Origin of the sequence: Enterobacter sp. YSU, from assembly GCF_016082135.1 — a bacterium.
In the GTDB taxonomy this organism is placed as follows: Bacteria; Pseudomonadota; Gammaproteobacteria; order Enterobacterales; family Enterobacteriaceae; genus Enterobacter; species Enterobacter hormaechei_C.
Genome location: NZ_CP059487.1, coordinates 1 through 57,671 on the forward strand (window position 1 = coordinate 1; position 57,671 = coordinate 57,671).

Sequence of the window (57,671 nt, forward strand, 5' to 3'; positions counted from 1 at the left end):
CCCGCTCGGGCAGACCTTGGTGCAGGCCGGATCTTCGCAGTGGTTGCAGGCAATCGACAGGTAATAGGCGAAGACATCCTGATGCCAGACGCCGTTGTCCTCCTGCCAGTCGCCGCCCGCGTATTCATAAATACGACGGAAGCTAACGTCCGGGGTCAGATCTTTGTAATCCTTGCAGGCCAGCTCGCAGGTTTTGCACCCGGTGCAGCGGCTGGAATCAATAAAAAATCCATACTGGGTTGTCATCGGTTACTCCTTACGCCTTTTCAACCTGAACGAGGTTTGTGTGGGATGGGTTGCCCTTCGCCAGCGGCGACGGACGCTGCGTAGTGAGAACGTTGATGCAGCCCGCCTGATCGATACGGTTCGCATCCGGGTTATACCAGGCCCCTTCCCCCAGCGCGACAACGCCAGGCATCATACGCGGAGTCACTTTAGCTTCGATATGCACTTCGCCACGTCCGTTGAAGATACGTACGCGATCGCCATTACTGATGCCGCGCGCTTTCGCATCCATCGGGTTGATCCACATCTCCTGTCGGCAGGCCGCTTTCAGTACGTCAACGTTGCCGTAGGTGGAGTGAACACGCGCTTTGTAGTGGAAACCGGTCAACTGAAGCGGGAATTTCGCCGTCAGCGGATCGTTGTAGTTTTCGAAGCCTGGCGTATAAATCGGCAGCGGATCGATAACGTCCCCTTCCGGCAATTCCCACGTTGCGGCAATTTTTGCCAGCTCTTCGGAGTAGATCTCGATTTTGCCCGAGGGCGTGGTCAGCGGATTGGCCTGCGGATCGTCGCGGAAGGCTTTATACGCCACGTGATGCCCTTCGGGATCGCGCTGCTTGTACATGCCCTGCTTGCGGAAGGTATCGAAGTCCGGCAGGTCAGGAATGGCTTTGCGTGAGAGCTCGTGCAGATGGCGCATCCACCCTTCCTGAGTACGTCCTTCAGTGAACTGCTGCTCAACGCCAAGACGTTTCGCCAGCTCGGAAGTCATCTCATAGATGGTTTTGCACTCGAAGCGCGGTTTGATGGCCTGGTCAGTGAAGATCACATAGGACATGTTGCCGCAGGAGGCATCCAGCGCGAAATCCATCTGCTCAGACGCGGTGCAGTCTGGAAGCAGAATATCGGCATACTTCGCCGATGAGGTCATGTGGCAGTCGATCACCACAATCATTTCGCACTTCTTGTCGTCCTGCAAAATTTCATGGGTGCGGTTGATTTCAGAGTGCTGGTTGATCAGGCAGTTACCGGCATAGTTCCAGATCATTTTGATCGGCACGTCCAGCTTATCTTTGCCTCGAACACCGTCACGCAGCGCGGTCATTTCCGGGCCGCGCTCGATCGCGTCCGTCCACATAAACATGGAGATGCTGGTCTGAACCGGGTTATCCAGCGTTGGCATACGTTCAAACGGGACTTCATACGAGCCTTCACGCGCCCCGCTATTACCGCCGTGAATACCAACGTTGCCAGTCAGAATCGAGAGCATAGAAATAGCGCGGGTGGCAATTTCGCCGTTCGCGTGACGCTGTGGTCCCCATCCCTGGCTGATATAAGCCGGTTTTGCTGAACCAATTTCACGGGCCAGCTGAACAATACGCTCGACTGGAATGCCGGTAATGGTGGATGCCCACTCAGGGGTTTTCGCTACCCCGTCGCTGCCCTGACCAAGAATGTACGCTTTGTAATGCCCGTTAGCCGGTGCGCTGGCTGGCAGGGTCTTCTCGTCATAACCAACGCAGTATTTATCAAGGAACGGCTGATCGACGAGGTTTTCAGTGATCATCACATACGCCAGCGCATTGACCAGCGCCGCATCGGTACCAGGGCGAATAGGGATCCACTCGTCTTCACGTCCCGCGCCGGTATCGGTATAGCGCGGATCGACGATGATCATACGTGCGTTGGATTTGGCGCGCGCCTGCTCAAGATAATAGGTTACCCCACCGCCGCTCATCCGGGTTTCGCCTGGGTTGTTACCGAACAACACCACCAGTTTACTGTTTTCGATATCCGACGGGCTGTTACCGTCTGCCCAGCCGCCGTAGGTGTAGTTCAGACCCGCAGCAATCTGTGCGGAAGAGTAATCGCCGTAATGATTGAGATAGCCGCCGCAGCAGTTCATCAGGCGCGCCACCAGCGTTTTACCCGGCGGCCAGGAGCGGGTCATGGTACCGCCCAGCGTCCCGGTGCCGTAGTTGAGGTAGATGGATTCGTTGCCATACTCTTTGATCAGGCGCTGCATGTTAGTCGCGATAATATCGTAGGCTTCGTCCCAGCTAATACGCTCGAACTTCCCTTCCCCACGCTTACCGACGCGCTTCATTGGGTATTTCAGACGATCCGGGTTATAAACGCGACGGCGCATTGAACGGCCACGCAGACAGGCACGAACCTGATGTAACCCTTCGTAGTTATCATCGCCGGTATTGTCTGTTTCGACATATTTGATTTCACCGTCCACAACATGCATACGCAGAGGACAACGGCTACCACAGTTAACGGTACAGGCACTCCACACCACTTTTTCCGGGGCTGAAGCGGGAGACAGAGCCTCCGCCGCCGACGCCAGACGGGTAAAAGGGAGCGTAAAGGCGCTGCTGGCAACCGCCAGACCGCCTATTGCCGTGGTTTTCATCAACCCACGGCGAGTGACCTCGGCAGCCATTAACGCTTCAGGCGCTTTGATTTTCATAAAGACTCACTTTGGTTGCTCACAAAGAAATAAAGGGCGGCATACACCGCTATATAGTTTTATGTATAACGATATTTTTGGTTATCAGTGTTTTATGCTGACTTTCGTTCGGAGGAGTATTACTACTTTAGAGGGAGGGGTTATTGCTTCGTATCAAATCAGAGGCATAAAAAAAGCGCCCTGAGGCGCTTTTTTGTCTTAGAGCAAATAATTAGCCGATGAACTGCTGGCCTTTCATGTAAGGGCGCAGCACTTCAGGGATCTCAATGCGTCCGTCAGCCTGCTGGTAGTTTTCCAGCACAGCAACCAGCGTACGGCCTACTGCAAGACCAGAACCGTTCAGGGTATGAACCAGACGGGTTTTTTTGTCAGATTTGCTGCGGCAACGCGCCTGCATACGACGCGCCTGGAAATCCCAGACGTTGGAGCAGGAGGAGATTTCACGGTAGGTGTTCTGCGCAGGCACCCAGACTTCAAGGTCGAAGGTTTTGCAGGCACCGAAGCCCATGTCGCCGGTGCACAGCGCCATACGGCGGTACGGCAGGCCCAGCAGCTCAAGCACTTTCTCAGCATGACCGGTCATCTCTTCCAGCGCGTCCATAGACTCTTCCGGACGAACGATCTGCACCATCTCAACTTTATCGAACTGGTGCATACGGATCAGACCGCGCGTATCGCGACCGTAAGAACCGGCTTCAGAACGGAAACATGGAGAGTGCGCGGTCAGTTTGATTGGCAGATCGTCTTCGTCGATGATCTCATCACGCACGAGGTTGGTCAGCGGCACTTCCGCGGTTGGGATCAGTGCGTAGTTGCTGCTGTCTGCTTCCTCGTCCAGCGGACGGGTGTGGAACAGATCGCCGGCAAATTTCGGCAACTGGCCGGTACCGTACAGCGTATCGTGGTTAACCAGATACGGAACGTAGGTTTCGCTGTAGCCGTGCTGCTCGGTGTGCAGATCCAGCATGAACTGCGCCAGAGCGCGATGCAGATGGGCAATTTGACCTTTCATGACCACAAAGCGAGAACCCGTCAGCTTAACCGCAGCCGCAAAGTCCAGGCCCGCATGCATTTCGCCCAGCGTGACGTGATCGCGCACCTCGAAGTCAAACTCGCGAGGTGTGCCCCAGCGTTTCACTTCAACGTTGTCGTTTTCGTCTTTGCCGACAGGCACGCTGTCGTCAGGAATGTTCGGGATCGCCAGAGCGATATCACGAATTTCAGCCTGAAGAACATCCAGTTCAGCTTTCGCCTGATCCAGCTCTTCACCCAGTTTGTTCACTTCCAGGCGTAATGGCTCAATATCTTCCCCGCGCGCTTTCGCCTGGCCAATGGATTTCGATCGAGAATTACGCTCTGCTTGCAGATTTTCAGTTTGTACCTGCAAAACTTTACGACGCTCTTCAAGAGCGCGCAGCTTATCTACATCCAGCTTAAAGCCCCGGCGTGCCAGTTTTTCAGCGACTGCGTCTGGCTCATTACGCAGCAGATTGGGATCGAGCATGCTTATCCTGTGCTTATCGAATTAAAAAAGGAAAAAGTGACCACAGCCTGCGGCCACAGAGATATATTGCCAACATTACCGCAACGATTGAACTAACGGTAGCGTTTTATAGGGCTATTTTGATCCTGTCCGGCAAGCCAGGCGAGCTTTTCGCCAATCTTACCCTCAAGACCTCTGTTTGTGGGGTGATAATAGCGGGTTTGTGCCATCTCCTGCGGGAAATACTCCTCGCCGGCGGCGTAGGCATTGGGTTCATCATGGGCGTAGCGATACTCCTGCCCGTAACCCATCTCTTTCATCAATTTGGTTGGCGCATTGCGCAGATGAACCGGCACATCGTAGTCCGGACGTTCACGTGCATCTGACATCGCCGCTTTGAAGGCGGTATACACCGCGTTACTTTTCGGCGCGCAGGCCAGATAGACAATTGCCTGCGCAATGGCACGCTCACCTTCCGCGGGTCCGACGCGGGTAAAGCAGTCCCAGGCGGAAATAGCGACCTGCATGGCGCGTGGATCGGCATTACCGACATCTTCTGACGCGATGGCCAGGCAGCGACGCGCGACATATAACGGATCGCCACCGGCGGTAATGATACGCGCGTACCAGTAGAGCGCCGCATCCGGGGCGCTGCCGCGCACGGACTTATGTAATGCAGAGATCAGGTCGTAAAAACGATCGCCTTTATTATCGAAGCGCGCGCTGCGTTCACCGGCTATTTCGGTCAGCAGCTCCTGCTTTAGCACCCGCTTTCCGGCATCATCCACTTCGGCCATATCGGCCATCATTTCCAGCGTATTCAGCGCCCGACGCGCATCGCCGTTGACCAGTTCAGCGATCGCACGACGCGTGTCGTCCGGCAGAACGATATCCTGTCCGCCGTAACCCCGCGCTTTGTCCTCCATCGCCTGGGTCAGAACCTTTTCGATATCCTCTGTGGTCAGGGATTTAAGCAGGTAAACGCGGGCGCGGGAAAGGAGCGCAGAGTTCAGCTCAAACGACGGGTTTTCCGTGGTTGCGCCGATGAAGAAAATCGTGCCGTCTTCAATGTGCGGCAGAAACGCATCCTGTTGGCTCTTGTTGAAGCGGTGGACTTCATCAACAAAAAGAATGGTGCGGCGCCCGGCATTACGGTTTTGCCGCGCGCGCTCGATCGCCTCACGAATCTCCTTCACGCCTGAGGTAACCGCCGAGATGCGCTCAACGTCCGCGTTAGCATAGCGGGCGATCACTTCAGCGAGGGTTGTTTTGCCGGTGCCGGGTGGCCCCCAGAGGATCATGGAGTGCAGATGCCCCGCCTCAATAGCGCGCGGCAAGGGTTTCCCCGCAGCCAGCAGGTGTTGCTGGCCGATGTACTGCGCTAAATTTTCTGGCCGCATACGGGCGGCCAGAGGTTGAAACGCATTATCTGAAAAATCGAGCGACAGGTTGCTCACTCATGCCTCTTACTTATTACGTTGGTCGTCCACCGTTACGCCCTGCGGCGGGGTAAAGGTGAATTTCGAAGCATCTACAGCGCCGTTTTGCTGAGACTTAAGCTGATAGCTACTGCGCTGATCGTCCTGCTCAACCGCACCGAACTGATTAATGGTACCGTTGCTGCTCACGTTAATGGTGAACTGCTTCAGGTTACCGTTGCTGCCTTTTGGCGTCAGGACGAACTCATCACCGTTTTGTTTAATGTTGTACTGCTGCCAGTCGCTGGACTGGTTACGGGCAATGAGCATAAACGGCGTATTGCTGGTCGCGTCTTTCAGCCAGGTGGCGGTCGCCTGCTCAACAAACGGGTTGTAGAACCATAAGGTTTTCCCGTCAGACACCAGCACGCTTTCATCCGGCTGGGTCATGTGCCAGTTGAAGAGATTCGGGCGTTTCACCCACAAATCCCCCTGACCTTCCTGCACCGCGTTGCCACTGCCGTCAGTCACTTTTTGCGTGAAGCTGGCGTGGAAGCTGCTCACTTTATCCAGTCGGCTTTTAAGGTCGCTGGCTGCATCAGCCCAGACGCTGCTGGCAACAAAACTGGAGAGTAATGCACAGGCGATGGCGATTTTTTTCATTGTTATTCCTTAAAATACGTCTTCCCGATATGGGGGTTCCGTTTCTATTCTGGACCTGCCCGAAGGCAGGCGACAGAAGAATATGCTTAATTTTTGCTGATTTACCCTTCTTTGCAATCGCTGAAGGTTAATCAAACGGCGGTGGCGCCAGCACCTCACGGTTACCGTTATGCCCCTGTTCGCTCACAATACCCTGGGCTTCCATCTGCTCGATAATACGCGCCGCGCGGTTGTAGCCAATACGGAACTGGCGCTGGACGCCGGAGATGGACGCCTTACGTTTTTCGGTAACGAAATTAACCGCCTGGTCAAATAACGGATCCAGCTCTTCGCCGCCGTCAAAACCACCGCCGCCACCTTCGCTTTCACTGTCGGAGGTGATGCCGTCAACGTATTGCGGCCGACCGCGCGCTTTCCAGTCCTGCACCACCGCATGCACTTCCTGGTCGCGAACAAATGCACCGTGGACACGCACCGGCGAGGTGGAGTTCGGGCCGGAATAGAGCATATCACCCATCCCCAGCAGCGACTCTGCACCACCCTGGTCCAGGATAGTACGCGAGTCAATTTTACTCGACACGGTAAACGCGATACGGGTCGGGATGTTTGCCTTAATAAGACCGGTGATAACGTCTACGGACGGACGCTGCGTTGCCAGCACCAGGTGGATCCCCGCCGCACGCGCTTTCTGTGCCAGACGCGCAATCAGCTCTTCCACTTTCTTGCCAACGGTCATCATCAGGTCGGCGAACTCATCCACCAGCACCACGATGTAAGGCAGTTTTTCCAGCACCGGATGCTGGGCATCCATGCTGTCACCCGGCTTCCAGTATGGGTCCGGAATCGGACGGCCCATACGTGCCGCCTCAGCGATTTTCTCGTTATAACCGGCCAGGTTACGCACGCCCAGCGCCGACATCAGCTTGTAGCGACGCTCCATTTCATTGACGCTCCAGCGCAATGCGTTGGCGGCGTCCTTCATGTCGGTCACCACTTCCGTTAACAGGTGCGGAATGCCTTCGTAGACGGACAGTTCAAGCATTTTCGGGTCGATCATGATGAAACGCACATCTTCAGGCTGCGCTTTGTAGAGCATACTGAGGATCATGGCGTTCACCCCGACCGATTTACCGGAGCCGGTGGTACCCGCAACCAGCAGGTGCGGCATCTTCGCGAGATCGGCAACCACCGGATCGCCAGCGATATCTTTACCCAACACCACGGTGAGAGGGGACGGGTTGTCGCGGAATTTGGTGTTATCCAGAACTTCACGCAGATAAACGGTCTGGCGTTTCTTGTTTGGCAGCTCAAGGCCAACGTAAGGCTTACCTGGGATCACTTCCACCACGCGTACCGCCACGGTCGACAGAGAACGCGCCAGGTCACGGGACAGGTTAGAAATACGCGCCGCTTTTACGCCTGGCGCCAGGTTCAGTTCGAAACGGGTAATCACCGGGCCAGGGGAGTAGTTCACCACGTCCGCTTTAATACGGAAGTCAGCCAGACGCGCTTCCACCAGACGGGCCATCTGCTCAAGAGCAAAAGTATCCACCGGTTCGACTTCCGCTGGCGGCGGCGTTAACAGATCCAGCGACGGCAACGGCGTACTTGGTCGTTGCAGCGGACGGCTGTCTCCGTTACGCATCAGCAGCGGGTGAATCAGGCTTTCCTGCGGCTGTGGTGCTGGCTGCTGGAACTGCGGCTGCGGCGGTTGGGCCGGCGGTGTATGCGGCTGCGCATAAGCCTGCGGCGCTGGCTGTTGTGGCTGCGCATTAACCTGCGGCGCTGGCGCCTGACGCACCGGTTCCGCTTCCGGCATCACGCTCGGCGTGAACAGCGGTTCGCTCGGACCGTCATCCACCAGATCTTTCATCGGTGAAAATTCAAAATCCGAGAGCGAGAACGGGTTTGCCCCCGAAGGCTGCTCACCGGAATAACGTTGCTGCTGCGTGGCCGCAAACTGACGCGCTAATTCCGCTTCGGCAGCATGATCTTCTTCCTGCTGAGAATGAACATCGTGTTGGTACTCATTCCCGTAGCGTTGAGTCTGCTGGGCGGCAAACTGACGCGCCAGCTCATCCTGATGCAGTTCGTCGGCATCATCTTCGTAGTCGGACTCACGGGCTTTTTCTTCCGCCATACGCTGGGAAGGCAGTTTAATGCCATAAGAGGCCAGCTCCCGGCGCGTCGGTACGCGCACGCGATTAGGGCGCGGCAATTGTGGACCAATGCCCTCTTTTACCTGAGGACGCGGCGCACCGTCGGTTGCCGGGCTGAATAGCGGAGCGGACGCGGCAGCGGCTGCCGTTGCCTGCTTCACGGTTTCCGCTCCTGACGCAACGGCTGGCGCTGGATCTACAGGTGCAACGCTCGCAGAAGGCGCTTTTACAACAGGCTCCTGCACCGGCTCAGGCACGGGCTGATACCAGGCGGCAAGCTGCTCGCGCTCTCGGGCACGGCGCTCTTCCACCTCTTCAAAATAGTACAATGGCGGACGGGATGGCTTCGCTTCCTCCACCACTTCGGGTTCAGACAACGGCGCAACGTATGGCTGTTCAGGTTCAGCAGGTTCGGGCGTATAAGCCTGATACGGCTGTTGCGGCTCGCTGGCAGGCTCAGGCGGCTGATACGGTTGCTGCCACTGTTCCTGCTGCACAGGAATATAGCTTTCAGGCTCCGGCGCAATGGTCGGTTCAGGCGTATGGACGCCTGGCGCAGTCTGCCAGTCCACCTGCGGTTGCTGGATCGCGGACTCCGGTGCCGGAACAGGCGAGGACGGCATCACGGCTTCAACAGGCGCAACATGGGCCTGCGCAGCCGTCGTTGCGGCAGCAGCAGCGGCTACCGGTTCAGTCACGGAATGACCATGCAACAGCGGATCGTATTCATCATACTCACCCGGCGTAGCTCGATGACCAGAGAACAACACATCATCAGGATCGACGGCCGCGCCGCGATACTCAATCTGCTCCTCTTCATCCATACGTTTGCCGGAGAAAAGCGCGGCATCCGTTTTACGGCCTAACGGGTTAGCGAATTTTTCAGCAACGCGCTGGCGGCGCGCCAGAGCACCGCGCAGAATACGGGCACGGCGGGATTCACGACGCTGCACAGGTGCCTCGTCTTCCTCTTCGTACTCATCTTCATATTCGTCTTCATCGACCCACGTATCGTCACGACGGGTGCGATTGCTGGCAAACGTCAGCAGAGTCAGAATAAAGCTGCCGATTTTTTCGGCAATGCTCACCCAGGACCAGCCGGTAAACAGCGTCAGGCCCGCTGCCCAGATACAAAGCAGCGCCAGCGTGCCGCCGCTGCTGTGAAGCATCGGTTGCAGCGCGGAGCTCAACAGGCTGCCAATCACCCCGCCTGAGGCGAAGTACCAGATGTCATCGGCGTTGATCGCCGCCAGTCCGCAGGAGGTGAGGATCAGCGCCAGGGCGCCAATCAGGCGCAGCGAAACGGCAAAATAATCGATGTAGTCGTCGTTCTGTCGATGACGCCAGGCAAACCAGCATCCGCCAATAATGATGACGGGAAGGGTATAGGCCATCACACCGAAAATGAAGAAGAGCGTGTCCGCAAGCCAGGCACCGGGAACGCCGCCTAAATTATGGATAGGCTCATGCCATGCGGTTTGCGACCAGCTGGGATCTGAGGGGTTGAAACTGAGTAAGGCAGCCATCAGCCAGACGGCAAAAAGGGCAATAACAATCAGTAACGCCTCAAGGAGACGACGTCCGCTGCTTAGCTTAGATAATGTGACTTCTTTGTCTTCAGTGTATTCCTGGCTCAAGAAAGGCTCTCCAGGTATCAGGCATGTCCTGCCTGTGTGCTAAAACGGACAACAGCGCCGGGACTCCCCGGCACTGTTGCTGTATGGATTAACAGGAGTGTAATCAAACTACACTGATTTTGCACCTGTTCCGTGTTAGCGCGTCTTAATAACCAGACGATTGCTCTGTTTGACCTCTTCCATCACCACATAAGTACGGGTGTCGTTCACGCCTGGCAGACGCAGCAGGGTTTCACCCAGCAGCTTACGGTAGGCGGACATATCAGGCACACGGGTTTTCAACAGGTAGTCAAAATCACCGGAAACCAGATGACACTCTTGAATTTCTTCAAGTTTTTGTACAGCGGCGTTAAATTGCTCAAACACATCTGGTGCACCACGATTCAGAGTAATCTCAACAAATACCAGAAGTGAGGCATCCAGATAATGCGGGTTCAGCAGAGCCGTATAGCCCTGAATAAAACCCTGTCTTTCCAGTCGACGCACACGCTCAAGGCACGGCGTCGGGGAAAGTCCCACACGTTTTGAAAGCTCGACGTTGGAAATACGCCCATCCTTTTGCAATTCATTAAGAATGTTACGATCGATACGGTCGAGATCTTTGCCAGGGCGCTTCTTGCTATCTACCATTATTATTGTCTCTCTGTATTCCTTCCCTACTCCTGCCTGGACCCTGTGCACATCACTGTTCAGAGCCTGGACCCGTTATTCATCACATCGCCTGGTTATGTATTAGACGCGATGTAGATTCGGGTTCTGCGGTAAGAAGACCGTTGCCCGAAAGCAGTCACAGACATCACGTATGGCGTCTGTCCACACCATGCGTAGATTTCACTGACCCGGTAAAAATGGCATTTCCGTGCATGTCTATGCGGCATGCAGTTCGTGCGTCTTTTTTTCTTCCTTGAATGTTTTCGCAAAAGCGCAGGGGATTGTCAAAGCAAAACATCGATTTTTAGTACAACATGCCGGATATTCATTACGGAGGGGTATTAATCCTCATTTTATTGCCTTATAAACGCGCGGTTTTCAGTAGCAGAAGTGATGTGACCGCCTCTGACCTATAGGGCGCGTCTATTGCATATATCGGAAGCAAAACTCTCCTGCTCTTTTTTTACGGCAACAAATTCCCTACAATCCAGCCCATTGCCTGCCAACAACAATGGGGATCTCATGGGCACGACCAAACACAGTAAGCTGCTAATCCTTGGTTCTGGACCTGCGGGATATACCGCAGCGGTCTATGCTGCACGCGCTAACCTGCAACCGGTACTGATCACCGGGATGGAAAAAGGCGGTCAGCTGACCACCACCACGGAAGTGGAAAACTGGCCTGGCGACCCGAACGACCTGACCGGGCCGCTGCTGATGGAGCGCATGCACGAGCATGCCGCCAAATTCGAAACCGAAATCCTGTTCGACCACATCAATAAAGTGGATTTGCAGAACCGTCCGTTCCGCCTGACGGGTGACAGCGGCGAATACACCTGCGATGCGCTGATCATCGCCACCGGCGCCTCTGCCCGCTATCTCGGCCTGCCGTCTGAAGAAGCGTTCAAAGGCCGCGGCGTGTCAGCCTGCGCGACCTGCGACGGTTTCTTCTATCGCAACCAGAAAGTTGCGGTTATCGGCGGCGGCAACACCGCTGTGGAAGAAGCGCTGTATCTGGCAAATATTGCCTCAGAAGTACACCTGATTCACCGTCGCGACACCTTCCGCGCGGAGAAGATCCTGATTAAACGCCTGATGGACAAAGTGGCGAGCGGCAACATTGTGCTGCATACCAACCGTACGCTGGAAGAAGTGACTGGCGATCAGATGGGCGTGGCGGGACTGCGTATCCGTGATACCCAGAACACCGATAACGTCGAAACGCTGGAAGTGGCAGGCCTGTTTGTGGCAATCGGTCACAGCCCGAACACGGCTATCTTTGAAGGCCAGCTGGAGCTGGAGAACGGCTACATCAAAGTGCAGTCTGGCATTCACGGCAACGCCACCCAGACCAGCGTTCCGGGTGTCTTCGCAGCTGGCGACGTGATGGACCATATTTATCGTCAGGCGATCACCTCTGCGGGCACCGGCTGTATGGCCGCGCTGGACGCAGAACGCTATCTGGACGGACTGGCTGAACAAGGTAAATAATCTTTACAAGTCAGTAACAAACGTAAATAAAGGCGGCCACTGGTCGCCTTTATTTTTGCTCGCGTGTAACATGCAGAGGTCTAATTTCTTATAACGTCACCTGCAAAGTACGCAATGGAAAAAACCCGTCAACAAGAGTTAACCCGCTGGCTGAAACAGCAAAGCGTTCTGTCCCGCCGCTGGCTTATGATTTCCCGCGTTCTGGGATTCATCAGCGGTCTGTTGATTGTTGCCCAGGCATGGCTGCTGGCCCGCATTCTCAACCATATGATCATGGAGAACATCCCGCGCGAAGCGCTGCTGTTGCCGTTTATCGTTCTGGTGCTGGTTTTCGTTCTGCGTGCGTGGGTGGTCTGGCTGCGCGAGCGGGTTGGGTTCCACGCCGGGCAGCACATCCGCTATGAGATTCGCCGCAAGGTGCTCGATCGGCTTTCGGAAGCCGGGCCTGCGTGGATCCAGGGTAAGCCAGCCGGCAGCTGGGCGACGCTGATCCTTGAGCAAATCGACGATATGCACGATTACTACGCGCGTTATCTTCCCCAGATGGCGCTGGCGGTGTTTGTGCCCCTGATGATTGTTATCGCCATCTTCCCTGTTAACTGGGTGGCGGCGTTGATCCTGCTAGGCACCGCCCCGCTCATCCCGCTGTTTATGGCGATGGTCGGCATGGGCGCGGCAGATGCTAACCGTCGTAACTTCCTGGCGCTGGGTCGGTTGAGCGGTCATTTCCTGGACCGTCTGCGCGGAATGGAAACCCTGCGGATCTTCGGTCGTGGTGAAGCGGAAACCGAAAACATTCGCCTGGCGTCGCAGGATTTCCGTCAGCGCACCATGGAAGTGTTGCGCATGGCCTTTCTCTCTTCTGGCGTGCTCGAATTTTTCACCTCCCTGTCGATTGCGCTGGTGGCGGTTTACTTTGGCTTCTCCTACCTCGGCGCGCTGGACTTTGGCCACTACGGTACGGCGGTCACGCTTTCCGCCGGGTTCCTGGCGCTGATCCTGGCCCCGGAATTTTTCCAGCCGCTTCGCGATCTCGGCACCTTTTACCATGCCAAAGCGCAGGCGGTGGGTGCTGCCGACAGCCTGAAAACCTTCATGGAAACGCCGCTGGCGAATCCGGAGCGTGGTGAGGTAACGCTGAATACGAACGATCCGGTGACCATTGAAGCACAGGATTTTTCTGTTCTGTCGCCTGAAGGCAAAGTGCTGGCCGGTCCGCTGAACTTTACCCTGCCTGCCGGGCAACGTGTGGTGCTGGTGGGTACCAGCGGCTCAGGTAAAAGCTCATTGTTGAATGCGCTGTCAGGTTTTATGGCGTACACCGGATCGCTGCGTATCAATAAAACGGAGCTGCGCGAGCTCGATCCTGATGCCTGGCGTAAACAGCTGAGTTGGGTGGGGCAAAACCCTCAGCTGCCAGCTCCGACGCTGCGCGAGAATGTGCTGCTGGCACGCCCGGATGCGCGTGAAGATGAGCTGCAATCGGTCCTCGACCGCGCCTGGGTCAGCGAGTTTCTGCCGCTGCTTGCGCAGGGTGTCGATACCCTCATTGGCGATCAGTCTGCCGGGCTGTCAGTAGGCCAGGCACAGCGCGTCGCGGTCGCCCGTGCGCTGCTGAATCCCTCTTCGCTAATGCTGCTGGACGAACCCGCCGCCAGCCTGGACGCTCACAGCGAGCAGCGCGTGATGGATGCGCTTAACGCAGCCTCACGCCAGCAAACCACCCTGATGGTGACCCACCAGCTGGAAGGTATTGCCGACTGGGATCAGATCTGGGTGATGGAAAACGGACACATTGTTGAGCAAGGCGATTACGCCGCGCTTGTTGCCGCGCAGGGGCCGTTTGCGACCCTGCTGGCGAACCGTCAGGAGGATATCTGATGCGCGCCCTGCTTCCGTATCTTGCACTATATAAACGCCACAAATGGATGCTGACGCTCGGGATCGTGCTGGCGATCGTCACGCTGCTGGCCAGCATCGGCCTGCTTACGCTTTCCGGCTGGTTCCTCTCCGCGTCTGCGGCCGCAGGCTTTGCCGGGCTGTACAGCTTTAACTACATGCTGCCTGCCGCCGGGGTGCGCGGCACGGCGATTACGCGAACTGCCGGACGCTACTTCGAACGTCTGGTCAGCCACGACGCGACCTTCCGCGTGCTGCAACACCTGCGTATTTACACCTTCAGCAAACTGCTGCCCCTCTCCCCTGCCGGGCTGGCACGTTTTCGACAGGGCGAATTACTCAACCGCGTGGTCGCAGATGTGGATACGCTGGATCACCTCTACCTGCGCGTCATTTCACCTATGGTGGGCGCGTTTGTAGTGATTGTCGTGGTCACGCTGGGGTTGAGTTTCCTGGATGTTCCCATCGCACTGACGCTCGGCGGCATCATGCTGATGACGCTGATTATTCTGCCGCCCCTGTTTTATCGTGCAGGTAAAACCACCGGGGAAAACCTGACGCGCCTGCGTGGAGAATATCGCCAGCAGCTCACCGCCTGGTTGCAGGGACAGGCCGAGCTCACCCTTTTTGGCGCCAGCAAGCGCTACCGCGCCCGCATGGAAAATACGGAGCTGAACTGGCATGAAGCCCAGCGTCGCCAGTCTGAACTGACCGCGTTCTCCCAGGCGCTGATGATGTTAATTGGTGGGATTGCCGTTATCGCCATGCTCTGGATGGCCTCCGGTGGCGTGGGCGGTAACGCGCAGCCTGGCCCGCTGATTGCGCTGTTTGTTTTCTGTGCCCTGGCAGCCTTTGAAGCCTTAGCCCCGGTCACGGGCGCCTTTCAGCATCTCGGCCAGGTGATTGCCTCTGCGCTGCGCATTACGGATATTGCCGAGCAGGAGCCGGAAGTGAAGTTCACCGCGGGTCAAACCGCTGTGCCAGAGCAGGTCGCGCTGACGCTCAGCAATGTCACTTTCGCCTACGACAAGCAGGCGCAAAACGCGCTGGAAGACATCACCCTTTCTGTTGATGCCGGGCAGCGCATTGCGATCCTTGGCCGTACGGGATGTGGGAAATCGACACTTCTGCAACTTCTCACGCGCGCGTGGGACCCACAGCAGGGCGAGATTCGGTTTAACGACGTTCCGCTGTCTGGTTTTAGCGAAGCGGCCTTGCGTAAAACGGTCAGCGTCGTGCCCCAGCGGGTGCATCTGTTCAGCGCTACGCTGCGCGATAATCTTCTTCTGGCGGCACCAGACGCCTCCGACGATACGCTGCGGGCAATGCTGGAGCAGGTTGGGCTGCACAAGCTGCTTGAAGACGACGGGTTGAACAGCTGGCTGGGTGAAGGGGGTCGACAGCTTTCCGGCGGCGAACTGCGTCGTCTGGCCATTGCGCGTGCGCTGCTGCACGATGCGCCGCTGATGCTGCTGGATGAACCGACAGAAGGACTGGATGCCACGACAGAGAGCCAAATCCTTGATTTACTGGCGAATGTGATGAAAGGTAAAACCGTGCTGATGGTCACGCACCGTCTGCGAGGGCTGGTGAATTTCGATCAGATAATTGTGATGGACAACGGACACATAATTGAGCAAGGTAGTCACGCAGAGCTGCTGGCAAAACAAGGTCGCTACTACCAGTTTAAACAGCGCCTGTAGACTATATTTGTAGCGTCCTCTCTCGCGTACTGGAGTTCTGTTGTCATGCGCCTGGTGCAGCTTTCTCGCCATAATATTGCGTTCCCTTCTCCGGAGGGGGCGCTGCGTGAACCTAACGGCTTGCTGGCTCTGGGCGGCGATCTCAGCCCGGCACGGCTCTTAATGGCTTACCAGCGCGGCATCTTTCCGTGGTTTTCTCCTGGCGACCCGATCTTATGGTGGTCTCCCGACCCGCGAGCCGTGCTGTGGCCTGGGCAGTTTCACCTGAGCCGCAGCATGAAGCGTTTTCATGCAAAATCACCCTTTCGCGTCACCCTTAATCACGCCTTCGGCCAGGTTATCGAAGGCTGCGCTGAAGATCGTCACGAAGGCACCTGGATAACCCGCGATATCATTATCGCCTATCACCAGCTTCATGAGCTGGGGTACGCGCATTCGATCGAAGTGTGGAGCGGGGACGACCTCGTCGGGGGCATGTACGGCGTGGCGCAGGGTACGCTGTTCTGCGGCGAGTCGATGTTCTCCCGCTCCACGAATGCGTCGAAAACCGCGCTGCTGGTTTTTAGCCAGGAATTTGCCCGACGTGGAGGACAGTTAATGGATTGTCAGGTGCTGAATGAGCATACCGCCTCGCTCGGCGCCGTTGAAATCTCCCGCCGACACTATATCGAACACCTGGAACAGTGCCGAAAGGAGACCCTACCACGCGATTTTTGGGTTCCCAGAACGCTCTTTATACCCAATGCCTAAATGTTTTCCGCATATTTTTTATGAGGGTGTTATAATTACGCCGCAGAGTAGCTTCTGCCTGTTGCCCCGCCGCCGTTTGGGACCCTCGCTTCAGATAACGTCCTTACGTTTATCCTGTCGTCTCCCCTTTACGAATGCGCTTTCCGTTCGGTTGTACCGTGACGCTTGGGCAATACGCTGAGACTGTTTTGCTGCGTTTTAAACGCGCAATTCTTTACTTAATTGAGGAATTTCGGCATTATCTTGCCGGTTCAAAACTTGGTAGTGATACCCCAGAGGATTAGATGGCCAAAGAAGACAATATTGAAATGCAGGGTACCGTACTTGATACGTTGCCTAATACCATGTTTCGCGTAGAACTGGAAAACGGTCACGTGGTAACTGCGCACATCTCCGGTAAAATGCGCAAAAACTATATCCGCATTTTGACGGGCGACAAAGTGACTGTTGAGCTGACCCCGTACGACCTGAGCAAAGGCCGCATTGTCTTCCGTAGTCGCTAATTGTTTTCGCCTGTAATGGCAGATGAATATTTAAAAGGTCGGGACAATCCCGGCTTTTTTTATTTATGGCTTTAGTGTGGCTGTTCAGGAAGAGGTATTTTAGTGCGTTCTGATGCCTTCACCCTGACCCTCTCCCACAGGGAGAGGGAGAAAAGCGGACACAAAAAAGCCGGGTTAAAAACCCGGCTTTTACACTAAAGAAAATCAGTGAGCCGCTTCCGGCTTGTGCTTCGCCGCACTCTGGAAATCGTACGTCAGTTCGTTCTTCGCCTGATCCAGCCCCACCGTTACCTGGCCGCCGTCCACCAGCGAGCCAAACAGCAGCTCGTTCGCCAGCGGTTTCTTCAGGTTGTCCTGAATCACGCGCGCCATCGGACGGGCGCCCATCGCACGGTCGTAGCCTTTCTCAGCCAGCCAGTTGCGGGCCTCCTGGCTCACTTCCAGCGACACGCCTTTCTGATCCAGCTGGACCTGCAACTCGACGATGAACTTGTCCACCACCTGATGAATCACCTCGGTAGACAGATGATCGAACCAGATAATGTTGTCCAGACGGTTACGGAACTCCGGCGTGAAGATCTTCTTGATCTCTTCCATCGCATCGGTGCTGTTATCCTGGTGGATCAGGCCGATGGATTTACGCTCGGTTTCCCGCACGCCCGCGTTGGTGGTCATCACCAGCACCACGTTGCGGAAATCGGCCTTGCGCCCGTTGTTATCGGTCAGCGTCCCGTTGTCCATCACCTGCAACAGGATGTTGAACACGTCCGGATGCGCTTTCTCGATTTCATCGAGCAACAGTACCGCGTGCGGATGCTTGATAACCGCGTCCGTAAGCAGGCCGCCCTGGTCAAAGCCCACGTATCCCGGAGGCGCACCAATCAAACGGCTGACGGTGTGACGCTCCATATACTCGGACATATCAAAGCGCAGCAGCTCAATGCCCAGCGCTTTGGAAAGCTGAACCGTCACCTCGGTTTTACCCACCCCGGTCGGGCCGGCGAACAGGAAGGAACCAACCGGCTTGTGGTCATGCCCCAGGCCAGCACGGGCCATCTTGATCGCTTCGGTTAAGGCCTCAATGGCTTTATCCTGACCAAAGACCAGCATTTTCAGGCGATTGCCGAGGGTCCGCAGCGTATCACGGTCGCTCTGAGAAACGCTCTTCTCAGGAATACGCGCGATGCGGGCCACCACGGACTCGATATCCGCCACATTCACGGTTTTCTTACGCTTGCTGGCTGGCATCAGGCGTGCACGCGCACCCGCCTCATCAATCACGTCGATCGCTTTATCCGGCAGATGACGATCGTTGATGTATTTCACCGCCAGTTCCACCGCCGCACGGACCGCTTTCGCGGTGTAACGCACGTCGTGGTGTGCTTCGTACTTGGTTTTCAGACCGTTGATGATCTGCACCGTTTCGTCAACCGACGGCTCGGTCACGTCGATTTTCTGGAAACGACGCGCCAGCGCACGATCCTTCTCAAAGATGTTGCTGAACTCCTGGTACGTCGTGGAGCCCATCACGCGGATCTTGCCGCTGGAGAGCAGCGGTTTGATTAGGTTAGCGGCATCCACCTGGCCACCGGAGGCCGCACCTGCGCCGATGATGGTGTGGATCTCATCGATAAACAGAATGCTATTGGTGTCCTGCTCCAGCTGTTTTAACAGCGCTTTGAAACGTTTTTCGAAATCACCGCGGTATTTGGTGCCCGCCAGCAGCGAGCCAATATCCAGCGAGTAGATGGTGCAGTCGGCAATCACTTCCGGCACGTCGCCCTGCACAATGCGCCAGGCCAGCCCTTCGGCAATCGCGGTTTTACCCACGCCAGATTCCCCCACCAGCAGCGGGTTGTTCTTACGGCGGCGGCACAGCACCTGGATGGCACGCTCCAGCTCTTTGTCGCGGCCAATCAGCGGGTCGATACCGCCAACGCGAGCAAGCTGGTTAAGGTTGGTGGTGAAGTTTTCCATACGATCCTCCCCGCCTGCTTGCTCTTCATTGCTGTTGATCTGTCCGCTGGGATCCGATGCCTGGTTAGGCTCGTCTTTTCGCGTTCCGTGAGAGATGAAGTTGACCACGTCGAGCCGGCTGACTTCGTGTTTACGCAGCAGGTAGGCCGCCTGGGACTCCTGCTCGCTGAAGATGGCGACCAGGACATTGGCGCCAGTCACTTCGCTACGTCCGGAAGACTGGACGTGGAAAACCGCGCGCTGCAACACGCGCTGGAAGCTGAGCGTCGGCTGCGTGTCGCGCTCTTCTTCACTGGCTGGCAGCACCGGTGTAGTTTGTTCGATGAAGGCTTCGAGTTCCTGACGTAGCGCCACCAGATCCACGGAGCAGGCTTCCAGCGCTTCGCGGGCAGATGGGTTGCTAAGCAGTGCGAGCAGCAGGTGCTCGACGGTCATAAACTCATGTCGGTGCTCACGCGCTCTGGCGAAAGCCATGTTTAAACTGAGTTCCAGTTCTTGATTGAGCATAGGCACCTCCCCCAATTTTATGCCTTATCAGGCCTTTTCCAGCGTACACAGCAACGGATGCTCGTTCTCCCTTGCATAGTCGTTCACCATCGCTACTTTGGTTTCCGCAACCTCGGCAGTAAAGATGCCGCAGATCGCTTTGCCACGATAATGAACGGTAAGCATCAGTTGCGTTGCACGTTCAACATCATAAGAAAAGAACTTTTGTAGCACGTCAATAACAAATTCCATCGGCGTGTAATCATCGTTCATTAACATAACTTTATACATAGATGGCGGTTTTAGCGCGTCGCGCACTTTATCTTCCGCCAGCTGGTCAAAATCCAGCCAATCGTTGGTCTTACCCATTATGCATAACCACTTTGAATCTACCTCAGATGTTAGATAACAATCATCTATTACTGTCATCCGCGATGTCTGTCACAAACTGTTGCAATAGCGTTAACTGCCTCAAATTTTGGTTGATTATTGTCCCAACTCCAGCGCCAAACGCTTGACGGCTTCTTCCGTTTCTCTAAATTGTACAAGCGTGAGTTGGCGAGGTTTTGAACAGCCCCCACTCCACCACCGGTTCATTCCATCTTAATTTATAAGATTTACGAAGGATGTCGAAGCATGGAAATGGGTACTGTTAAGTGGTTCAACAACGCCAAGGGGTTTGGCTTCATTTGCCCCGAAGGCGGCGGCGAGGATATCTTCGCTCACTATTCCACCATTCAGATGGATGGTTACAGGACGCTCAAAGCCGGGCAGTCCGTCCGGTTCGATGTACACCAGGGGCCAAAAGGCAATCACGCCAGTCTTATCGTGCCCGTTGAAGCAGAAACGGTTGCATAGCTCTCTGATTCATTGTGTACACCCCGCAGGCAAAATGCCAGCCCGATCGGCTGGCATTTTTATTTTCGGGTTATTCCCGCGCCAGCGCATCCACCGGATCCAGCCGCGCCGCGTTTCGTGCCGGCAGCCAGCCAAACAAAATGCCGGTAAAGGTGGAGCACAAAAACGCGGTGAGGATCGCCATCGGTGAGAAGCCAATCTCCCACCCCGGTAAAAAGAGCTGGAGCGCGAAGGCGATCATCATCGAGAGCGCAATCCCCATTGCGCCTCCCACCAGACACACCAGCACCGCTTCAATCAAAAATTGCTGGAGCACATCGCTGGCTCTGGCCCCGACCGCCATGCGAATGCCGATCTCCCGCGTACGTTCGGTCACCGACACCAGCATAATGTTCATCACCCCTATCCCGCCGACGACCAGCGAAATCACCGCCACCAGCGTCAGGAACAGCTGAAGAGTACGTGTGGTCTTTTCGGCCGTTTTCAAGAGGCCGTCCATGTTCCAGGTGAAGAAATCCTTTTTCCCGTGGCGCAACGTTAACAGCCGCTCGAGCTGCTGTTCCGCCAGCGCGCTGTCGTAGCCCTCTTTCACTCGCACGGTAATGGAGTTGAGCCAGGACTGTCCCATAATGCGCCCGGAAATGGTGCTGTACGGCAGCCAGACGCGCAGGATCTTGCTGCTGCCAAACATGGACTGTTTCTCTTCCGCCACACCAATCACCGTGGCGGGCATGTTACCCACCAGGATCACTTCCCCCACCACACGGGTTTTATTGGGGAAAAGCTGTCTGCGCGAGTTAGCGTCTAACACCACCACCTGCGCCCTGCCCGCCAGCTGTTCCGCGTTGAAGGTCGCCCCTTCGCTGAAGGTCATGCCGTAGACGTTGAAGTAATCTCCGCTGACGCCGTTAGCGCTGGCCGCCACGTCGATGTTGCCGTAGCGCAGACGAAGGTTTTGCGACACGGCAGGCGTGGCGGAGTTCACCCACGGCTGCTTCTGAATAGCCGCCAGATCGTCATATTTCAGTGCCTGCTGATACTGCGGCTCGTCATCGCCAAAATCTTTGCCGGGGTAAACGTCGATGGTGTTAGTCCCGATGGCGCGAATATCCGCCAGCACCAGCTGTTTCGCCGCATCGCCCACCACCACAATCGACACCACCGAGGCAATACCGATAATGATGCCGAGCATGGTCAGCAGAGTGCGCATTTTGTTGGCCGCCATCGCCAGCCAGGCCATGGTCAGCGCTTCACGAAAGCCGCTGGAGAACTGTCCCCAGCCGGTGGACGCAGGTAAGGCTTCTTTCGGCGCCGCCGCTCTGGACTGACGTGGCGGCGGGTTGCTGACCAGCTCGCCGTCGTGGATCTCAATGATGCGTTCCGCCTGCGCTGCCACCTGCGGATCGTGGGTGACAATAATCACCGTATGCCCCTGATCGCGCAGCTGATGCAGGATCGCCATCACCTCTTCACCGGAATGGCTGTCGAGCGCACCGGTTGGCTCATCGGCGAGGATCACCTGTCCGCCGTTCATCAGCGCGCGGGCAATACTCACGCGCTGCTGCTGACCGCCTGAAAGCTGCGAAGGCTGATAATCAACACGCTCCGCCAGCCCAAGACGCGTTAACAGCGCCTTCGCGCGTTCAAGGCGTTTTTTGCGCTCGACGCCCGCATACACCGCCGGCACCTCCACGTTCTGCGCCGCGCTCAGGTGTGAAAGCAGATGGTAACGCTGAAAAATAAAGCCAAAATGCTCGCGACGCAGCTTCGCCAGCGCGTCGCCGTCCAGGGTGGAAACATCCGTCCCGGCCACGCGATAGGTGCCGCTGGTGGGCTTATTCAGACAGCCAAGAATGTTCATCAGCGTTGATTTACCCGAGCCCGACGCCCCGACAATCGCCACCATTTCACCGGCTTCAACGCGCAGGGAGATGCCCTTCAGCACCTCCACCGGCCCGTCGCCGGACGGATAGCTGCGACGAATGTCATTCAGCTCAAGCAGCGCCGTCATTGCGCGGCTCCGGGCAGGGTTTCGCTGGTGACCACTTCCTCACCCTCTTCCAGCCCTTTTACCACCACCACATCGGTGTCGTTACGTGCGCCAATCACCACTTCCCGCTCGCGGGTTTCGCCGTTGCGCAGCACTTTCACCTTGTAGCGATTGTCCCCGGCGGATTCACCCAGCGCGGAGAGCGGAACCGTCAGCACGTTTTTCACGCCGGTCAGCTGGATATGCACCTGGGCGGTCATGTCCAGACGCAGCACGCCCTCCGGGTTTGGCACCTCAAAACGCGCATAGTAGAAGATAGCGTCGTTGACCTTCTCCGGCGTCGGCAGGATATCTTTCAGCACCCCTTCATAGCGGGTTTGCGGATCGCCCAGCACCGTAAACCAGGCTTTCTGCCCCGGCTTAAGGTGAATGACGTCCGCTTCGGATACCTGGGCTTTCACCAGCATGGTGCTCATATCCGCCAGGGTCAGGATGTTCGGCGCCTGCTGCGCGGCGATGACCGTCTGGCCTTGCAGGGTGGTTATCTGCGTCACTTCCCCGGCCATTGGCGCAACGATTTGCGTGTAATCGAGGTTGGTTTTCGCCGTATCCAGCGAGGCCTGATTCCGTTTGATTTGCGCATCGATGGTGCCAATCTGCGCCTGCTTCACCGCCAGCTCCGTGGCGGCTGTGTCCAGATCCTGTTTCGAGATAGCCTGCGTTTTCGCCAGCGCCTGCTGGCGCGTCAGGGTGACCTGAGCGAGATTACGCTCCGCCTGAGCCTGCGCGCGCTGCGCGCGCAGCTCCATCAGCGTCGCTTCCACTTCGCGGATTTGGTTTTGCGCCTGCTCAGGATCGATCACGCCCAGCAGCTGGCCTTTTTTAACCTTATCGCCAATCTCAACTGACAGGGTTTTAAGCTGACCGCTGACCTGCGCGCCCACGTCAACCTTACGCAGGGCATCCAGTTTCCCCGTCGCCAGCACGTTTTGTTGCAGCTCGCCAGGACGAACAATCAGCGTTTGATACTGTGGTACCGGCGCGTTCAGTACCTTCCATAACCAGAATCCGCCCGCTAACACCACTACCGCCAGCAGCAGAAACAGCTTTCTGCGTTTTCCCTTCAGGTTCATAAATATTCCAAATAATTGTTCTGGCTATCATCACCGTTGATTTTATCTAAACCACTCCTCAACGAAACCCCCGATCCCCGTAATCGTCGGGAATTGTTTACCCGATGTTGATAAAGCGCCTGCTGAAATAGCGATATTCCACCAGAAGCAGGATCTAACATGTCTTCCATCGTCGATACACCCTATTCAACGCTGCCCCAGCCTAAATCGGGCTGGCAACTGTTTAAAAGCCTGGCATCGGGTTCCCTCACGCCGGGGCTGGCGTGGCAAAATCCGGCCTATCGACGTAAGTTTATGTTGCGCTCGCTGGCAACGCCGTTCACCACTGCGCGCCTGCTCGGAAACCTTGCAAAACAGCCCCGTCTGATGCAGATCCTGCGCGTGCAGCCCGGCCTGCCGTGCCGCCTGCACCGGCCGTGGCTGACCGTCAATATGGGCCGTCAGACTACGCTGGACGCATTGAACGATCACTATGAGATGATGAGCCGCCATCTTCCGGCGTCGCTGCTGAACGGTTACCTCTCCAGCCAGGGCATTATGCTGGTGACGTTAACGGGCAAAGAGGAGCAGCAGTTTAGCGTTCGCCTGAGCGCGGATGCGTTTCTGGACAAAGAAGGGGAAGCGACCCTCACTTTTTGCGACCACCAGAACACGGTGCTGGCCGAGCTGACCTTTACGCTGTGCACATACCAGGGCAAGCCAACGCTCTTCATCGGCGGAATGCAGGGGGCGAAAGCGCATGTCCCGCACGAGCACATTCAGTTGGCGACCAAAGCCTGTCACGGACTGTTCCCAAAACGTCTGCTGGTTGAAGCGGTCATGACGCTGGCAGGCGCCTTCCCGGTCGAGCAGATCCTCGCGGTGAGTAACGCCACCCACATCTACCGCAGCTGGCGCTATCGCAAGAAAAAAGAGGGAAAATTGCTGGCTGACTATGACAGCTTCTGGCGCTCCCTTGGCGGACAGCAGCAGGATAACGGCAACTTTGCCCTGCCGCTGACCATGCCACGCAAACCGATGGAAGAGATTGCGAGTAAAAAACGGTCCGAATACCGCCGCCGCTATGCCCTGCTTGATAGCCTGATCCAACAGGTTTCGCAGGCGACTGCCCGTTAATCGGCCCTCCCGCGAGCCAGCCAGAGGACGCGGGAGAACATTTTACGCAGCAGCGTGGGCACCGACTCCACGCCTCGCCTGCCCGCTTCCGTCGCAACTTCAATGGCCAAATCCGGTTTTGACGACCGATGGATAGCTTTGGCAATCACCCGGCGCATATTCATGGGCACATCTACCGGGATCATCGCCACGCGGTGAAAGACGTCGTCAAATCCCTGGCGGTACATAAAGTGCTCCATGTCCATCGCAGGCAGCGCGGTCAGATGTTCCCGCTCCTCTTCACGATCGTTATTGAGCAGGCTGCGCACGGTCGCCGCATATTTTTTACCCGCCTCATCGCCATCCACCAGTACGTGCCACTCTATCCCCATCCGGCGCGCAAATTTGATCAGCGGTTTTAAGCCAGACTGAGCAAATTCGATCACTTTGATCCCTTCGGCGTCAAAGTGGTGTCCGCACTGGCGAGCCAGCTCGTTTATCACCCAGGTTTCCGTTTCCCCTTCCACCAGCAACCAGCAGCGGGCAAACAGGGAAGAGGCACGGTTAAAACGGATATGAAACGCAATTCGTCGGCCATCTTCGGCATTTAACCCGCCGGGCCCGAGCCGGTAAGCGGTGACCCGCGACGATTCACGCACCAGGCGGCAGACATACTCCACCGGCGTCAGAGAGAGCAGCTCTCCGGAATTCGTGGTGGTGACTCGCTGCAACGGCAGCAAATTAAGAAGATGCCACGCCACGGAAAGCATAATCGGGTGCAGCCGCGTTTCCGGATCTTCCACCAGCAGCAGCGGGCGCGCGTCCCGATCCAGGCGCACCGTCCCTTTCGCCTGTAAAAGCGTGGAGAATAATCCCAGCAGGATCACCCGATGCGTGCGCCCGCCGGGGCGGTCGATCATGCGGTTGATAATATCGAGATAGCGCCAGCTTCGTTGTTCATCGTGCGAGCGGCGACGCATCAGACGGTGGCGCGCCTGCCCCGTTCCCTGCTCGGAGAAATAGTGCTCCAGCAGTTGCACCATGGCAGACAGTCCCTGACGGATCTGGCCGTCGGTGAGGTTCTGCGGCCGTGAGACCAGTTCACGGGCGAGGAAATCCAGTTCGCGGGCGGTCACCTCCACCTCGGGCATATTCGGCACGGTGCCGTTACGGATCCGCCGCATAAAGCGCGCGTCTCGTAAGCGCAGCACGGGGGAGAGGCGGATAAGATGGCGGGCAAGCTCGTCAATATTATCGAGCGGGATCGGATTTCCCTTCTCATCAAGAAATTCACGCAGGGTTAATACCCCGTCGTTTTGCGCCATTTCGCCCTCAAGGCGATAGAAAATACGCTGGAAACCATCTTCACAGGGCACCCAGCAGGGCGACATAGGGCGAAAACGACGCACGCGATGGCGGCCGGGCTCGGATTCGCGGAAGGTCAGAATGATATGCAGGTGTTTCTCGCGTCCGTTGACATCCCCTGGCGGAAACCAGAAGTCATCATGAACGAAGTGGTACAAGTTCTCTTCGGGCGAAAGTAGCAGCGTCAGGGCATCCAGCAGGCTGGATTTACCCCAGGCATTTTCGCCTATCAGGACGTTGTTCTGTTCCAGTTGCAGCGACAGGCGGTTAATCCCGCGAAACCCGACAATCTCCACACGTTCGAGTAGCATACATCCCCCGCAATTCGGCCACTTTTTCCTTCAAGTTATCAGCAGTATAGCGGCAGGCTGTGGGTCACGACAGCAGAATATACGCCCCCTTAATTATTGGGCTATGCTCTTATTACCTCCGATCTGAACAAGGATTGACATCACATTGCCTTAAATCAAATTTAGTGAATTTATTTGAGTGGCGAAGGGATGTTGATGGTTTCAAAATACTGGCTCTTTGAGTCGTCATCCCTTTATGGCGATATAACCCGCGTGCAGGAATGGGCGCGGACGTTTATTATTGAGGTGGTTATGTTCAGAAAATTAGCGGCAGAATGCTTTGGTACATTCTGGCTGGTGTTTGGTGGCTGCGGTAGCGCAGTACTGGCAGCCGCATTTCCGGAATTAGGTATTGGCTTTGTCGGCGTCGCGCTGGCATTCGGTTTAACTGTTTTAACCATGGCATTCGCCGTGGGGCATATTTCCGGCGGTCATTTCAACCCGGCCGTCACATTAGGATTATGGGCGGGCGGACGTTTCCCGGCGAAAGATATTATTGGCTATATTATTGCCCAGGTTATTGGCGGTATTATTGCCGCGGCGGTGCTGTACGTAATTGCCAGCGGAAAAGCCGGGTTTGACGCCGCGGCCAGCGGATTTGCGTCGAACGGCTTCGGCGAACACTCTCCAGGCGGCTACTCGATGCTGTCTGCCATCGTGATTGAAATTGTGCTCACCGCTGGCTTCCTGTTGGTGATCCACGGCGCAACGGACAAATACGCGCCTGCGGGCTTTGCCCCCATCGCTATTGGTCTGGCGTTGACGCTGATCCACCTCATCTCCATTCCGGTGACCAACACCTCCGTTAACCCGGCGCGCAGCACCGCGGTGGCTATTTTCCAGGGCGGCTGGGCGCTTGAACAGCTGTGGCTGTTCTGGGTGATGCCTATTATCGGCGGTATTCTGGGCGGCGTGCTGTATCGCACCCTGCTGGAAAAACACGATTAATGGTTTTCCCCCTCTCCCTGTGGGAGAGGGCCGGGGTGAGGGCATCAGGCCGCACCACCCCAAATAGACAAGCCGGGTAAGGCGCAGCCGCCACCCGGCTTTCTTTTGCCGCTTTACTGTACAGCCTTTATTGGGTAGTGTCTCTGGCGCTTAACTGATACTCAAAAGGACCGGCTGTTCATGTTCTCAGGACTCCTCATCATTCTTCTGCCCCTGATTGTGGGCTACCTTATTCCGCTGCGTCATGAATCGGCCTTAAAGCTTATTAATCGCTTTCTCAGCTGGATTGTTTACGTCATTCTGTTCTTTATGGGGATCAGCCTGGCCTTCCTGGATAATCTGGCGACGAACTTGCTTTCCATCCTGCATTATTCTGCGGTTACGGTAGTGGTTATTCTGCTGTGCAATATTGCTGCGCTGTTCTGGCTGGAACGCACTATTCCCTGGAAAAATCATCACCATCAGGAAAAGCTTCCCTCCCGTATTGCGATGGCGCTGGAATCATTAAAACTGTGCGGCGTGGTGGTACTCGGTTTTTTACTGGGTCTGACCGGCTGGGCATTTTTACAGCACGCAACGGAAGCCAGCGAATATACGCTTATTTTCCTGCTCTTCCTGATTGGTATTCAGCTGCGAAATAATGGCATGACGCTGAAACAGATTGTCCTTAACCGCCGGGGCATGATGGTTGCCGTTATCGTTGTGGCCAGCTCACTGGCGGGGGGAGTGATTAACGCCTTTATTCTCGATCTGCCGCTGAAAACCAGCCTGGCGATGGCGTCCGGTTTCGGCTGGTATTCGCTCTCCGGTATTCTGCTGACCGAATCGTTTGGTCCGGTGATCGGCAGCGCCGCCTTCTTTAACGATCTGGCGCGCGAGCTGATAGCCATCATGCTGATCCCCGGCCTGGTACGCCGCAGCCGCTCTACCGCGCTGGGCCTGTGCGGGGCCACCTCAATGGACTTTACCCTGCCGGTATTACAGCGCTCGGGAGGGCTGGAGATGGTCCCTGCCGCCATCGTACACGGCTTTATTCTGAGCCTGCTGGTCCCCATTCTGATGGCGTTCTTCTCAGCCTGATACTGCTTTGGCGGTAGTGAACCTGCCGCCAAAATTGCGCTAAATCAATAACCCTCCACTTAGTATAAGAAAGCACTTTTCTCCGTTGTGGCACAGGCATAACCTTAAACATGTATCTCAAATATAACTTTAACAGGTGTGATTATGTTTTGTGTGCAATGTGAACAAACCATCCGTACCCCAGCAGGCAACGGCTGCTCTTACGCGCAGGGTATGTGCGGCAAAACCGCAGAAACGTCCGATCTCCAGGATCTGCTGATTGCGGCGCTGCAAGGCTTGTCCGCCTGGGCCTTCAAAGCCCGTGAATATGGCATTGTTGATCACTATGTCGACAGCTTTGCGCCGCGCGCATTTTTCTCCACGCTGACCAACGTTAACTTCGATTCTCCACGCATTGTGGGCTATGCCCGCGAAGCGATTGCCCTGCGTGAAGCCCTGAAAGCGCAGTGCCTGAATGCCGACGCCAGCGCCCGCGTGGGCAACCCGATGGCGGAGCTACAGCTGGTGAGCGACGACCTGGGCGAGCTACAGCGTCAGGCCGCAGAATTTACTCCCAATAAAGACAAAGCGGCGATTGGCGAAAACATCCTCGGCCTGCGCCTGCTGTGCCTGTACGGTCTGAAAGGTGCTGCGGCCTATATGGAACACGCGCACGTACTCGGCCAGTACGACAACGCTATTTACGCCCAGTACCACAAAATCATGGCCTGGCTGGGCACCTGGCCTTCCGATATGAACGCCCTGCTGGAATGCTCGATGGAAATCGGCCAGATGAACTTCAAAGTGATGAGCATTCTGGATGCCGGTGAAACCAGCACCTACGGCCACCCAACGCCAACGCAGGTCAACGTCAAAGCGACCGAAGGCAAATGCATCCTGATCTCCGGTCATGACCTGAAAGATCTCTACAACCTGCTGAAGCAGACCGAAGGCACCGGCGTTAACGTTTATACCCACGGCGAAATGCTGCCCGCGCACGGCTACCCGGAGCTGCGTAAATTTAAGCATCTGATCGGTAACTACGGCAGCGGCTGGCAGAACCAGCAGGTGGAGTTTGCCCGCTTCCCTGGCCCAATCGTCATGACCTCTAACTGCATCATCGACCCGACCGTCGGCGCGTATGACGACCGTATCTGGACCCGCAGCATCGTCGGCTGGCCGGGCGTGAGCCACCTTGAAGGCGACGATTTCGGTCCGGTTATCGCTCAGGCGCAGCAGATGGCAGGCTTCCCGTACAGCGAAATTCCGCACCTCATCACCGTCGGTTTTGGTCGTGAAACCCTGCTGGGTGCGGCGGATTCCCTGATTGACCTCGTCAGCCGTGAAAAACTGCGTCACATCTTCCTGATCGGCGGCTGTGACGGCGCGCGCGGGGAACGTAACTACTTCACCGATTTCGCCACCCGCGTACCGGAAGACTGTCTGATCCTGACCCTGGCCTGCGGTAAGTACCGTTTCAACAAGCTGGACTTCGGCAACATCGAAGGTCTGCCGCGCCTGGTGGATGCGGGTCAGTGTAACGATGCGTATTCAGCCATCATTCTGGCGGTCACGCTGGCAGAGAAACTGGGCTGCGGCGTGAACGATCTGCCGCTGTCGCTGGTGCTCTCCTGGTTCGAGCAGAAAGCGATCGTTATCCTGTTGACCCTGCTCTCTCTCGGCGTGACCAACATCGTCACCGGGCCGACCGCGCCAGGCTTCCTGACGCCGGACCTGCTGGCCATCCTGAACGAGAAATTTGGTCTGCGTTCTGTGACCAACGTTGAAGATGATATGAAGCAACTGCTGAGCGCGTAAGGAGTAACTCATGACCATGCCAACCTCACAATGTCCGTGGCGGATGCAGGTTCATCACATCCATCAGGAGACGCCGGATGTGTGGACGCTGTCGCTGCTGTGCCATGACTATTATCCGTACCGCGCGGGCCAGTATGCGCTGGTGAGCGTGCGTAATTCGGCGGATACTCTGCGCGCCTATACGATCTCCTCCACGCCGGGCGTGAGCGAGTACATTACGCTCACCGTTCGTCGTATTGATGACGGCGCAGGATCCGAGTGGCTGACCCGGGACGTGAAGCGCGGGGATTACATCTGGCTGTCTGACGCGCAGGGCGAGTTTACCTGTGACGACAAGACGGAAGATAAATTCCTGCTGCTGGCGGCGGGTTGTGGCGTGACGCCGATTATGTCGATGCGTCGCTGGCTGGCGAAATACCGACCTCAGGCCGACGTGCAGGTGATTTTCAGCGTTCGTTCCCCGGAAGATGTGATTTTTGCCGAAGAATGGCGCAACTATCCGGTGACGCTGGTGGCCGAGCACAACGCGACGCACGGTTTTGTCGCGGGGCGCCTGAGCTGCGAGCTGCTGCAAAGCGTGCCGGATATTGCGAACCGCATCGTGATGACCTGCGGCCCGGCGCCGTACATGGAGATCGTGGAGAAAGAAGTGAAAGCGCTCGGCGTGACCCGCTTCTTCAAAGAGCAGTTCTTCACGCCTGTAGCTGAAGCGGCGACCAGCGGGATGAAGTTCACGAAGCTGCAACCGGCGCAGACCTTCTTTGGCCGCGTGGGCACCACGCTGCTTGAAGCACTGGAAAGCAACAACGTACCGGTGGCAGCGGCCTGTCGCGCCGGGGTGTGCGGTTGCTGTAAGACCAAAGTGGTTTCCGGTGAGTACACGGTCACCAGCACCATGACGCTGACGGACGCGGAAATCGCGGAGGGCTATGTGCTGGCATGTTCGTGCCATCCGCAGGGCGATCTTGTCCTCGCATAATCTGTCGTGGTTCACCTGTAGGCCCGGTAAGCATCAGCGCCACCGGGCTTTTTGCCGGGTGGCACTACGTTTACCCGGCCTACATTGTGCCTACTGCCTGTACGGCAGCCCGTTATTTTTTTGACTTTGCCAGGCGCGTCGCGCAGAAAAACCACCTGGACTTAAAGAATACTGAGCAGGCAATACAGCGACTTTCTTCTAAGCTTGTAAGCGATATCACAAAAAGGAGACGGACAACCATGAAACAAACTGTGGCTGCATACATAGCGAAAACCCTTGAGCAGGCTGGCGTAAAGCGTATCTGGGGCGTCACTGGCGATTCTCTGAACGGACTCAGCGATAGCCTTAACAAGATGAAAACTATTGAGTGGATGCCCACCCGCCATGAAGAAGTCGCCGCCTTTGCCGCCGGTGCCGAAGCGCAGCTTACGGGTGAACTCGCCGTCTGTGCAGGTTCCTGCGGACCGGGAAACCTGCACCTCATCAACGGTCTGTTCGACTGTCACCGCAACCATGTTCCGGTGCTGGCGATTGCGGCTCACATTCCGTCATCTGAAATCGGTAGCGGCTATTTTCAGGAGACGCATCCGCAGGAGCTGTTCCGTGAATGCAGCCACTATTGCGAGCTGGTCTCATCGCCGGAGCAGATCCCACAGGTGCTGGCGATAGCCATGCGTAAGGCGATCCTGAATCGCGGGGTTTCGGTGGTTGTGCTGCCGGGGGACGTGGCGCTGAAGGCCGCACCTGAAACCGCCACCACCCACTGGTACTCTGCGCCCCAGCCAACCATTACCCCTGCCGAAGAAGAGCTGAAAAAGCTGGCACAGCTGCTGCGATACTCCAGCAATATCGCCCTGATGTGCGGCAGCGGCTGCGCCGGCGCGCATAAAGAGCTGGTGGAATTTGCCGGTAAGCTGAAGGCGCCAGTTGTGCACGCCCTGCGCGGGAAAGAGCACGTTGAATACGATAACCCGTACGATGTCGGCATGACCGGGCTGATCGGTTTTTCCAGCGGCTTCCACACCATGATGAACGCCGACACGCTGATCCTGCTCGGCACCCAGTTCCCGTACCGCGCGTTCTACCCGACGGATGCCAAAATTATCCAGATCGACATTAATCCCGGCAGCATCGGCGCGCACAGCAAGGTGGATATGGCGCTTATCGGCGATATCAAATCCACCCTCGCCGCCCTGCTGCCGCTGCTGGAAGAAAAAACGGACCGCAAATTCCTCGATAAAGCCCTGAGCGATTATCGCGATGCGCGCAAGGGGCTGGACGATCTCGCCAAACCGAGCGAAAAAGCGATCCACCCGCAGTATCTGGCGCAGCAGATCAGCCACTTCGCCGACGACGATGCCATCTTCACCTGCGACGTAGGAACGCCCACCGTCTGGGCCGCGCGCTATCTGAAAATGAACGGCAAACGTCGCCTGCTTGGGTCGTTCAACCATGGCTCAATGGCCAACGCCATGCCGCAGGCGCTGGGTGCAAAGGCGACGGCACCGGAACGTCAGGTGGTGGCGATGTGCGGCGACGGCGGGTTCAGTATGCTGATGGGGGATTTCCTGTCGGTGGCGCAGATGAAGCTTCCGCTCAAAATCGTGGTCTTTAACAACAGCGTTCTGGGCTTCGTGGCGATGGAGATGAAGGCCGGAGGCTACCTCACGGACGGCACCGAACTGCACGACACCAACTTCGCCCGCATCGCCGAAGCCTGCGGTATCACCGGTATTCGGGTGGAGAAAGCCTCAGAGGTGGACGACGCCCTGCAACGCGCCTTCGCCATCGACGGCCCGGTGCTGGTGGATGTGGTGGTCGCCAAAGAAGAGCTGGCGATCCCGCCTCAAATCAAGCTGGAACAGGCCAAAGGTTTTAGCCTCTACATGCTGCGCGCCATCATCAGCGGGCGCGGTGACGAAGTGATCGAACTGGCAAAAACCAACTGGCTCAGGTAAAACATTTCACAAGACCTCTTAAATTAAAGGGATGTGAAATGATTGATTTACGTAGTGATACCGTTACCCGTCCGGGCCGCGCCATGCTCGAAGAGATGATGGCCGCCCCGGTCGGGGACGACGTCTACGGCGATGACCCGACGGTCAACGAACTCCAGCGCTATGCGGCAGAGCTGAGCGGTAAAGAGGCTGCCCTGTTCCTGCCCACCGGCACGCAGGCTAACCTGGTGGCGCTGCTCAGCCACTGCGAGCGCGGCGAGGAGTATATCGTCGGCCAGGGGGCGCATAACTACCTGTACGAAGCCGGCGGTGCGGCGGTGCTTGGCAGCATCCAGCCGCAGCCGATCGATGCCGCACCGGACGGTACGCTGCCGCTGGACAAAGTCGCGGCGAAAATCAAAGCCGACGATATTCACTTCGCCCGCACTAAACTGCTGAGCCTCGAAAACACCCATAACGGTAAAGTCCTGCCGCGCGAATACCTGAAAGCGGCATGGGACTTTACCCGCGAGCGTAAGCTCGGCCTGCACGTTGACGGCGCACGTATCTTCAACGCCGTGGTGGAGTACGGCTGCGAGCTGAAAGCGATCACCCAATATTGCGACTCGTTCACCATTTGCCTCTCTAAAGGGCTGGGTACGCCGGTAGGTTCTCTGCTGGTTGGCAGCGCGGACTACATCAGGCGCGCCAACCGCTGGCGCAAAATGACCGGCGGCGGGATGCGTCAGGCGGGTATTCTGGCGGCTGCCGGACTGTACGCCCTGAAAAATAACGTGTCACGCCTGAAAGACGATCACGACAATGCGGCGTGGATGGCAGCGCAGCTGCGTGAAATCGGCGCTGATGTCATGCGTCACGACACTAACATGCTGTTTGTCCGCGTCGGCGATGAGCATGCTGCCGCGCTGGGCGACTTTATGAAAGCCCGAGGCGTGCTGATTAACGCCTCCCCGGTCGTACGGCTGGTGATGCACCTTGACGTTAACCGCGAGCAGCTGACCGAGGTGGTGAAACACTGGCAGGCGTTTTTACAGCGTTAAGGAGCATACCGTGCCGCAACGTATTCTGGTGCTCGGCGCCAGCGGGTATATCGGTCAGCATCTGACCACTGCGTTAAGCCAGCAGGGGCACCAGGTGCTGGCAGCGGCACGCAACACGGAACGCCTGCAAAAGCTACATTTGCCTGGCGTGACGTGTCACAACGTTGACCTTAGCTGGCCGAAAGCGCTTCCTGCGCTGCTGGAAGGGGTCGATACGCTTTACTACCTTGTCCACAGCATGGGCGAAGGCGGCGATTTTATCGCCCACGAGCGTCAGGTGGCGATGAACGTTCGTGATGCGCTGCTGCAAACGCCGGTGAAGCAGGTGATTTTTTTAAGCTCGCTCCAGGCGCCTGAGCACGAGCAGTCGGACCATCTGCGCGCCCGACAGCTGACGGCAGAAACGCTGCGGAGCGCCCGTATCCCCGTTACCGAACTGCGGGCAGGGATCATCGTCGGCGCGGGGTCCGCCGCATTCGAAGTGATGCGCGATATGGTCTACAACCTGCCTGTGCTGACGCCGCCGCGCTGGGTACGCTCGCGCACCACGCCCATTGCGCTGGAGAATTTACTCCATTATCTGGTGGCATTGCTGGCTCACCCGGCGGAGCAGCATCGCGTGCTGGAGGCGGCAGGTCCGGAAGTGCTGAGCTATCAGGCGCAGTTTGAACATTTTATGCGGGTGAGTGGCCGCCACCGCTGGCTGATCCCCATCCCCTTCCCGACCCGCTGGATATCGGTGTGGTTTTTGAATGTGATCACCTCCGTGCCGCCGACGACCGCCAAAGCGCTTATCCAGGGGCTGAAGCACGATCTGCTGGCGGACGATCGCGCGTTGCGCGCCTTAATTCCCCAGGAACTCATCCGCTTTGACGACGCGGTGCGCAACACGCTGAAAGAGGAAGAGAAGCTGGTGAACTCCAGCGACTGGGGTTATGACGCGCAGGCGTTTGCCCGCTGGCGGCCCGAGTACGGCTATTATCCGAAACAGGCGGGCTGTACGGTAAAAACCACGGCCAGCCTGGCAGCGCTGTGGGAAGTTGTGAACCAGATCGGCGGCAAAGAGCGCTATTTCTTCGGCAATATTCTGTGGCAAACGCGCGGCGCGCTGGATCTGCTGGTCGGTCACCGGCTGGCAAAAGGCCGCCCTGCCCATCCCTGGCTGAAGGTGGGCGATACCGTCGACAGCTGGAAAGTGATTATTGTTGAGCCGGAAAAACAGCTGGCGCTGCTGTTTGGCATGAAGGCGCCGGGGCTGGGGCGGCTCTGCTTCACCCTCAAGGACAACGGCGACCATCGTGAACTGGACGTTCGGGCATGGTGGCATCCGCACGGAATGCCGGGTCTGTTTTACTGGTTGCTGATGATCCCGGCACACCTGTTTATCTTCCGCGGAATGGCGAAACGGATTGCGCAACTGGCAGAAGAAAAGCGGGAAAATAACTAAATAAAACTCTTAATCTTTCACCTTTCCCATTGCAACACATCGTAATTCACGAAAGAATGCGCACGAAATTCTTTTCAACACAGTGGATTGTTATGAAGGTACTGGTTACCGGGGCGACCAGCGGCTTAGGCCGAAATGCGGTCGAGTTTCTGCGCAACAAAGGCATCAGCGTGAGGGCCACCGGTCGCAATGAGGCAATGGGTAAGCTCCTGCAAAAAATGGGCGCTGAATTTGTCCATGCCGATCTGACGGAGCTGGTCTCCTCTCAGGCCAAGGTGATGCTCGCCGGTATCGATACGCTGTGGCACTGCTCCAGTTTTACCTCCCCGTGGGGTACCCAGGAAGCTTTTGATCTCGCTAACGTGCGCGCCACGCGTCGTCTGGGCGAATGGGCCGTCGCCTGGGGCGTGCGTAACTTTATTCATATCTCCTCCCCGTCGCTCTATTTCGACTATCACCACCATCGTGATATTCAGGAAGATTTCCGCCCGGCGCGCTTCGCCTGCGAGTTTGCCCGCAGTAAAGCGGCGGGCGAAGAGGTGATCGACCTGCTGGCCCAGTCAAACCCGCACACCCGCTTTACCGTGCTGCGTCCGCAGAGCCTGTTTGGGCCGCACGACAAAGTCTTTATCCCGCGACTGGCCCAGATGATGCACCACTACGGCAGCGTGCTGTTACCGCGCGGCGGCGATGCGCTGGTGGACATGACCTATTACGAAAATGCCGTTCACGCCATGTGGCTGGCGAGCCAGCCGGAATGCGATAAGCTGGTATCGGGCCGCGCGTACAACATCACCAACGGCGAACCCTGTACCCTGCGCAGCATTGTGCAAAGGCTGATTGACGAGTTAAAAATCGACTGCCGGATCCGTTCTGTTCCTTACCCGATGCTGGACATGATTGCCCGCAGCATGGAACGCTTTGGCAGTAAATCGGCGAAAGAGCCTGCGCTGACGCATTACGGTGTGTCGAAGCTCAACTTTGATTTTACGCTGGATATTTCGCGGGCGGAGAACGAGCTGGGATATAAACCGACTGTATCGCTGGATGAAGGGATAGTGCGTACGGCGGCGTGGTTACGGGATCACGGGAAGTTGCACCGGTAAGCGTTCCAGCCTCATGTAGGCCGGGTAAGCGCAGCGCCACCCGGCAAAAAACAGAGAGTGCGGACTGATGCCTTCACCCCGGCCCTCTCCCACAGGGAGAGGGTGCAGACACTAAAACGGCAACCCTGGGGGTTGCCGTTTGCTGTTTATAATGCCGTCCAGGCTTCAGCCCATGCCAGACCTGCGCCAGGTTCATAGTAGGTCGGCGCATTGTTACACCAGCCGCTGTACGGGAACGGTTTGCACTGGAACAGTTTACCGTGGTTGTTCACGATATCACCGGCGTTGTACTTGCTGTTCGCGCTCCATGCCGGGTAAGACGTATCTTCTCCGGATGGCGTTGCCGCTTTCGCTTTCACGTTCAGCAGGTAAGACGTGGTGCTGCTCAGTTCGCCATCGCTGACGGTCAGGCTCACTTCATACTGCTGCGCCGTCGCAGACTCTGGCGCTGTAAAGGTCACAACCGCTTTGTCCTGACCGGTAACAGTCTGACCATCCTGGGAACGCCAGGTATACGTCAGCGTGTTACCATCTGGATCGGTAGAGCCTTCGGCGCTCAGAGAAACCTGCGCACCCGCTTCCACTGCACCGATCGGACCGGCAATCTGCGCAACCGGCGCGTGGTTCACCACAACCGGCGTTTCATCCGGCGTTGGGGTTGGTGCCGGCGTTTCATCGCCAGATGGCGTCGGTGTTGGCGTTACCGGGGTTTCGTCCGGGGTAACGGAAGAACCCTCGTCGTTAACGATTTTCACGTTAAAGAAGTGCTGCACGCACTTGCTGTAGTCACCGTCTTTAAATGCGCTGAACGGGGTCTGATAACCCACCAGTTGGCAAGAGTAGGTTTTGCCGTCCGGAGTATCCGCGCTCCATCCCCAGTCCTGTTCCCAGTAAATCTTCAGGGCGCCTGCGCCACCTTCGTCGAACTGCTTCATGTTAGCGCAACCCAACACTTCGTTCGCCGGAACAGGCACTTTCAGGTAGTTCGCGAACTCTTTGTAATACTTGATACGGTTTTGAGACTGCGCAATTTCAGTCGGGCCGCCGCACTCAACGCCGCCGTTGATGATTTGGGTGGTCACACCAAAGCCCGGAACCAGACCGTTGGCTTTATCGTGATCGTTCGGCTGCCATGTACCGTCGATCACCTGCAACATGCTTGGTTTTGGCGGCTGCGGATAGGCGAAGAAGAAGATCGCACTCGCCAGGTTCAGCCAGGTGTCCGCCACCAGCTCAGGTTTGTCGAGCAGCGTACGCACGTCGCCGTACATCGCTTCAGAGAATGGACCGTAGTTGTAATTGTAGGACAACTGTTTCGCACCACGACCGAAGTAGCTCAGGAAATCGCCGTCTTTATCTTTACCGCAAGGCCAGGTCTGCCCCTGCCAGACGTCCGGGTTACATTCGCCGTTATAACCGCCCTTCTGCCCTTCGCTCCAGCCCATTTCACGTACGTGGACCAGCGCCTGACGCCATTCGGCTTCCGGACGCCAGCTTTCGTGGCCGCCGGTCTCCTGGGCAAAGTGGGCAAACATGGTGGCCAGCTCTTTGCGGCAGATGGCGTCGCTGTCACGACCGTCATTGTAGGTCTTACACAGCGCCGGGAATTTACCCACGGCTTTCAGGAAGTTGCTGTAGGTATAGGCCTGCGCGCGCAGCGGGAAGAGATATTCCCAGTCGCTGGCTTTCACAATCCCTTCAACGCGCTTAACGTTGTCCGGGTTCGCCGCCCGGCCTGGCTCAATCAGTTCGACCTGCGCGTTATCCAGCGTCTGGATGGTCTCTTTAACCGAAGCCATCAGCGGGAAGTCCGTCAGTTCCTTCTCTTTCTTCGCCAGATCGCTGGCTTTGATGGTGTACGGCTCACTGCTGGTCTCCTTCAGGTTAGCAGCCTGAGCCATGAGTGGCGCCACGCAGGCTCCCGCAATGAGTACACTCAGTAACGTCCTTTTGTTCATTTCAGTTTTCCTGTTCGTTTAAAATTAAATGTTAAAATCCCGGCTTAGGTATTACTCCGTTAATACATAAACCACATTCAGCTGTTTTCACTTTTCGAAGAACACCTTCAGGAATTCTTCAAAAATAAAAAACGTTAATAACGTGCTGCTAATTTCAGTTGCTGATATTTGGCCCAGACCTTATGGGCATATTTCATCCTCTGCGGATAATTTTCTTTTTTCAGTCCGGCGTTATACGCGCCAACGGCTTCCCAGTTATAGCCATACACCCTGATCATCCCGGCAAGGATAGAAGCCCCGACCATGATCGAGGTACACGGCTCCGTGATTAACCGGTATTCGTCGATTCCTCTGCTTTCCAGCGCGGTAAAATGCGAACTGTTGATTTGCATCAGCCCGACATCCCGCGTGCCATCGCGGTTTTGCCCAACCGCATACGGGTTCATTCCGGATTCCACATTCGCTATCGCGTACAGTAAATAAGGGTCGACATGATAATAATGCGCCGCTTTATTCCAACAGTTTGCCAGAGCGCTTTGGCTTATTATCAATAACAACAAAATCAACTTTTTCATTTTTACCTGCTGACAGTTTCGGTTATTTCTCCTTACCAACATCCTTTAAAATGAATTTTGAATCACTCCCCCTCTAAAAGGGGGAGTCATTAATGGGTTAGATTATTTGCAGTCTGTTGATGCGCCTTCTTTTACCCATACGTCGCTGTTGGCTGGATTATCACCACGGGTCCACCATTTCGCACGGTAAACGTTTCCTTCATAGGTGGTGGTGTCGCCGCCGTTGTAGACCAGGTCAGAACGCCAGTTCATCTTCACGTTGCTTACCAGCTCCCATGCATCCACACCGAAGCCAGGCTGATTGCCCTGAGTCCAGTACTTCGCTTTCCACACCAGATGGTCGAAGCTTACGGTATCGCCACCGTTGTAGATTTTGCTGGATTCCCACGCCGCATATTTGCTGGCGTTAGCATCCACAGGTGCATCGCAGCTCCCTTTGTCAGACGGTGGAGTCACATCATCAGCCGGAGGGGTAACGTCATCCGCCGGGTTAGTGTCTTCGTCATCTGGCACAGGTGCAGGCGCCGCTTTCGGATTCACGGTGACCTGGACGTTAGACTGCACGCTGGTCTTACCGTCGCTCACCACCACGCTCAGGGTGTAGGTAGACGTCGAGCTCACTTCCGGCGCAGTGATGTTCACGTTCGCGGAGTCAGTCCCGGTAGCGTGCATATCTGCTGGTACACTCCAGGCGTAGGTCAACGCATCTCCGTCTGGATCCGCGGCCTGGGCATGCAGCGCATAGGTTTCACCTGATTCAAGCGTGATCGCTTCCATTGGGTTTAAAACCGGTGCCTGGTTAGCTTTCGGCGCCTTGTTCACCACCTGGACATCAATCGCGTTGCTCAGGCCTTTTGCATCGGTCACCGTCAGGCGGAACACCATGGTCTGGTCGGACGTCGCGGCGGCAACGTTAAAGGTCGCTTTCGCTTTGGTGCTGTTGGTGATGGTGACCGACGGACCAGAGACCTGAGTCCATTTGTAGGTAATCGCATCGCCATCAGGATCGCTTGAAGCAGAGCCATCGAGCGTGACGGTTACCGGGCCAGACACGTTCTGATCGGCAGAGGACGCGATTGGCGCGTGGTTGGTGACCTCCGGATCAACCGGCGTAGCGTCGCCGCCCAGCAGGCTTTCGTTCATCGCGTTCAGGATGTCACCGGTGTCAGAGTCGATAGACCATGCGAACAGGCCACCCAGTTTATTCGCCAGAACATACTTACCTTTCGCCGTAGTTGAACGCGCATCTTCATACGTGATCAGGTCGCCGGTAGTTTTGTTGAAGACGTAAGGGGCTTCCGCATCAGCGTCGTAGCCGTATTCCCAGCCTGGTTTGCCTTTGTATTCGTTAACGATCTGACGATAGTCAACCACGCCGGGTTCCCAGGTCCCTTTCACCATACCTGTAGCGGTGCCGGTGAATGGATTGTTACCGGTGTAGCCATGCACGCCGGTCCAGCCGCGGCCATACATTCCCGCACCCACCACGATCTTGCCTGGTTGTACGCCCTGGGAAAGCAGCGCGTTAACGCCATTTTCAGTGGTGTAGTCAGTGTCCGGACGCCATGCTGGCGCGCGCAGCGCCGCCTGGTGGCCGAGAACGGTGTTGCTCCAGCCGCCGTAGAAGTCATAGCTCATCAGGAAGATGTGGTCGAGGTACTGCTGAGCGGCAGTGTAATCCACGTCTTCGATCTTATCGCGGCCTGCACCGATGGCGCTGGTCAGTTCATAGGTACGTCCCGTCTGTGCAGACAGCTCGTTCAGCATGGTGCGCAGGTCGTGCATCAGTGCGGTATAGGTCGCTTTATCCTGCTGCGGGTTACCCAGATTTTCGCTCACACCGCCACCACCAGGGAATTCCCAGTCGATATCCACGCCGTCAAAGAATTTCCAGGTCTGGAGGAACTCTTTCACAGAAGAGACAAAGCGTGCGCGGATAGCCGGGTCACCCATGTGGAAGAAGGGATCGGAGAGCGTCCAGCCGCCGATAGATGGCAGCACTTTCAGGTCCGGATGCGCTTTTTTCAGCGCCATCAGCTGACCAAAGTTACCTTTGTACGGGTCGTCCCAGCCGGAGACGCCAGCCTGTGGTTTTTGCAGCGCAGCCCATGGGTCGTGGATCGCCACGGTATAGTCAGGTCGGCCCTTACAGTCGTTCTGGAGCACGCGGAAGCTGTTGCCGCCTTCAATGGTTTTCAGGCCGTCGTTGATGCCGTCACCGCCACAGATTGGAATGAAGCCGTAAAGAATGTGGTTGAGGTTTGCCGCAGGGATCTTATCAACCGGGAAGTTACGGTCATAAACGCCCCACTCCGGGAAGTAGGCCGCAACCACTTTATCGGTATGCTTCGCAAACGCTTTGTTACTCTCTTTGAGAGACGTATTCAGCGGCAGCAGGTGGCTACCGTCGGTGTCTGCCACAATAATCAGCTTGCTGGCGCTTTTCGCACAGCCGCTGGCGTTACAGACTTCAACCTGCTCCTGATAACGCCCGCCTTTTTTCACTTTAAACGTTGCAGAGCCCGTCGCGCCGGCTGCGCCGGTCCATACGGTTTGTCCGTCCAGCAGAACTTTCGCTGAAGTTGGCGCATCACCACTCCAGACGTTCCACTCAACTTTTACATCCACGCCATCGTTATGCACTTTGACAAGATTGTTATAATCCTGGGCAGCCTGATCCACTTCCACCAGGGCAAATTTGTCATTGCCATAGCCGATCGTCGGTGCACCTGGCGCTGCTGCAAATGCGGAGCTGGTTGCCGCCGCAATAAAGAGCGCCAGATATTTTGGCTTCATAAATTTCATTTTTATTTCCTGATAAATTTATTCGTAACGTAATAACCCATGTCTTCCGTGAGATCATGGATGCGTTTCGCGTAATGCGTATTTAACCAACGTGAGTGTCGTGAACAAAAAATTGTTGCTGCGTTGTATTCCTCCATTAAAAGATACAAGCCCAAATTTCGTGTAGCTTATATCCTTTACGATACGCTGAGCATAAAGAGACGTCCTTCTCTTCTACCATCGAAAAAACTCATAAAAAATCTTGACCTGTATATTTAAAATGTGAAAGCAAATTGCTGACTCATAAACACCCCTATTCCAGCAAAGGCGAGATAAGGACCAAAAGAAATAGTGAGGTTATTTTTATTTGAATTATTTACGGCGAAATAACCGACAATACCGCTTAACGCTGCCGCCAGTTCAATGGAGGGCAACGCCTGCCAGCCGCACCAGGCGCCCAGCGCCGCCAGTAGCTTAAAATCCCCGTAACCCAGACCTTCTCGTCCCGTGATCAGACGAAAAGCCCAGTAGAGTAGCCAGAGCGACAGATAGCCCGCCACTGCGCCGAACAGCGCATCGCGTAGCGGCAACGTGTGGTCAAACGCATGGAGCACTAACCCCGCCCACAGCAGCGGCTGGGTCAGGCAGTCCGGAAGCAGCTGGTGCTGCCAGTCGATCATGGCCAGCGGCAGTAAAAAAGCCGCCAGTAACCACAAAGAGAACAGCGCCTGAACGTCCGGCATGCACCAGGCCGTGATGCCAAAAAACAAGGCGTAGATCAGTTCGACCAGAAAGAGTCGCAGCGGGATCGCGCTGCCGCACTGGTGGCAGCGCCCCCGTAATAACAGCCAGCTGAGCAGCGGGATGTTTTCCCACGCGGCAAGCGCGTGCTGGCACACCGGACAGTGCGAGGCCGGAAAGAGCAGATTGCCACTCCCCTCCTCATCCATCACCATTCCCGGTACGCGCTCGGCGACAACGCCTAGAAAACTGCCCACAATGCCGCCCAGGATCGCACTCATTATCGGGAACCCTACCGGGCAGGCGTCCCGCATCAGCGAAAAGGTATTCATGCGTTTCTTGACCAGGTGAGCTGCACCTGCGCTTTCACGTCGCTGAGGTGGTCCACCGGCGTGAGGTTTATTTTTTGCAGTCTCACGCCGGAGGTCTGATTAATTTCACGCAGCCAGCTTTTTAATTCATAAACATTCACCCGATTCACCACGAACGATAAAGTTTGCCCCTCCTGGCGCACATCCTTCAGTGAAAGGTTAATTTCATGGGCGCTATTCTCGACCACCGTACGCGGATTATTCGTTTTGACTATCTGGACCTGAAGATGATTTTTATCAATTTCACTGCGCATCCAGTTAAGCGTCTCTTTTTGTCTTTTAAGCGTCGATTTACTATTTTGAATCATATTATCCAGGGGGATCACTCCCGTGTAATACACCGCTGCCCCCACAATGGCAACGGCACATATTTTTAAAATAATTTTTTCCCGGGCGCTGTAATTCTGATAGCGTGATTTCAGCTGCGCGATTCGCTCTTTCATTTATGTTTCCCTGCGATCATGGCGGTATACGGTTCGGTTGTTGAAACAGGCTGTAAGGTAAAATCAAAATTCTCACTGGTCTGGTTAACAAACGCCTGCAACGCGGGCTGGTTTTGCGCGCTGACGCTCAGCGTCAGGGTGTTTTGCTGCGCATCGTACTCCAGCAGATCGATCTCCATCGCAGGAACTGACTGCCGGGCGTTCTCCAGCTCATCAAGCTGAAGAAAGAATCCCTTGCTCTGTTTTTTCAGGCTTTGACCAAAGTGATATTTGATATTGGTCTGCTGGCGCATGCTGGGGAAATGGTGCTGATAAACCTGGACGATCTCCTCCTGCACCCGATTTTCCTGCTGCACAAGCATCCAGGCCATTGCAATGCGTGGCCCCAGCAGCAGAGCAACAGACAGCACGCCCGCCGCCACCATCGCGGCTTTCATACTTTTCGCCGCCCGCCCATTACCGGCCTTAAGGCTGAATTCACCGTGAAGCAGGTTAACGCGGCAGGTTTGCCACTGCGGCTGAATCAGTGCCAGCGGATGCTGCCAGGCATGCTGCACGTCAACGTGCACCTTCGCAGGCGCATCGCCGTAACACCACACTTCCCCGACCCCGGCTTTCTGCATTAACAGCGGCAGCAGGGTTGCCTCCATTTCACCCGCCACATGGGGCGATAAACGCAGCCAGTAGCTATCATCCTGTGCGACCAGCGTGCTGCCCCCTGTCGTCACGGGCAGCAGCCAGGCATCAGGCAGGGCCTGAATCACGTTTAATCCGGCCTCCTGACAGCGGGTTAATGCCGCACGCAGGCGGTCGGCGTCAATGGCCACGGCGTCGACGTCGGCGCCTTTTTTGTGGAGTACCGTCCAGTGGAGGTTGTCCACGTCGCCAATCAGCGTCTCTTCCGCCATCCACGAGAAGGCCATCGCCTGAGAAGTCATCTTTTTCGGCAGCGTAAAATGGCGGAAAATCATGTCGCTGGCGGGCAACAGGAGACAAACGCGCGTAGCCAGGGGGTGTTCGGCCAGCATCTCCAGGCTGTCGACCACCTCGTCGCGCTCGCTGCCGGACTCACACCACATTATTTTCCCGCCCTCGCGGCTGTCGGGACGAACAAAAAGTACCTGTTTCATAACGTTCTACTTTTCTTATTCAATCATTCGGTAACGACGCTGCCACGTCACGATCTCACCGGCTTCGTTATTCACCTGAAGCTGGCTGACCACGCGAAGCGTTAATTCATCGGTATTGCCGGTGTAATTCACGCGGAAGTACCGGCTGTTTATAGAAAATTGATCCGCCACCTGCGGGAGATCGTCTTTTAACTGCGGGAAGGCCTGCTCCAGCGCTTTGCTGAACGCTTCCATATTTTCCCAGCCCGATTCCGGACGCGCATCCAGCAGGCGAACGACGTCATCCCGCGTCAGTTTTCCGGGGAACATGGCCGCCAGCACGGCGGCCTGTTCCGGTTGCAGGGTGTTGACATCGACCTTGCTGGCAGCGTCCGGCAGCGCGCATAACAGCTTGCTCACCTTCGGATACGCCGTAACAGGGAACGCCGGCAGCAGTTTGATTTCCGCGATGCTGCGCATCATCTGATTTGCCGGTTGCCGCGCTGGCACGACGCCAGCCCACGCATCGCTTTCGGCGCCCTCCTTCGCCGTGGTGCTGTCACCATCGAGATAATCCACCAGCTGGAAATAGACCGCCTCCGCCGTGCCCGGGCTGAGGCCGCTTTCCGTCAGAAGTTGTTCAACAATCCGCGCTTTACGCGGTGTTTCCGCCACCGCGGGAGCGCTTTGCCCCTGGGGTGCGATGTCGGCGGTCAACAGGTTATTGACGTTAAAGCAGTCCTGCGCATCTTCCACCTGGCTCACGACCGTATAGTCCTCACCCTGCGTCTCCAGCGGCTGATGCCAGTCGCCGTCCAGGGCCAGCGGCTTGCTCTCGCCGCTGGCGTCGGTCTGTAACCGGTCCTTCACCACTTTTTCCTGGGTCTGCATCGCCCAGCGCAGCTGCTGCTGGCTTACCTGATAATGCGTTTTCTGCAAATTACGGCAGAACTGCTGGCTGATTTTGGCGGCCAGCGCCGACATCATCACCAGCAAAATCAGCACCACCAGCAGGGCGACGCCCTGTTGTTGACGGATCCGTTTCATGGTCTGGTCTCCGGCGAAGGCGCTGGCGCAGGGGCTGCGTCCGGGGTCGGCGCAGGCGCGTCGGCGGCTTTCTCTGGCGCTGCGGCAGCGGCCACCTCCGGCATATCACCCGGTGTAGTGAACACCCAGCGCCAGGTATCCCCGTTTTCCATCGTCAACGTAACCTCCACGCCGTCCGGCAGATGGGCGGCGTCGTGCCAGGCGGTCAGCCAGCCCTGACGATAAAACCGCCACTGCAATGATTTTACGCCGCTGACAATCGGCACCTCGTCAGGCTTAACGTCCGCCGGGCCGTCAATGACCGGCCAGACGTCGCGATACAAACGCCCCTCTTCCAGCCGCCAGCGCACGCGCTCCAGCTGGACCGTTCCGCTCACGCCATTCAGGGTGGTCAGTTCAAGAGCATCGCCCTCCTGACGAAACAGCTCCGGCTCATTACGCGGGGCGCGCGCCTGAAGCTGGAAAAAATCACGCTCCATCAGACTCCAGGCGCGCTGAAGCTGGTTGAGCTTTGCGGCGCTGGCATCGGTGGCCGAGCTGGTACGCATCGCGCCGTCCAGAATTTGCCAGGCCAGGGTGCTGATCACCGCGAAGATAGTCAGCGCAATCATGATCTCCAGCAGGGTAAATCCGCGCTGGCGTCGCGTTTTCTTCACTTGCTCTCTCCCGGCGGAATGATGCGCAGGGAGATAACCGGCTGGCTCTCATCGCTTTCCGCATATACGCGTAGGGTATTCGCCCAGACGTTGTCGGCGGTTTTCACCCGCTGCTTACGCCAGTTCCAGCTGCGCCCGCCCATGATTTCCGTCCCCTGCTGTTCAGCATCCGGGAAGTCGGTTCGGGTGAGCTGTGCTTCCGCCAGCTGATTTTCCGCCACCCAACTGGCCTGCAAGGTATCGGCCAGGCCATGGGTAAAACGCACGTTCAGGGAGACCGAGTTCATCAGTGCCAGCGCGGCGGTGGAGAAAATCACCAGAGCGACCATCACCTCCAGCAGCGTCATCCCCTTTTGCTTTTTGTTGCCGTTAGCCATCGTTTTCTACCGATACCGGCGCCGCGCCCTGCGACACCACGCGGAAATGGTGCTGTTTGTCGTAACTTTGCAGCGTCAGCGTAAAGCGGCTGATTTCACCGTCCGGTAGAAAGATCACCTGCGGCTCGGAGGTCACCGTCGCGGCCAGACGCTGCGGCGAAAGCGACACATGCATCTCTTCCGGAAAATCACCTTTGGTGGTAATGCGTCCGGCAGATAATGGCATCCAGTGCCGCTCGCCATTTTTATCGGCGATCGTCACCAGCTGATATTTATCGGTGGCGATCACCAGCCCGACAATATTTCCGTCCATCACCGCACGGTCTGAACCATAATCAACGAGCGCTTTTAATTGCTGGCCAAATATATCCGCGCCGCTGCGCGAAGGAATGGTGGACACCACCATCATGGCGCAGCTGGCAAATATCACCAGCGCCAGAATAATTTCCAGCAACGTAAAGCCGCGTTGATTTTTCATTATTTCTCTTTCTTATCCAGAGACCAGTTGGTAATGTCATCGGCGGTATTGGCTTCGCCGTCCGGATCGGCTGAGAAGACGTCCACCGCGCCGTGTTCACCCGGGCTCACCAGAAGATAATCATTGCCCCAGGGGTCCTGCGGCAGGCGACGGATATAGCCGTCCGTGCGGTAGCCGTTCGGGATTGGCGCGATTTCAGGTTTGGTCACCAGCGCCTGCAAACCCTGCTCTGTGGTCGGGTAGCGGTGGTTATCCAGCTTGTACATATCCAGCGAGCCTTCGAGCGCGACAATATCGCTGGTTGCTTTTTGCGTATCGGCTTTTTCCTTATTGCCCATTAAATTTGGCACCACCATACTCGCCAGTACGCCGAGAATAACAATGACCACCATTAATTCGAGCAATGTAAAGCCCGCCTGGCGAGCCAGGTTTTTACGTTTTAAAGCCATGATTTAACCTACCATATTATTAAGTTGCAGAAGCGGTTGTAATATTGACAGCACGATGAATAAAACAATCGTCGCCATGGATACCACCAGCGCCGGTTCAAAGACCGACAGCGTTAATGTAATTCGATGTTGTAAGGCCGATTCCTGATTTTCCGCCGCGCGATCCATTAAATTACCTAATTCCCCGCTCTCTTCACCGGAGGCAATCATATACAGCATGGTGGGCGGGAATAATTTCGCCTGTTCCAGCGCCGCATACAGCGACGCCCCCTGGCGCACGGTGTCGGCGGCCTGCTCCAGCACCTGCCGGGCATAGCGGTTTTCAATACCGTCCATCGCGATATACATTCCCTCCAGCAGCGGCACGCTACTGGCCTGCAAAATGCTCAGGGTACGGATATAGCGGGCGCTGTTGATGACGCAGACCAGCTTTTTAATCGGCGAGCCGTTCACCAGCCAGCTGTGCCAGCGAAAACGGTTTTTGGCATTCCTCAGCCAGGTTTTGAAGCCGATAAAGCCGCCCCCCAGAATGCCCACAATATAAATGCCCCAGGCTTGCAGGAAATCACTGACCGCAATCAGCGTCCGGGTGGTGATCGGCAGCTGCTGCTTCATGTGGGTAAACTGCTCGATCACCTGCGGCACCACCGCCACCAGCAGGATGCTGATGACCGCGATGGCGACCACGGTGAGGGTTATCGGGTAGACCATTGCCTGCGTCAGCTTGCTTTTCATCTTCTGGCGCTGCTCGTTGTACTCCGCCAGCTTTTCCAGCACGTCGCCCAGGTGACCGGTTTTCTCCCCGGCCATCACCAGCGTGCAGTAAAGCTTGTCGAAGGTGCGCGGAAACTGGCTGAAGGCATCGAACAGGGTGTGGCCTTCCACCACCTTCTCGCGGATCTCCACCACCATCGCCGCCAGCTTTTTGTCTTCCGTCTGCTTCGAGATCGCTTTCAGCGCGCTCTCCAGCGGCAGCGCGGCGTTGACCAGCGTCGAAAGCTGACGGGTAAACATCGACAGCACCGGAGTAGAGAGCTTCACCCCGGTTTTCGCTTTCCCGCCAGCCGCCGTTTCGCGGGTTTCGGTGATGCTGACGGGCATCAGCTTTTGCTCGCGAAGCCACTGGCGAACCTGCTTCTGCCCCTCGGCCTGTAACGTCCCGCGCTGGGTTTTCCCCGCGGCATCCGTCGCCGTCCAGGCGTAGAAAGCCATTACGCATCCCCCCCACGTTCGGCGGTGACGCGCATGACCTCTTCCAGAGACGTCACGCCGCCGATCACCTTCAGCAGCCCGTTTTCACGCAGGCTGTAGGCCTGCTTAAAGAGCTGCGTTTCGAGGGACATTTCGTCCTTATCTTCATGGATGGCGCGGCGCATGGCGCTGTCCACCACCAGGAATTCATGGATACCGGCGCGGCCCTGATAGCCGCTCTGACGGCAGTGTTCGCACCCCACCGCGCGGTAAATCGCGTCTGGCGGCGCGGCCATAAAGCTGAACAGCGCTTTTTCATTGGCGTCCAGCGGACTGGTGGTCCGGCAGTGCGTACACAGCCGACGCACCAGACGCTGGGCAATGACACCGAGCAGCGATGAACCGATTAAGAAGGACTCCAGCCCCATATCCCGCAGACGGGTTATCGCCCCTGCGGCACTGTTGGTGTGCAGCGTCGACATCACCAGGTGACCGGTCAGCGACGCCTGCACCGCAATCTGGGCGGTCTCACCGTCGCGAATTTCCCCGATCATCACCACGTCCGGGTCCTGACGCAGAATGGCGCGCAGCCCGCGGGCAAAGGTCATGTCCACGCGCGGGTTAACCTGCGTCTGCCCCACCCCTTCCAGCTCGTACTCAATCGGGTCTTCCACGGTCAGAATGTTGCGTTCGTGGCCGTTCAGCGCCGAAAGAATGGCGTACAGCGTGGTACTTTTACCGGAACCCGTCGGGCCGGTAACGAGGATGATCCCGTGCGGGCGGTCGATCAGCCCTTTCAGCTTCTCCAGCTCTTCATCAATCAGCCCCAGCTTGTTGATGTCGGGCTTGAGATTGCTTTTATCGAGCAGGCGCATCACCACGCGCTCGCCGTACTGGGACGGAATGGTCGAGACGCGCACGTCGATGGCCTTGCGACCGATGCGCAGGGAGATACGGCCATCCTGCGGGAGGCGTTTCTCGGCGATGTCGAGTTTCGACATGACCTTGATACGCGACACCAGCAGCGGGGCGAGCTTACGCGCCGGTTGCAGCACCGGGCGCAGCACGCCGTCAACGCGAAAGCGTATGCTCAGGGTGCGCTCGAAGGTTTCGATATGAATATCCGACGCGCCGTCCTTCACCGCCTCGCCGAGAATGGCGTTGATCAGGCGGATCACCGGCGAGTTTTCATCGTTATCGAGCAAATCTTCGTTATCCGGGATCTCCTCGGTTAACGCCATCAGATCGATATCCGCGTCCATGTCGTCCACCAGCTGCTGCGACACGCCGCTGCTCTGCTGCCAGATTTTGGCCAGCATCTCGTCAAACGCTTCCGGCGCCAGGGTAACCGGGACAAACGTGCGTCCCAGCACCCGACGCACCTCCAGCAGCGCTAACGCCGGGGTGTCCTCACGGATATAGACGTCATTGTTGTAAAGCAGAACGCCGTTTTCTTTTGCGTAGTTGCTGCTACACAGGGTTTTAGTCAGTTCGTCCACGTTTCGCCTCCGCCTTACTCTTTAAACGGATTGCGTGCCGCGTGGGTTTTCACGGGTGCAGTGCTGGCGGCAGGAAACGCTGGCAGTACGGCGTTGTCGCTCGGCTCGACAATACCGAGCTTTTTCTCTTCCACGCGCTGCATCTGGCGCACCCGGATCTGATCATATTTCTCTTTCGAGGCTGCGCTGTAGTTGTCGTCGTCACGCAGGACGGTGGTATGAATAAACACCATCAGGTTGCGTTTGGAAGTATCCTGCGAGGTGTAGCGGAACAGCTGCCCGACCAGCGGGATATCGCCGAGCAGCGGCACTTTGGAGACCGACTGTTTGGTCACATTTTCCATCAGGCCGCCGAGCACCACCGTCTGGCCACTGTGGACCATCACTTCGTTATTGATCGTGCGCGTGTTGAAGGTTGGGCCGAGGCTGGAATCTTCCGTTGCGCTGTTGTCGACGCTGGATACTTCCTGCTCAATCTTCAGGTGGATCATGTCGCCATCGTTGATTTGCGGCACAATCTTCAGCTTGGTCCCCACGGTTTTACGCTCAACCGAGTTAAAGACGTTGTCGCCGCTGGTGGTTTGCGAACCGGAAAGCACCGGCACATCCTGACCGACGTTGAACGACGCTTCTTTATTATCCAGCGTGACCACGCTTGGCGTGGAGAGGATGTCGTTTTTACCGTCGGTGGAGAGCGCGGTCACCAGCGCACCGAAATCACCGTTAAAGAAGCCGGTCGCAAGGCCCGTGAAGCTCGCCCCTTTCATGGTGCCATTTTTAATCTGGCTGATTGGCAGGCCGGTAGCGCCAAACTGCACGCCGCCGTGCTTGCTGGTCCACTGCACGCCAAGATCCAGGCCGTTGCCGTCCTGCACTTCGGCAATGATCGCTTCCACCAGCACCTGCGGACGGCGAATATCCAGCTTGTCGATCACCTTCTCCAGGGAGTTCATCACGTTAGGCTGCGCGGTGATCACCAGGGAGTTGGTCGACTCGTCGGCGGTAATATTCAGGTCGGTTGAGGCGCTCGCGGTTTTCGCTTTGGCCGCGCCCGGCTTGTCTTTCAGCTGCTCGCCAATCCCCGTCAGCACCGGTACCACTTTGGTGGCGCTGGCATATTTGAGGTAGAAGACGCGGGTGTTCCCCTCGTTATTCTGCTCGCGATCCAGCTGATGGATAAGGGAACGGGTACGCGCCCGTGCATCTTCCGAGCCGCTGATCACCAGGCTATTGGTTTCGTCATCGGCCACCACCTTGGCCGCCAGCTGCGGCGCGTTCTGCCCTTTCTGCTCTTCGTTGTTGAGGTTGTTCAACATATCCGAAAGCTCTTTGGCAGAGGCAAAGCGCAGCGGGATGATTTCGCGGCGCTGAATACCGTCTTTATCGACGCGCTGAACCAGATCCACCAGTCGGTTCACCACCGAGGCTTTACCGGTTAACAGCAGGACGTTGGACGGCTCAAAGTGGACCACATTCCCGATGCCGGTGGCATCGTTGAGCTGACGCAGCAGCGGGGCCAGCTCGCGAACGGGTACGTTTTCCATGCGCACCACGCGGGTGATAATCTCGTCACCTTTGCCCGGGTTTTTGCTGTCTGCCAGCGGCGCACCGGCGGTACGCGCTACGCTTGAGCGCACCACTTTGACCATTCCGTTGTCCATCGGGATCACCGACAGGCCGTAGAGATCCAGCACGCTCAGGAAGAACTGGTAATACTCATCCTCCGTCAGCACGTTGTAGGTTCTGACCGAGACGGTTCCCTGGACGGACGGATCGACCAGAATAGTTTTGTTGAGATTGCGACCTACCGTATCGATAAACTCGCGAATATCAGTATTTTTAAAACTTGCGCTAAAGTTAGCTGCAAGCAGCGAACTGGAATATAACGACAATGCGGTCAGCGCCACGCACGCCCAGGGAAATTTTTTCATGTCTGCACACTTATTAATTGTTTAGAACATTAACCCGAATATTTTCAAGGTGAGCGTGACGTCGTACGATGACCTCCGCTTCTTTCATTTTCGACCAGTTGGCAATAATGCTTTTCGCTTTTGCTTCATCGGTCATATCGACAGAGTTAACCTGAATCGCCACATCGCCTTTTTCCAGACCTGACTGACTGTAAAAGGCGGAGGCATTCCTTGGGTTTATCCAGTAGCCTTCCAGCCGGCCTTTTTCAATGATGGGTTTTAACACCAGATAATCATCAAGATGCACACTCTCTGCGCCAGCATCTTTCGTCGTTTTTGTAACCGGGCCGCTCTCCACGCCCCCCTTAAAATAGTCCGGTTTATTTAACGCCAGTATCTGCGTAGCACCTTCATAATTAACCACCACATTATCTTTGTTTATTTCCTGAATAAATGCGTCGTTAAACCCGGCGAGCGGTTCACCCTCGCGGTAGCTTCGCTGGCCGCCCGGGGTTTTGATGACAGCGAAGGAGAGCCAGGCGTCATCACTGCGCACAATGCCTTCAATCTCCGCCGCCAGCGGGGATTTTGCCGCAGCCGATAAGTTCTCCTGACGGACGGCAGCCGTAAAAAGCGTGAAAGGTTTGTCTTCGCGCGGTTTTTTCAGCGGCTGTAGGTCAGAATTAGCAAACTTATTCGTAACTTTTTTATAATCTTTAAAGGTGAGATAGCCTTGCTGGCCGCAAAAAATGAGCAGCAAAAACATAATACAAGGCGTTATCCACCGTGACAGAAATGAGAACCTCATTTTTTATCCGGCCTATAGCAAAGCAAAAATAAGCAGCGTCATACTGCGCCAATATGGAGGAAAATAGTAATAAGCTGCTGCAAACGCGACCACTGACTTCGCCACCAACTTTCATAAAGAAAAATATTGACCATATAAATTCCAGATGTTAGGCGCAGCCGGCTGGATATTTTTACTCTGTCTGCAAATTGACCGCTCAGGGGCATTACCTTACTTTCTGCTGCTGTTGCTATTCCTAATCAGAGACGGTAAGTCGTTATGTATCAGAGCCACTTTAATTTTAACAATCCGCCATTCAGGACAATCACCCGTTTATCCGGTGATTTTCTGGTGCCTTATCATCAGGACGTGTTCAACCTGCTGAAAGAGAAAACCCAGCTGGCGGGAATTATCGGGCTTTTTTGCGACGACGCTCCGCTTCTGGGTCAGTTCATCGACGCGCTTAAAGCCAGCAACAATACCGTTCTTGCCATCAACGCGTTTCCCAAACTGAGTGCCAGTAGCCTGCTGTACAAACTCAACCCGGGAACGAAAGCGATTAAAGATCGCATGCAGGCAGTGGATGCCGTCCTGCGCCAGTGGCAGGAGGGGAAAGCGAAATCCAGAGTGCTGACGATCGCCCATGCCGAAGCCATGAAGGAGAGCTGCCGTGAAGTCCTGGGAACGCTGCTCACGCGCGCCCAGGAGCTGAACTTCCGGCTCGCCGTGGTACTGACGGGTACTGCGGATCAGGAGATCCTGCTAAAGCAACCTGAAATGCGCGAATATACGCACACGCATCATGCCCTGCGCCCCCTGACCTGCCGCGAATACCTGAGCTATGTTCAGGCCCAGTGCGAAGAACACGGCTGCGAAAACTCGCCGTTGCCGCCTGCCCGCGTGCGCAAAATGCACACGCTAACCAAAGGCAACATCAGCAAACTGAACGCGCTGGCGCACCTGTCAATGCTCGCCGCCTGGACGGAACGCGCGGCGCAGGTCAGCCCACGTCATTTACGTCTGGCGGCGGGAGAGATCCTGCCCGCCCAAAAACACGGTAAGCGCCTGGCGACCGTGGGGCTGTTTGCATCCGTGCTGTTTGCCGCCTGCGGCTGGTATTTGACCTCATCGATCGGCGCACGCCTGCCGATCCAGCTGCCGGTGCCCGTCAGCTGGAAACAGCAATCGCTAAAAGTCGAAGCGCCCGTAGTGCCGGTTATCGACAACGAAATAGTTAATCAGCCGGATGCGATGCATCAGTTGTATCTCATGTGGGGGTATGACGCCTCGGCCGAAGATGCGCTGTGCCAGAACGCCGCCAAAGTGAACCTGATGTGTAAACAGGGGAACGCGTCGCCGGAGACGCTGGCGCAGGAAGGGTATCCGTGGGTCAGTGAACTGAAAACCAGCGGCCATCTTAACTATGCGGTGGTCGCCAGGGTCGGGGACACGTCCATTGACCTGTTAATGAATAACCGGACCTGGCAGGTGAGCCGCAGCTGGTTTAACCGGCACGCGACCGGCAACTTCACCCAGCTGCACCGCCTGACACCGGAAGGTAAAGACGCGATCGGCGCGGCCAGCGACAGCAAAGATATGGCCTGGCTGGATCAGCAATTAAGCCTGGCGCTGAGCCAGCCCGAAACGCATGCCCGGATCTGGACCACAGAGATGATGAAACGCACCCGCGAGTTCCAGCAAAAAATGCATCTGCACGTGGATGGTATCCCCGGTGAAGATACGCTGATGCAGCTGATGCGCGTGACCAACAGCACGCCGGGCGTACTGATTCAGACCACCCGCACCACCCCGGACGCGAAAATGCAGGAGAAGAAAGCCTAATGTCGACCATCTGTCTTGCGGCCCAGCGCAGCTATACAACCGGGGAAGCGGTCTGGTTTTCGTACCGTCTCCCCAGCCTGAAAAACGTATTCGGCAAAACAGCGTTATGGCTGGTCGGGCTTTGCGTCATGCTGGTTGTCGGCCTGTATACGCACGTCTACTGGAACCTGCGCCACCCGGCGCCTGAACCGGTCAACGTCAGCGTTGCGAAACCGGAAACGCAGCTTTCGGATATGCATTACGTGTACGTGAGTAAACCGTTCCCGCATCCGCAGCCTAAAGCTGCGCCAGTGCCAGTTGATGTTCCATCGATGCAGGATCTGCCGATCAACAGTGATGATGGCGACTGGCAGCAGGCGCCCGACGGCGCGGTGCCACACGACGCCTCGCGGGATACCTTACCCGGGACCGAAGCGCATGAGCACGATAACGCTCCCGCCAGCACGGGCAGTGAAGAGTCATCATTAACGGAATTATTTAAGCAGGCGCTAAAAGAGCAGGAGCAGGATTATTCTCAAGGAAAAATTCCCGCGCCGCCGGTTGACGAAACGCAGGATAATTCACAAGCCAGTGTAAAAAACAGTGGAAATAGCCGTTCTCCTTTCAGTGAAAAAGGAGACGGCGGGAGCAGGTATTAATATTTTTCAGGCAGTGCGGTAAGGTTAAGCAGTCGACCTTTTTCCACCACAATATATTGACCCTTTTTCAGATCGGAGAGGATTTTAATAATAGTGCTACGTGCCAGGTTAGTGTATTCCTGAATGTAATCATAAACGTTAATATCACGCTGTTGTTGAACAATCAGGTCGTTAATCTCATATAAAAATTCGCGGACAACGGAATACGCACTGCGGGCAACCAGAACATCATCACGTTTGCTCAGCATGCAGATGTACCAGGAAAGGACTTTGGTCAGTTCTGGCCACAGATTTTTTTCGGTCATCAGCTGGGCGAAGACCTCTTTCTTGATCGAGCGAACAACCGTATTCGTCCGAACAAGGCCGTACATATGGGTGGCGCTGTAATACATTGACGACAGGCCGAAAATGCATTGCCCGGTGACGGTGAACATGCACAGTTCGTCAGATTCACGTCGAAATTCGACTTCACCGCTGACGATAATATGAATATAACCGGAATCAGAAGTGGAAATTTTCTGCCATTTTTTTAATGTTCTTTCTTCAACGCCTGAGGTTGCAGAAATGATCTTTTCCATTTCATGTTGCGGACGTAATTTTTTTCCATAGATGCTTAACATGGTTATACCCGATTTAAGATGTGATTTTTAAAAAGCATGGCAACGGCATTCATACCGAGCCATAAATATTTTTCCTGATGAAAACGTCAAGAATAAAAATAAAAGTGTGAAGATTTTTTATTCGCCAAATTACTTAGCGTGCTATATGTCCATCTTAAATCCGGATAATTTTAAGTCAATTAACTAAAAATGAAATGAGTTTGTACTTAAGATTAATCTGATAGAAACTTGCTAAAATATACTCATTCGGGGGTAATCCGAAGGTTTACCCCTGTCCGTATTTCTCTAAAAGTGCTTCAGCAATCGCCATGGTTTCAACATCTGCAACGCCACTCCATAACTGCGGACGGAAATGCATCTGGAAAACCATGATGATGCGTTTTTGCTGTTCGGGCGTACTGTTTTCTGGCACCTCGTAACCGTAGCGCGCCAGCAAATCGAGCAGTGCTGCGGTATCAACCTGCTGATAATGCGGTCGCCCGTTGATATAAAAATTCACGCGCCCCGGATCGGGCCAGGCTCCGATACCCTGCTGCGCCAGTTCGCGCCAAGGAAACAGTGGCCCAGGATCGTCTTTACGCTGCGGGGCGATATCCGAGTGTGCCACCACGTTCTGCGGTTTAATGTCGTAGCGGGCGATGATGTCTCTGGCAAGCGGGATCAGCGCCGCAATTTGCCCCGGTTCGAAGGGGGTAAAGGTTTTCACGTCACCGGTTTTCCGCCAGCCGCGGTTTTCCAGCTCAATGCCGACGGAGGTATCATTTATGCGGTTGGTGCCACGCCAGAAGCTGATGCCCGCATGCCAGGCCAGTTCGCTCTCCGGGACCAGCTGCCAGATACGCGGTTTGCCCTGCGGAGCTGGCGGCTTTGCGGGGATGAGATAGTGAGAGCTGACGTTTTTATCGGTCAGGGTCGCAAGCGAGGTGTCGAAATCATCGGCGGTGTAGTGAATAACCAGCACCTTTATACGCGGGTAGGCCGCCTGCGCCTGATGGCGCGTATCCAGCTCGTACGCGCCTTTATCAACAATGCCCTCTTCCGAGGCGCATCCTGCCAGCAACATCGCCAGCAGGAGGGTTGAGAGCGAACGCTTCATCGACGGGTTTTCACCGCCGTGCCGCTTACGCTCACCATCAGCATGCTGGCATCTTTTCCGACCGTTTCGTAGTCGATATCAATGCCCACCACCGCATCCGCGCCCAGCGCTTTGGCCTGCTCGCCCAGCTCCTTAAACGCAATCTCGCGCGCTTTACGCAGCTCTTTCTCGTACGCGCCGGAGCGACCCCCGACGATATCCCGAATGCCGGCAAAGAAATCGCGGAAAATGTTTGCGCCCAGAATCGCCTCACCGGTGACCACGCCGCAGTACTCGGCAATCGGTTGACCTTCCAGGGTTGGCGTTGTTGAAAATTGCATACTTTCTCTCCTTCTTTAGCGTTCAATGCGTTAGCGACAGCATTATCGGTTCGTTACGCTATGATTGAAAGGATAGTTAATAAATAAGGAAATCAACATGCGCTACTCTGCTT

The 57,671-nt window shown here is 56.2% G+C and carries 47 protein-coding genes and 1 pseudogene (1 of these 48 running past the window's edge); 18 read left to right on the forward strand and 30 right to left on the reverse strand.

Translation table 11 applies throughout. The annotated features are described in order from the left end of the window. The 7 genes and pseudogenes from H2Z33_RS00005 to lrp all read right to left on the reverse strand — a co-directional run. Positions 1-246, reverse strand: a pseudogene (locus tag H2Z33_RS00005) (4Fe-4S binding protein); the annotation flags it as partial. Positions 247-256: 10 nt separating this feature from the next. Beyond that, complete coding sequence (gene dmsA, locus H2Z33_RS00010; protein WP_015570977.1) at positions 257-2,701, reverse strand: dimethylsulfoxide reductase subunit A; 2,445 nt, start codon at positions 2,699-2,701, stop codon at positions 257-259. Positions 2,702-2,912: 211 nt separating this feature from the next. After that, a complete protein-coding gene (gene serS, locus H2Z33_RS00015; protein WP_003858266.1) occupies positions 2,913-4,205 on the reverse strand; it encodes a serine--tRNA ligase in 1,293 nt (430 codons plus the stop codon). Positions 4,206-4,297: 92 nt separating this feature from the next. Beyond that, positions 4,298-5,641 carry a replication-associated recombination protein RarA gene (gene rarA / locus H2Z33_RS00020; RefSeq protein ID WP_006809396.1) on the reverse strand — a complete coding sequence of 448 codons (1,344 nt, stop codon included), beginning with the start codon at positions 5,639-5,641 and terminating at the stop codon, positions 4,298-4,300. A gap of 9 nt (positions 5,642-5,650) precedes the next feature. After that, positions 5,651-6,265, reverse strand: coding sequence for an outer membrane lipoprotein chaperone LolA (lolA, locus tag H2Z33_RS00025; protein ID WP_003858270.1), 615 nt, complete (start codon positions 6,263-6,265; stop codon positions 5,651-5,653). Positions 6,266-6,392: 127 nt separating this feature from the next. Continuing rightward, the gene (locus H2Z33_RS00030; RefSeq protein ID WP_063866906.1) at positions 6,393-10,061 is read right to left on the reverse strand and encodes a DNA translocase FtsK 4TM domain-containing protein; all 3,669 of its coding nucleotides are present in this window, start codon (positions 10,059-10,061) and stop codon (positions 6,393-6,395) included. A gap of 135 nt (positions 10,062-10,196) precedes the next feature. Beyond that, positions 10,197-10,691, reverse strand: a complete 495-nt coding sequence (gene lrp / locus H2Z33_RS00035; RefSeq protein ID WP_000228469.1) for a leucine-responsive transcriptional regulator Lrp — start codon at positions 10,689-10,691, stop codon at positions 10,197-10,199. A 543-nt stretch (positions 10,692-11,234) separates the two neighbouring features. Between lrp and trxB the strand changes: the two genes are divergently transcribed. The 5 genes from trxB (at position 11,235) to infA (ending at position 17,058) form a co-directional block, all read left to right on the forward strand. Next, positions 11,235-12,203: a thioredoxin-disulfide reductase gene (gene trxB, locus H2Z33_RS00040; RefSeq protein WP_003858303.1), complete on the forward strand. Its 969-nt coding sequence runs from the start codon at positions 11,235-11,237 to the stop codon at positions 12,201-12,203. 114 nt (positions 12,204-12,317) lie between these two features. Beyond that, positions 12,318-14,084, forward strand: a complete 1,767-nt coding sequence (gene cydD / locus H2Z33_RS00045; RefSeq protein ID WP_048973279.1) for a heme ABC transporter permease/ATP-binding protein CydD — start codon at positions 12,318-12,320, stop codon at positions 14,082-14,084. Beyond that, complete coding sequence (gene cydC, locus H2Z33_RS00050; RefSeq protein WP_047637453.1) at positions 14,084-15,805, forward strand: heme ABC transporter ATP-binding protein/permease CydC; 1,722 nt, start codon at positions 14,084-14,086, stop codon at positions 15,803-15,805. Before cydD ends, cydC begins: the two co-directional genes overlap by 1 nt. Before the next feature lie 45 nt (positions 15,806-15,850). After that, positions 15,851-16,555, forward strand: coding sequence for a leucyl/phenylalanyl-tRNA--protein transferase (aat, locus tag H2Z33_RS00055; RefSeq protein WP_023296218.1), 705 nt, complete (start codon positions 15,851-15,853; stop codon positions 16,553-16,555). Between the two features lie 284 nt (positions 16,556-16,839). Continuing rightward, positions 16,840-17,058: a translation initiation factor IF-1 gene (infA, locus tag H2Z33_RS00060; RefSeq protein ID WP_002211347.1), complete on the forward strand. Its 219-nt coding sequence runs from the start codon at positions 16,840-16,842 to the stop codon at positions 17,056-17,058. A 204-nt stretch (positions 17,059-17,262) separates the two neighbouring features. On the opposite strand, the gene clpA is transcribed toward infA, so the two are convergent. Then, entirely contained in the window at positions 17,263-19,542 is a 2,280-nt protein-coding gene (gene clpA / locus H2Z33_RS00065; protein WP_006809407.1) for an ATP-dependent Clp protease ATP-binding subunit ClpA, read from the reverse strand. A gap of 27 nt (positions 19,543-19,569) precedes the next feature. Next, complete coding sequence (gene clpS, locus H2Z33_RS00070; RefSeq protein ID WP_006174393.1) at positions 19,570-19,890, reverse strand: ATP-dependent Clp protease adapter ClpS; 321 nt, start codon at positions 19,888-19,890, stop codon at positions 19,570-19,572. A gap of 267 nt (positions 19,891-20,157) precedes the next feature. Here clpS and cspD point away from each other — a divergent pair, with 267 nt between their 5' ends. Continuing rightward, positions 20,158-20,379 (forward strand): cold shock-like protein CspD, encoded by a 222-nt coding sequence (gene cspD, locus H2Z33_RS00075; RefSeq protein WP_006809408.1) that lies wholly within the window; start codon positions 20,158-20,160, stop codon positions 20,377-20,379. A 70-nt stretch (positions 20,380-20,449) separates the two neighbouring features. Here the strand turns inward: cspD and macB are convergent, their stop codons facing one another. Both macB and macA read right to left on the reverse strand, forming a co-directional pair. Further along, positions 20,450-22,390: a macrolide ABC transporter ATP-binding protein/permease MacB gene (gene macB, locus H2Z33_RS00080; protein ID WP_063135291.1), complete on the reverse strand. Its 1,941-nt coding sequence runs from the start codon at positions 22,388-22,390 to the stop codon at positions 20,450-20,452. Continuing rightward, complete coding sequence (macA, locus tag H2Z33_RS00085; protein WP_063135292.1) at positions 22,387-23,502, reverse strand: macrolide transporter subunit MacA; 1,116 nt, start codon at positions 23,500-23,502, stop codon at positions 22,387-22,389. The genes macB and macA overlap by 4 nt, the downstream gene beginning before the upstream one ends. Before the next feature lie 159 nt (positions 23,503-23,661). Here macA and H2Z33_RS00090 point away from each other — a divergent pair, with 159 nt between their 5' ends. Continuing rightward, positions 23,662-24,618 (forward strand): VirK/YbjX family protein, encoded by a 957-nt coding sequence (locus H2Z33_RS00090; protein ID WP_033486314.1) that lies wholly within the window; start codon positions 23,662-23,664, stop codon positions 24,616-24,618. Here H2Z33_RS00090 and H2Z33_RS00095 read toward each other — a convergent pair. Continuing rightward, complete coding sequence (locus H2Z33_RS00095; protein WP_017693708.1) at positions 24,615-26,273, reverse strand: ATP-dependent endonuclease; 1,659 nt, start codon at positions 26,271-26,273, stop codon at positions 24,615-24,617. The genes H2Z33_RS00090 and H2Z33_RS00095 overlap by 4 nt on opposite strands. A 291-nt stretch (positions 26,274-26,564) precedes the next feature. Between H2Z33_RS00095 and aqpZ the strand changes: the two genes are divergently transcribed. From aqpZ to H2Z33_RS00135, 8 genes are all read left to right on the forward strand, one after another. Then, positions 26,565-27,260 carry an aquaporin Z gene (gene aqpZ / locus H2Z33_RS00100; RefSeq protein WP_032103428.1) on the forward strand — a complete coding sequence of 232 codons (696 nt, stop codon included), beginning with the start codon at positions 26,565-26,567 and terminating at the stop codon, positions 27,258-27,260. Positions 27,261-27,440: 180 nt separating this feature from the next. Further along, entirely contained in the window at positions 27,441-28,340 is a 900-nt protein-coding gene (locus H2Z33_RS00105) for a lysine exporter LysO family protein (RefSeq protein ID WP_015570988.1), read from the forward strand. Between the two features lie 144 nt (positions 28,341-28,484). Further along, positions 28,485-30,137: a hydroxylamine reductase gene (hcp, locus tag H2Z33_RS00110; RefSeq protein WP_063135294.1), complete on the forward strand. Its 1,653-nt coding sequence runs from the start codon at positions 28,485-28,487 to the stop codon at positions 30,135-30,137. A gap of 10 nt (positions 30,138-30,147) precedes the next feature. Further along, positions 30,148-31,116 (forward strand): NADH oxidoreductase, encoded by a 969-nt coding sequence (gene hcr / locus H2Z33_RS00115; RefSeq protein WP_063135295.1) that lies wholly within the window; start codon positions 30,148-30,150, stop codon positions 31,114-31,116. 239 nt (positions 31,117-31,355) lie between these two features. Continuing rightward, entirely contained in the window at positions 31,356-33,074 is a 1,719-nt protein-coding gene (poxB, locus tag H2Z33_RS00120; RefSeq protein ID WP_017693711.1) for a ubiquinone-dependent pyruvate dehydrogenase, read from the forward strand. Between the two features lie 38 nt (positions 33,075-33,112). Beyond that, complete coding sequence (ltaE, locus tag H2Z33_RS00125) at positions 33,113-34,114, forward strand: low-specificity L-threonine aldolase (protein ID WP_015570991.1); 1,002 nt, start codon at positions 33,113-33,115, stop codon at positions 34,112-34,114. Positions 34,115-34,124: 10 nt separating this feature from the next. Further along, positions 34,125-35,561 (forward strand): SDR family oxidoreductase, encoded by a 1,437-nt coding sequence (locus tag H2Z33_RS00130; RefSeq protein WP_063135296.1) that lies wholly within the window; start codon positions 34,125-34,127, stop codon positions 35,559-35,561. 92 nt (positions 35,562-35,653) lie between these two features. Further along, the gene (locus H2Z33_RS00135; protein ID WP_045334225.1) at positions 35,654-36,667 is read left to right on the forward strand and encodes an NAD-dependent epimerase/dehydratase family protein; all 1,014 of its coding nucleotides are present in this window, start codon (positions 35,654-35,656) and stop codon (positions 36,665-36,667) included. A 146-nt stretch (positions 36,668-36,813) separates the two neighbouring features. Here the strand turns inward: H2Z33_RS00135 and H2Z33_RS00140 are convergent, their stop codons facing one another. The 15 genes from H2Z33_RS00140 to gspC form a co-directional block, all read right to left on the reverse strand. Then, positions 36,814-38,625: a glycoside hydrolase family 19 protein gene (locus H2Z33_RS00140; protein ID WP_047734144.1), complete on the reverse strand. Its 1,812-nt coding sequence runs from the start codon at positions 38,623-38,625 to the stop codon at positions 36,814-36,816. 134 nt (positions 38,626-38,759) lie between these two features. Then, a complete protein-coding gene (gene iagB, locus H2Z33_RS00145; protein WP_017384854.1) occupies positions 38,760-39,200 on the reverse strand; it encodes a type III secretion system invasion protein IagB in 441 nt (146 codons plus the stop codon). Between the two features lie 102 nt (positions 39,201-39,302). Beyond that, the gene (locus H2Z33_RS00150) at positions 39,303-42,005 is read right to left on the reverse strand and encodes a glycosyl hydrolase family 18 protein (RefSeq protein WP_198091812.1); all 2,703 of its coding nucleotides are present in this window, start codon (positions 42,003-42,005) and stop codon (positions 39,303-39,305) included. 254 nt (positions 42,006-42,259) lie between these two features. Then, the gene (locus H2Z33_RS00155; RefSeq protein WP_063134826.1) at positions 42,260-43,057 is read right to left on the reverse strand and encodes a prepilin peptidase; all 798 of its coding nucleotides are present in this window, start codon (positions 43,055-43,057) and stop codon (positions 42,260-42,262) included. Beyond that, positions 43,054-43,539, reverse strand: a complete 486-nt coding sequence (gspM, locus tag H2Z33_RS00160) for a type II secretion system protein GspM (RefSeq protein ID WP_063134825.1) — start codon at positions 43,537-43,539, stop codon at positions 43,054-43,056. Before gspM ends, H2Z33_RS00155 begins: the two co-directional genes overlap by 4 nt. Next, positions 43,536-44,669, reverse strand: coding sequence for a type II secretion system protein GspL (gene gspL / locus H2Z33_RS00165; protein ID WP_063134824.1), 1,134 nt, complete (start codon positions 44,667-44,669; stop codon positions 43,536-43,538). Before gspL ends, gspM begins: the two co-directional genes overlap by 4 nt. A gap of 15 nt (positions 44,670-44,684) precedes the next feature. Then, positions 44,685-45,695 carry a type II secretion system minor pseudopilin GspK gene (gene gspK, locus H2Z33_RS00170; protein ID WP_063134823.1) on the reverse strand — a complete coding sequence of 337 codons (1,011 nt, stop codon included), beginning with the start codon at positions 45,693-45,695 and terminating at the stop codon, positions 44,685-44,687. Next, a complete protein-coding gene (gene gspJ / locus H2Z33_RS00175; protein WP_033486325.1) occupies positions 45,692-46,351 on the reverse strand; it encodes a type II secretion system minor pseudopilin GspJ in 660 nt (219 codons plus the stop codon). Before gspJ ends, gspK begins: the two co-directional genes overlap by 4 nt. Then, entirely contained in the window at positions 46,348-46,728 is a 381-nt protein-coding gene (gene gspI, locus H2Z33_RS00180) for a type II secretion system minor pseudopilin GspI (protein ID WP_015571001.1), read from the reverse strand. Before gspI ends, gspJ begins: the two co-directional genes overlap by 4 nt. Continuing rightward, positions 46,721-47,206, reverse strand: coding sequence for a type II secretion system minor pseudopilin GspH (gene gspH / locus H2Z33_RS00185; RefSeq protein WP_063134822.1), 486 nt, complete (start codon positions 47,204-47,206; stop codon positions 46,721-46,723). The genes gspI and gspH overlap by 8 nt, the downstream gene beginning before the upstream one ends. Beyond that, positions 47,206-47,655, reverse strand: coding sequence for a type II secretion system major pseudopilin GspG (gspG, locus tag H2Z33_RS00190; protein ID WP_198091813.1), 450 nt, complete (start codon positions 47,653-47,655; stop codon positions 47,206-47,208). The genes gspH and gspG overlap by 1 nt, the downstream gene beginning before the upstream one ends. Positions 47,656-47,658: 3 nt before the next feature. Beyond that, positions 47,659-48,867 carry a type II secretion system inner membrane protein GspF gene (gene gspF, locus H2Z33_RS00195; RefSeq protein ID WP_033486326.1) on the reverse strand — a complete coding sequence of 403 codons (1,209 nt, stop codon included), beginning with the start codon at positions 48,865-48,867 and terminating at the stop codon, positions 47,659-47,661. Further along, entirely contained in the window at positions 48,867-50,345 is a 1,479-nt protein-coding gene (gene gspE / locus H2Z33_RS00200) for a type II secretion system ATPase GspE (protein WP_047637458.1), read from the reverse strand. Before gspE ends, gspF begins: the two co-directional genes overlap by 1 nt. Before the next feature lie 14 nt (positions 50,346-50,359). Continuing rightward, positions 50,360-52,276 (reverse strand): type II secretion system secretin GspD, encoded by a 1,917-nt coding sequence (gene gspD / locus H2Z33_RS00205; RefSeq protein ID WP_045341365.1) that lies wholly within the window; start codon positions 52,274-52,276, stop codon positions 50,360-50,362. A gap of 13 nt (positions 52,277-52,289) precedes the next feature. Beyond that, positions 52,290-53,021 (reverse strand): type II secretion system protein GspC, encoded by a 732-nt coding sequence (gene gspC / locus H2Z33_RS00210; RefSeq protein WP_032671235.1) that lies wholly within the window; start codon positions 53,019-53,021, stop codon positions 52,290-52,292. Between the two features lie 300 nt (positions 53,022-53,321). Here gspC and H2Z33_RS00215 point away from each other — a divergent pair, with 300 nt between their 5' ends. Beyond that, positions 53,322-54,884: an ExeA family protein gene (locus H2Z33_RS00215; RefSeq protein WP_063134821.1), complete on the forward strand. Its 1,563-nt coding sequence runs from the start codon at positions 53,322-53,324 to the stop codon at positions 54,882-54,884. After that, positions 54,884-55,522, forward strand: coding sequence for a hypothetical protein (locus tag H2Z33_RS00220; protein WP_063134820.1), 639 nt, complete (start codon positions 54,884-54,886; stop codon positions 55,520-55,522). The genes H2Z33_RS00215 and H2Z33_RS00220 overlap by 1 nt, the downstream gene beginning before the upstream one ends. Here H2Z33_RS00220 and H2Z33_RS00225 read toward each other — a convergent pair. From H2Z33_RS00225 to H2Z33_RS00235, 3 genes are all read right to left on the reverse strand, one after another. Then, entirely contained in the window at positions 55,519-56,142 is a 624-nt protein-coding gene (locus tag H2Z33_RS00225; protein WP_023303371.1) for a helix-turn-helix domain-containing protein, read from the reverse strand. The genes H2Z33_RS00220 and H2Z33_RS00225 overlap by 4 nt on opposite strands. Positions 56,143-56,407: 265 nt before the next feature. Further along, complete coding sequence (locus H2Z33_RS00230; protein WP_015571006.1) at positions 56,408-57,238, reverse strand: N-acetylmuramoyl-L-alanine amidase; 831 nt, start codon at positions 57,236-57,238, stop codon at positions 56,408-56,410. After that, positions 57,235-57,558 carry a heavy metal-binding domain-containing protein gene (locus H2Z33_RS00235; protein ID WP_033486330.1) on the reverse strand — a complete coding sequence of 108 codons (324 nt, stop codon included), beginning with the start codon at positions 57,556-57,558 and terminating at the stop codon, positions 57,235-57,237. Before H2Z33_RS00235 ends, H2Z33_RS00230 begins: the two co-directional genes overlap by 4 nt. Before the next feature lie 97 nt (positions 57,559-57,655). Between H2Z33_RS00235 and H2Z33_RS00240 the strand changes: the two genes are divergently transcribed. After that, positions 57,656-57,671 carry the beginning of a lipoprotein gene (locus H2Z33_RS00240; protein WP_015571007.1) on the forward strand. Its footprint extends 503 nt past the window's final position, so only the first 16 of its 519 coding nucleotides appear in the window; the start codon lies at positions 57,656-57,658; its stop codon lies beyond the right edge, outside the window.

What these genes read in the sequence shown, in the direction of transcription:
- dmsA (WP_015570977.1), bottom strand. Translation starts at nt 2,701, where the DNA reads ATGAAAATCAAAGCGCCTGAAGCGTTAATGGCTGCCGAGGTCACTCGC.
- serS (WP_003858266.1), bottom strand. Translation starts at nt 4,205, where the DNA reads ATGCTCGATCCCAATCTGCTGCGTAATGAGCCAGACGCAGTCGCTGAA.
- lolA (WP_003858270.1), bottom strand. Translation starts at nt 6,265, where the DNA reads ATGAAAAAAATCGCCATCGCCTGTGCATTACTCTCCAGTTTTGTTGCC.
- lrp (WP_000228469.1), bottom strand. Translation starts at nt 10,691, where the DNA reads ATGGTAGATAGCAAGAAGCGCCCTGGCAAAGATCTCGACCGTATCGAT.
- trxB (WP_003858303.1), top strand. Translation starts at nt 11,235, where the DNA reads ATGGGCACGACCAAACACAGTAAGCTGCTAATCCTTGGTTCTGGACCT.
- cydD (WP_048973279.1), top strand. Translation starts at nt 12,318, where the DNA reads ATGGAAAAAACCCGTCAACAAGAGTTAACCCGCTGGCTGAAACAGCAA.
- cydC (WP_047637453.1), top strand. Translation starts at nt 14,084, where the DNA reads ATGCGCGCCCTGCTTCCGTATCTTGCACTATATAAACGCCACAAATGG.
- aat (WP_023296218.1), top strand. Translation starts at nt 15,851, where the DNA reads ATGCGCCTGGTGCAGCTTTCTCGCCATAATATTGCGTTCCCTTCTCCG.
- infA (WP_002211347.1), top strand. Translation starts at nt 16,840, where the DNA reads ATGGCCAAAGAAGACAATATTGAAATGCAGGGTACCGTACTTGATACG.
- clpA (WP_006809407.1), bottom strand. Translation starts at nt 19,542, where the DNA reads ATGCTCAATCAAGAACTGGAACTCAGTTTAAACATGGCTTTCGCCAGA.
- clpS (WP_006174393.1), bottom strand. Translation starts at nt 19,890, where the DNA reads ATGGGTAAGACCAACGATTGGCTGGATTTTGACCAGCTGGCGGAAGAT.
- cspD (WP_006809408.1), top strand. Translation starts at nt 20,158, where the DNA reads ATGGAAATGGGTACTGTTAAGTGGTTCAACAACGCCAAGGGGTTTGGC.
- macB (WP_063135291.1), bottom strand. Translation starts at nt 22,390, where the DNA reads ATGACGGCGCTGCTTGAGCTGAATGACATTCGTCGCAGCTATCCGTCC.
- macA (WP_063135292.1), bottom strand. Translation starts at nt 23,502, where the DNA reads ATGAACCTGAAGGGAAAACGCAGAAAGCTGTTTCTGCTGCTGGCGGTA.
- H2Z33_RS00090 (WP_033486314.1), top strand. Translation starts at nt 23,662, where the DNA reads ATGTCTTCCATCGTCGATACACCCTATTCAACGCTGCCCCAGCCTAAA.
- H2Z33_RS00095 (WP_017693708.1), bottom strand. Translation starts at nt 26,273, where the DNA reads ATGCTACTCGAACGTGTGGAGATTGTCGGGTTTCGCGGGATTAACCGC.
- aqpZ (WP_032103428.1), top strand. Translation starts at nt 26,565, where the DNA reads ATGTTCAGAAAATTAGCGGCAGAATGCTTTGGTACATTCTGGCTGGTG.
- H2Z33_RS00105 (WP_015570988.1), top strand. Translation starts at nt 27,441, where the DNA reads ATGTTCTCAGGACTCCTCATCATTCTTCTGCCCCTGATTGTGGGCTAC.
- hcp (WP_063135294.1), top strand. Translation starts at nt 28,485, where the DNA reads ATGTTTTGTGTGCAATGTGAACAAACCATCCGTACCCCAGCAGGCAAC.
- hcr (WP_063135295.1), top strand. Translation starts at nt 30,148, where the DNA reads ATGACCATGCCAACCTCACAATGTCCGTGGCGGATGCAGGTTCATCAC.
- poxB (WP_017693711.1), top strand. Translation starts at nt 31,356, where the DNA reads ATGAAACAAACTGTGGCTGCATACATAGCGAAAACCCTTGAGCAGGCT.
- ltaE (WP_015570991.1), top strand. Translation starts at nt 33,113, where the DNA reads ATGATTGATTTACGTAGTGATACCGTTACCCGTCCGGGCCGCGCCATG.
- H2Z33_RS00135 (WP_045334225.1), top strand. Translation starts at nt 35,654, where the DNA reads ATGAAGGTACTGGTTACCGGGGCGACCAGCGGCTTAGGCCGAAATGCG.
- H2Z33_RS00140 (WP_047734144.1), bottom strand. Translation starts at nt 38,625, where the DNA reads ATGAACAAAAGGACGTTACTGAGTGTACTCATTGCGGGAGCCTGCGTG.
- iagB (WP_017384854.1), bottom strand. Translation starts at nt 39,200, where the DNA reads ATGAAAAAGTTGATTTTGTTGTTATTGATAATAAGCCAAAGCGCTCTG.
- H2Z33_RS00150 (WP_198091812.1), bottom strand. Translation starts at nt 42,005, where the DNA reads ATGAAATTTATGAAGCCAAAATATCTGGCGCTCTTTATTGCGGCGGCA.
- H2Z33_RS00155 (WP_063134826.1), bottom strand. Translation starts at nt 43,057, where the DNA reads ATGAATACCTTTTCGCTGATGCGGGACGCCTGCCCGGTAGGGTTCCCG.
- gspM (WP_063134825.1), bottom strand. Translation starts at nt 43,539, where the DNA reads ATGAAAGAGCGAATCGCGCAGCTGAAATCACGCTATCAGAATTACAGC.
- gspL (WP_063134824.1), bottom strand. Translation starts at nt 44,669, where the DNA reads ATGAAACAGGTACTTTTTGTTCGTCCCGACAGCCGCGAGGGCGGGAAA.
- gspK (WP_063134823.1), bottom strand. Translation starts at nt 45,695, where the DNA reads ATGAAACGGATCCGTCAACAACAGGGCGTCGCCCTGCTGGTGGTGCTG.
- gspI (WP_015571001.1), bottom strand. Translation starts at nt 46,728, where the DNA reads ATGGCTAACGGCAACAAAAAGCAAAAGGGGATGACGCTGCTGGAGGTG.
- gspH (WP_063134822.1), bottom strand. Translation starts at nt 47,206, where the DNA reads ATGAAAAATCAACGCGGCTTTACGTTGCTGGAAATTATTCTGGCGCTG.
- gspG (WP_198091813.1), bottom strand. Translation starts at nt 47,655, where the DNA reads ATGGCTTTAAAACGTAAAAACCTGGCTCGCCAGGCGGGCTTTACATTG.
- gspF (WP_033486326.1), bottom strand. Translation starts at nt 48,867, where the DNA reads ATGGCTTTCTACGCCTGGACGGCGACGGATGCCGCGGGGAAAACCCAG.
- gspD (WP_045341365.1), bottom strand. Translation starts at nt 52,276, where the DNA reads ATGAAAAAATTTCCCTGGGCGTGCGTGGCGCTGACCGCATTGTCGTTA.
- gspC (WP_032671235.1), bottom strand. Translation starts at nt 53,021, where the DNA reads ATGTTTTTGCTGCTCATTTTTTGCGGCCAGCAAGGCTATCTCACCTTT.
- H2Z33_RS00215 (WP_063134821.1), top strand. Translation starts at nt 53,322, where the DNA reads ATGTATCAGAGCCACTTTAATTTTAACAATCCGCCATTCAGGACAATC.
- H2Z33_RS00220 (WP_063134820.1), top strand. Translation starts at nt 54,884, where the DNA reads ATGTCGACCATCTGTCTTGCGGCCCAGCGCAGCTATACAACCGGGGAA.
- H2Z33_RS00225 (WP_023303371.1), bottom strand. Translation starts at nt 56,142, where the DNA reads ATGTTAAGCATCTATGGAAAAAAATTACGTCCGCAACATGAAATGGAA.
- H2Z33_RS00230 (WP_015571006.1), bottom strand. Translation starts at nt 57,238, where the DNA reads ATGAAGCGTTCGCTCTCAACCCTCCTGCTGGCGATGTTGCTGGCAGGA.
- H2Z33_RS00235 (WP_033486330.1), bottom strand. Translation starts at nt 57,558, where the DNA reads ATGCAATTTTCAACAACGCCAACCCTGGAAGGTCAACCGATTGCCGAG.